The organism is Candidatus Zixiibacteriota bacterium (assembly GCA_034003725.1).
Taxonomy (GTDB): Bacteria; Zixibacteria; MSB-5A5; order GN15; family FEB-12; genus WJMS01.
In genome coordinates, this window is the sequence record JAVEYB010000016.1 from 1 (window position 1) to 55,022 (window position 55,022).

A 55,022-nucleotide genomic window follows, 5' to 3' on the forward strand; every position below is an offset into this window, starting at 1 on the left:
CGGCTTCCCTGAGGATGCCGACGATCTGTGTCTCACTGAATCGTGATCGTTTCATAGAGTCCTCCTGGCTGTAATATGCCAAAAAGCTCTACTTCACGACAGTCTACTGTTTGGGGGAGTTTACGCGTGTCGCGCAGGCCCTCGTGCGCTCCCGCACTTTTCCTACCAACCCGATGGAAAAAACGGCATCGCCCCCTTATGTAGCAGGAGGAAACGATGCCGTACATATCCGACATTCATGTTTACCTGTTCCGGAGCCGTAAGTCGTTACCCGAACCTCTCGTGGGAGGGGAGGGGAAATGGGACCCCCTAAAAATGACAAAACAAACCCATTTCCGCGTAACTCGCGGGGAGTCACGCTTGTATGACGACTTTTTTGTTTCGGAGGATTACCGGATTGTCCGAATCAGGCAGTCGAACGACTATTCATCTCCGCCCCACATTTCAACTCACCTTCTGGTTGTGATCGGAGAAAAGCCACTGAGCTTCGGCCAGCGACTCGCAGTGCTCAAATACGCGCAACACCCGCGTGACCGTCAGGATCGATTCCACGTTGGTGAAATTGCACAGCACGAAGCGGCCCTCGGCCCGCGTCACCGATGTGTACCCTGCGATCAGCATGCCCAGTCCGATCGAATTGATCCGTTCGACCTTCTCCAGGTCGACAATGAAGTTCCGTTTGTTCAGCGCGAGAAACTCGTGAATCGTGCCGTGGAACATCGCCGATTCACGCGGTTCGCCCAGAATCTTGCCCGAAAGACTCAGCGTCACCACGTCGCTGGTGAGGTCAGCCGTGAATTTCATGCTACCTGTCCTCTTGTTCTGGTTTCATGCCACCGACTGACTCGCAAGACACATCCAGCCTCTGTACCGTGCCGCCGACCGGAGTGGGCCCACTCCCTGCGCCCCGGGTCGCCGTCACTGCCCCTACCGTCTAGCCTACGAAACAGGACAGTCGATGTTCATGTAAAGTTGCACCATCACTTCACAAATTCGACGGCGGACGCGTGTGAAGCGCATCCGCCGCCATGTGGAGAAGTATGAGAAACGGGATTGAGGAATTACCGTGCGTCGGGATCGGGCTCCATCATACCGAATATATTCCCTTCGGTATCTTTGAAATACGCCAGCCAGCCGACCTGGGGGATGGGCATTTTCGGCACGACAATCTCCCCGCCGGCGGCAGCCACTTTCTCCATATGACCGTCGAGATTCCGGACCCCGATCGTATTGTAGACGGAGCCGGCCGGATCGCGCCGCTTCATCATGCCGCCGTTGATCCCCGGCTGCTCCTGGTTGCCGGTCGAGATCAGCCAGTAATCGGCGGGCCCGTCCCACTTCTGAAACTGCCAGCCGAACACCCCGCTGTAAAACTTGTTGGCCCGCTCCGTGTCGTCGACATGAATCTCGAAATGAATGACTCGTGACATCGTCAGTCCTCCGTTAGTCGGTTATCCGCGGGCTGGCCCGGACCGGCGTCCCGCCCGACACCGGATATTGTACTAACTTAGTCTACGATTGACAATCACATTGGTTTCACACCGAATGCCGGGCCGTGCATTTTGCGCCGGGCCGGCGCCTCCGGGACAGGGTCCGGCACGGCTGGTTTGGGTGCGGCATGGCCGGTAAGGGTGCGGCATGGCCGGTAAGGGTCCGGCTCGGCCGGACGGGGTCCGGCACGGCCGGTAAGGGTCCGGCTCGGCCGGACGGGGTCCGGCACGGCCGGTAGGGGTCTGCCAAGGCCGCTCCGGGAAAGCGTCCTCAAGAACCGCTGTCCGGGGGCCGATATTGAACACAGGATCGTTACACCAGGAGGAATCCATCGTGAGCCCTGCAGCGACACCCTCTGAATTGAAACTCAGCCCCGAACTGGCCGAGCTCAAGGACCGTCTTGTGCAGTGGCTGGAGCTCATCCAGGCCCCGGCGTCGCCGACTACCGACGGGTGGGCCGATTATATCGAGCCGATGCGATCCGAACCGTGGTCACTGGCCGACCAAACCTTCGATTCCCTCAAACTGAACCTCTACACGGCTGAAAACCGCTATCTGATGCTGGTCCGCCCCGAGAAGAAGGCGTACAGCCTGACGGTCTACGTCCTCTCCCGGCGCCCGTTCAAGGACGAAATGCCCTTCAACGAAGATTCCTTCATCAGCGGCGGCGAGTTCTCAAAAGAGACGTTGATCGGCTGCCTGCTGGCGATTCTCGAGCGCGAACTGATTGCCCGCGTGTAATCCTCTGGTTCCTATTGCGTTGCCGGAATCACGCCTTTGTCCTTGCGCATCGCGCCCCTCTTGCGTTACCGTAATCGGGCTTGAACCGCAGGATGGAGGTTTGCACACATGGCCAAACGCGTGCTCATGATGCTGGCCGAGGGGTTCGAAGATATAGAGGCGATTGCGCCGATCGATGTTCTCACCCGATGCGGCGTGGAGGTCACGGTCGCGTCGCTGCGCACCGGCCCGGTACCGGCGGCATACGGAACGACCATCATGCCCGACACCGAGATATCCAAAACCGACCGCGGTCTGTATGACGGCATCATCATGCCCGGCGGTACGAAAAACGCCGTTGCCCTCGCCGCCGACACCCGCGTGATCGAACTGGTACGCAGACACCACGATGCCGCCAGACTGGTCGGCGCAATCTGCGCCTCACCGTCCCACGTCCTGGGCGAAGCAGCCGGCATTCTCAAAGGAATCAAGGCGACCGGCGATCCGGGATTCAACGCGCGGTTGGCCGCCGCCGGCGCAGTTGTCCAACCGGTTCCGGTCGTCGTTGACGGTCATATCATCACCGGCAGGGGGCCGGGCGCAGCCCTTCTCTGGGGACTGATGCTGGCCGAGTACTTGGAGGGAAAGAAGGTCGCCGACTCATGGGCGACCCGGTGGCAGATCAGCCGGTCGTGAAACACCGCCCCGGCGAGATACTTGTTGCGCCCGTACCGCCAAGCGTACATACTCACTCCAATTGAGCTTGAGGCTGGGCCGCGACCTGCCGATTAGTCGGAGTATGCTCATCAACCTGACAGCCGAGGCGTCTGATGTCGCTGCACGTTTGCATTTTCGAAGATGAAGCCTATGCCCGGTTTCACCCGTTAACGCACCTCAGGCCGGTCTATCTGCTCCGGGCAGGCATCGTACCGCTCTTCCAGCGTATCGAACGAATGTTCGCAGGATCTACGGTGAGCCTGCTGTGCCGCGATCAACTTGCACCCCTGCTGGCGGAACAGGTTCGCGACTATCCGATCAATATCATCAAGCGGCCTCCTTCCGGGGGAAAGGTGCTGTTCATCAACGGGCGTGTTCGAGATTTCGGTGACCTGCCGAACCTCGTCAGGCAAAGCCGACTGTCTACGGTATTCAAAAACGGCGGAGAATGCGCAGGGCTGTTGCTCGACGCAGAGACGCTGGAGTCGGCCCCCACTATCGGCACGTTGACCGAGTACGTCGCGATCTTCCAGCGCGAGAAAGAGCAGATCGCCGTTTTCGATACCACTGCCACACTGTACAGTCACCTGTGGGATATCATGGCGGATATCGAAAAAGAAGTCAGCGCGGACTTCGCCGCGATTCGTCCCGGCCTGCCGAAACCTTCCAATGTCACGGTCCATAGCGGGGCCTATGTCGTGGAAAAGGAGCAGGTCCACCTCGGAGACGGCGTCTCGGTGATGCCGGGTGCGGTTATCGATGCCTCGCATGGGCCCGTGTTCATCGGCGGGAACACGAGAATCGAGTCTCACGCGGCCGTCTACGGACCGACGTTTATCGGTCCGAACTGTGTTGTCGCGGCGGGTAAACTCAGTGGATGTTCAATCGGGCACACGTGTCGAATCGGGGGAGAGATTGAGGAATCGGTCTTTCACGCGTATGTGAACAAGTATCACGCCGGCTTCATCGGTCACAGCTACGTGGGTCCATGGGTGAATTTCGGCGCGATGACCACCAATTCGGATCTCAAGAACAATTACTCGACGATCAGGTGCACGGTGAACGGCGAGTCGATAGACACCGGTTCCATCAAGGTGGGTTCGTTTATCGGCGACCACACCAAGACCGGTATCGGCACGCTGTTGAACACCGGGATAACAATCGGCGTATGCTGCAACTTATTCGGCGGCACATTGATCACGGACAAGGAAGTGGGGTCGTTCAGCTGGGGGAATTCGGAGAAATACGACACCTATCAGTTTGATAAGGCCATGGATACTGCCCGGCGCACCGCACGACGGCGCGGGGTTGAACTCAGCGAACGAGAACACGCGCTATTGAAAAGCGTCTTCGACAAATCGGAGTCGAGTGACGGTGTATTCGTACTTGTGTGACGGCCGCGATTGTACGTTGACACAATCGCTGGTTGACACAGCCGGCGATCCCCTGTATTTTTGAAGCTTATTCGACAGGAACACTGCATGCCCGAACTGCGCAAAGATCCTATTATCGGCCGCTGGGTGATCATCTCCACGGAGCGTGGGCGTCGGCCGTCGGCATTTCAATCCGTCTCGCACCCTCTGGAAGCGGCACAGTGCCCGTTCTGTCCCGGCAATGAATCGGCGACGCCGCCCGAGGTGCGCGCGTATCGCGCTCCCAACTCCGAGCCCAACCGGCCCGGATGGACTCTCCGCGTCATTTCCAACAAATACCCGGCGTTAATGATAGAGGGAACGCTGAACCGGGCGCCGGACGGCATATACGACCGCATGAACGGGATCGGCGCGCACGAAGTGATCATCGAAACCCCCGTACACGATCAGGATATGGCATCGATGAGCGTGCAGCAGATCCGCGACGTCCTGTGGGTGTACCGCGAACGAATGACCGACCTGCAGCGCGATACCAGATTCGAGTACATTCTCATATTCAAGAATCACGGCCAGGCCGCGGGGGCGTCGCTCGAACACGCCCACAGCCAGCTGATCGCGACGCCGATCGTGCCGAAGCGCGTTCACGAAGAGCTGAAGGGGGCCCGGAGATACTACGAGTTCCGTGAGCGGTGCATCTACTGCGACATCATCCGGCAGGAGTTGTCGCAGAAGGAGCGCCTGGTGTCCGATCATGATGCGTTCCTGGTGATTGAGCCGTTCGCATCGCGGTTTCCCTTTGAGACCTGGATTTTGCCCAAGACGCACCAGGGTCATTTCCTGAACATGGCCGACGGCGATTACGAGACGCTTGCCCGGTGTTTGAAGGATACGTTGATCAGATTGAAGATCGCGTTAAACAACCCCCCGTACAATTACATCCTGCATACGCGGCCGTGTTCCAACGAGTATCGTGGGCAGTATCACTGGCATATCGAGATTATTCCAAAACTGACGAAGGTAGCCGGATTCGAGTGGGGGACCGGGTTCTACATCAATCCGACGCCGCCGGAAGAAGCGGCGGCGTTTCTGCGCTCGATCGATGTAGCGGCGGCCGCCGCGGTCGGCAAGCACGAGTCCAAGTAGTCTCATGAGACCGATGAAAATCCTGATGGCGTCCTCCGAGGTCGCCGGCTTCGCCCGCACGGGCGGACTGGGCGACGTGCTGGCAGCGCTGCCGCGCGAGCTTGCCCGACTCGGCCATGAGGTGAAGGTTTTCCTGCCGTGGTACGGGCAGATAGACGACGATCGGGCCGGTGTGCGTACCGATACTCACGCCTTCGATATCACAGTGGGCGGGAGTTCGTGTGAGGTGACGGTCGGGCGTCACGCCGAGCCTCGGCTGAGACTGGAAACGCTGCTGGTCGGCAACGACGATTTGTTCGGCCGCCCGTCGCTGTACGTTGACCCGGCCACGGGCGCCGAGTACGCGGACAACGATCTGCGATTCGCGTTTTTCTCGCGAGCAGTGATCGACACCTGTCGCAGGATGAACTGGAAGCCGGATATCGTACACGTGCACGATTGGCAGGCTGCGATGATACCGGTGTATCTTCGGACTCTCTTTCGCGATGACCCGTTCTGGATCGGAATTCCAACCGTCCTCACCATCCACAACCTCGGGTATCAGGGCTTGTTCGACGGCGATCGGTTTGCCTTGCTGGAGCTTCCCGCCGAGTTGATGTACTCGATGACCGGTGCGATGGAGTTCTACGGCGGCGTGAACTTTCTTAAGGGCGGTATCTCGATGTCGGATCGCATTACCACGGTTTCGGAGCGGTATGCGACGGAGATTCAGTCTTCGGATGAATTCGGACACGGACTCGAGGGTGTGCTTCGCCAGCGAAGCGCCGATCTTGTGGGTATCCTGAATGGGGTTGACTACACCGTTTGGTCACCGTCGCGCGACAAGGAGATACCCTATCGTTACCATGCGGCCAATTTGTCGGGCAAGCGCATGACGAAGGTTGAGTTGCTCAACCGCGCCGCCATGCCGCACCGGGAGCACGCGCCGTTGATCGGCATGGTAACGCGACTGGCCGACCAGAAGGGCATGGACCTCGTGGAGGAAGCGTCGGAGCGGCTGATGGCGATGGATATCCAGCTGGTCGTATTGGGAACGGGAGACAAGAAGTACCACCAATTCCTGACGGATCTTCAGCGACGATACCCGGACAGGTGCAAGGCCTGGCTGACCTTTGACAATCAGCTGTCACATCATATCGAAGCCGCGGCGGACATTTTCCTCATGCCGTCGCGCTACGAGCCCTGTGGATTGAACCAGATGTACTCACTGAAGTACGGGACGGTCCCCGTAGTGCGGCGTGTCGGCGGACTGGCAGACACGGTGCAGGACTTCGACGAATCGACAGGGAAGGGGACCGGATTCCTTTTCGACGAATATACGGCCGATGCCATGATGGCGGTGCTGTCGCGTGCGGTCAGTCTCTATCCCCGGCGTCGGCTCTGGACCCGCTTGATGAAAAACGGTATGCGACAGGATTTTTCGTGGAAACGATCTGCCGCGAAGTACGAACAGCTGTTCGTCGAGGTGGCAATTCGCCAGGCACTTCCCGACTCTTCCCGGTCAGCTACCTGATCGAAGCGCCGGCGAGACCGGCGACCCGCTCACTCGACTCTCCGATCGGGCCAGTACCGCCCGCAGAGTCCGGACGATTTCCGCATTCTTGAACGGTTTCGTGCAGTAGGCATCGGCGCCGGCCGCGATGCAGTCCTTGGGGGAGAAGCGGCCGGAGTAACCGGTGATAATGATCACCGGGATGTGGGGGAAACGCTCTTTCACTTCGACGAGCAGCCCGAAGCTGTTTCGCCCCGGCATCAGCATGTCGCTCACGACGGCATGGACGCGTGTAGACTCCAGGTACTGAATAGCCTGGTCCACCGACGTTGCGGTGATTACCCCGAAGCGCTCGCGCTGCAATGACTGCTCGAGGATGTCGAGAATCATGACCTCATCATCGACCACCAGCACGGTTCTACTTCCCACGGCAATCGCCTGATGCACACGGTCTCGAAAGTCATCGATACTGATTGACGGGGTGATGGCGGAGGTGGCTCCGGCCTGCATGGCTGCAAAGGTGTCACGGGACTCGCACGAACGGCAGAGCGCGATCAGCGGTATGAACATCAGACGCGGATTGCGTGGAGTACTGGTCAGGAGAGTACGAAAACCATCCTGGGGAAGCTTTGCGCAGACGAAACAGGACTCGATATCGTTGTGTGTGTTCTCATTGAGTTCCTTCAGCGCCTGCTTCTCGCTGCAAGCAAAAACGACCTTATATCCGCAGGATTCACGATGACTCGGGATGAGTCCTGCTTCTTCCCTGGCCGTGATGACAATCTGGGCCGTATTGGGTTTGTCGTGCGCAGTGTCCTGCTTGAGCCAACCTGGTTGTCTTGTGTCCCCGTGGTGTGACTGATGACCTATTATGTTTCTGGAACGGGCTTGCTCCTGGGCGTCGGGAGCTGTTTTCGGCTGCTGTTTTTCAGGACGGCCCTGAGCGCGGCTGTCAGCTCCGTGTTCTTGAATGGCTTCGTGAAGTACCCGTCGGCGCCTGCAGCAATCAGATCCGCCGGCTTGTATTTGCCCGCATGTCCCGTGATCAGGATTACGGGTATGTCGTGGTGCTGCTCCTTGATGGCCACCAGAAGGTCGAGGCCGTTCATAGACGGCATCAGGATATCGGACACCACGGCGTCGACCCGCCGTTCCTCCAGCGCCGCGAGCGCCTCTTTTCCGTTGGCGGCCGTAACCACGCGAAATCGTTCGAGTCTGAGCAGGGACGCGAGGATGTCGCGAATTACGTCTTCATCGTCCACCACGAGGACCATCGGTTTACCGGCAGCCAGGGCCTGCTCAAGTTTGTCCCTGAGGGTACCATCATCGGTCGGCAACTTCAACACAGCGGTGGCAGCCTGATTCAGGCAGGAAGTGACAGTAGAGACGTCGCAGTCCTCACAGGTCATTATCACGGGGATGCGCTGAAGCCGAGGGTTCAGACGCGTGGCTTTGAGCAACTCCGGGCCCTGGTCCTGGGGGAGCTGCATATCGGCAAACAGGACGTCAATATCCGGGTCGGTTTCCAGCAGCCGGGCCGCGGCCCGAGCGTTGGGGGCAACGGCCACCTCACACCCAAGTCGCACCAGGGCGGAGCCGAGTTCCTTCTGACCGTCGGGTTCCCGGTGCACTACGAGGGCCTTGACTTTGCTGTGGAGGTCCTGGTCCATTGTCGTGATTTTGTGTCGTTATTGTCCGCGACGCTCTGTCTAGACTGATATCGGACTCTGACCCCGATCTATTAACGGTCTGAACCAAGCCCGGCAGAGGGTGAGCCACGGTTCATCGCCGTAAGCACTTGATTCGATTAAATTTGCGTCAAAGCTATTGACAACCAATACGGCCCGCATATATTATATCCACCTGTCGAGGCAGGGGATGGATAAGCGGGAATAGCTCAGTTGGTAGAGCACCACCTTGCCAAGGTGGCTGTCGCGAGTTCGAGTCTCGTTTCCCGCTTTTTTCTTTTGGGGCGCCATAGCCAAGTGGTAAGGCAGGGGTCTGCAAAACCCTTATTCCCCGGTTCGAATCCGGGTGGCGCCTTTTTTGTACACTTGTCGACGAGCGCTTCTAATCCCCCTCATCCGACCCTCAATCCAACGATGCAAATTGTCTTGACAATATAGGTCATGTTTATCTATGCTCCGGTTTCGCTGCCGGCTTGCCCGGCAGCCCGAGGCATTGCGCATCTTGCGGCTACCTCGGAAATGCACACCAATGACGAGGCGCAGTCGAGCTTCCTGACTGACGTGACGATCCGAAAGAGGTCCCATCATTCGAAGAGTATTTCATGCCTTGAACTGGGTTTTCGTGGCCCTGACCGCGGTTGGCGGATTGGTCTTATTGTTCTGGATGATCTCTTCATTGGCAAACTGAGGCTGATGCCGCAAACCGCTGTGATCCGGGTGGGTAAAATCTTACGTTCGAGTACGGATTTATCCGTGCAACCTCATGTATTTTTTTCGGTTACACCACATCAAGACTACATTTGTGCTTGTCGATCCGTATAATCAGTGTATATTGGCGCCATTGCGAAATGACCATGAGGTCCGCGTTATTGTTTAGCTTGGAGGATTTCTGTTATGGCTATGAAGATCACCGATGAATGCACCGCGTGCGGCCTGTGCCTGCCGGAATGCCCGACGGAGTCTATCTCTGAGGGCGACATCTACGTGATCAATCCGGACACGTGCAACGAGTGCGAGGATCAGGACGACGGACCACACTGCGTTGCCGTCTGCCCGGTCGACTGCATCGAGAAGGCTTAACCCTGCCGTTTCGCTAAAACACCAAAGCCGCCCGCCGGGCGGCTTTTTTATTACCAAGCAAACTGTCAGCGGCACGAGACAATAAAAGAGGGCGCTCGTCTGGTTGGGTAGAGGGGGCTAGGAAACTACCCAGGGACAGCAGAGAGACACCCTCGTGTCTCAGAAACGTAGAAGCTGTGACTATATTTGTCAAGCGCTTTTGTCGCGGCCGACCGGAAGCTAATCAATACCGCACGATCTTCACAGGAATTGTCAGATAGACTGAGTCCCCATCCGAGGGAATGATCTGCAGGCGCAGGTTGCTGTAATAGGTGCCGCCGCGAAGTCCGGGTCGAGGCACAATTTCGGCGGCGACACTTTCGCCCTTGCGCGCGCGCGGGCGGGTGACCTTGACGTCATAGAGCGTGTCTACCTGACCGGCGAGCGCAATCTCGATTCGATCGAACTTCACGTTCGGGATGACGATCTCCTTCCGCTTGTGGGGGGGCAGAAAGAACACCGCGTATGGGTCGGGCTTGATGCCGTTCAGCCATTGCCCGACAACGGAAAGATAGAACAAGTTGATTTTGGGGTGCTTGGGATCCGAGGTGTATACCGTCAGCTGCTTGTTGTTTGGTCCGAAGAAGTTTGTGGTCGTGAACGAGAGGCGTACGGTGGTCGTATCGCCGGGCTGCAACAGCGAATCGATGGCGAACGCCTGTGAGCAGTCGCAGTTGACCCGGACGGAGTCGATACTCACGGGATCGGGTCCCGTGTTGTACAACGTGTAGGTGGCAATGACGGTGAAGTCGAGCGCCACGTGACCGAAGTCGTATGACAGGTCGGTGTACTCGATACCCGCCAGGGACGGGCGGCTGATCGCAAGGGTAACAACGGTCATTCCGACCAGAATCAGGCGCTTCACGATTCAATTCCTTCGGCTGTCGGTAAATAGCCGTGCTGTTTCATCCACGCGTCATTGTAGCACTTGCTCAGGTATCGAATACCTGCATCCGCAAAGATACCGACGATAAATGCGTCGGGTGCGACATCCTGCGCGACTCGTTCCATGGCGATCGCGACGGCCCCTGACGACCCGCCGCCGGATATGCCCTCGGTCCGGGCGATGAGGCGAGCGCGGTTGAAAGACTCCTTATCCGACACCGTGATGACTTCATCGATCGTATCCGTGTGCAGGGCCCGGGTCACGACGTCGGAGCCGATCCCTTCGACCTTATACGTGTACCCCTCAGTGACCTTTTTCGACTTGATATATTCAGTGAATATCGATCCTTCCGGGTCTACGGCGATGCAGCGGATTTTGGGGTTGTGTTCCTTCAAGAACCTTGCGGCCCCGGAGAAAGTCCCACCCGTGCCGATGCCGGCGACGAAGTGCGTAACCAGACCGTCGGTATCTTCCCAAATCTCGGGTCCGGTCGAGACGTAGTGCGATTCGACATTGTCCTGGCTGTTATACTGGTCCAAATCAAAATAGCCGTTCTCCTTCGCCAGTCGCCGTGCGACCATGTAACAGCCGTTGGGGTCGTCGTGTGATGCTTCGGTCGGCGTGACAATCACTTCGGCGCCATACGAACGGATCAGGTCGACTTTTTCCTGGCTTGTTTTCTCCGGCGTGACCAGGATGGCCTTCAATCCGAACAGTGAAGCCGCCATCGCCAGCGCCGAGCCGGTGTTGCCGGACGTATTGTCGATGACTGTGTCGCCGGGGCCGATTTGGCCGGACCGGATAGCCTTGCGAATGATGTGCATGGTCATCCGGTCCTTTATGGAACCCGTCGGATTAAAGAACTCCAGCTTGACGTAGGCCTGAACGCCGTTCGGAATGCCGGTGCGCAGCCGAACCATGGGAGTGTTACCCACCAGCTCGCCGATATTATCATGGACTCGCATTGATACCTCTCGAATAGGACCACATGTTATACAAATCAGCAGTCCAATTCAATATTTAATTGGGTGGAAATGAGGCTCTTTTAAGTTGACAAGCCGGCGTCAGCGGGTCTTATATCGAACAAAAGAGTAGACGTACAAAGCGCGCGTCAGCGGGGCCATCCCGGGCGCGTGGGAGGTGTAATGAGACTACTGATGATTCTTGCGGCCTGCGCCGTTATCGGCCTGGCCACCGGATGCTCCGACGACAAGAAAGAAGAGGCGCAGCGACTTGAGCAGGAGATGCTGGGCGGCGAACAGCAGGCCGATACCGGAGTATCGGGCGACGGTGTACCGGCCACCCGGCCCACCGATACGGCTCCGTCGGCAACAAGCCGCCCGGAGGCGATACCTCAGGAGGAATCCATGCCGGTTGGATTGCCGAGCCAGCCTGCCGGATCCGGTTATGCCGTTCAGGTTGCCAGTTGCCCCTCTTCCGATTACGCTGAGTCCCTCGTTGACCGTTACATGAAGCGGGGTTACCAGCCGTGGGTCGTGACGTACACGGCTCCCGACGGCGGCATATTCTTCCGCGTCCGACTTGGGTGGTACGGCTCGCTGTCGGAAGCCCAGCAGGTAAAACGGGAATTAGCGGATAGATACTCAGTAGACGCCTGGATCGACCATCGACTGTAAAATTGCCCCCGATTCGCGACCGAATCGGCCGGTGCAGACGCAGACGCTGCCGGCAATTCGAAACGAAAACGGCCGGACCGACACGACGTCGGTCCGGCCTTTCTTTTGCCATCAGCGCAAATCGTGTTATTCCTTACGGAGATACGTATTGAAGAATTCTACCTGCTTGCGGTACTCGGCAATGATGTTGACGCGTTTACTTGCGCCATGACCTTCGTCGGGGAAGATCAGCGAATCAACCGGCCGTCCAAGTTCCTGCAGCGTGGCGATAATCTGGCGCGCCTCGCCGATCGGTACTCTCGGGTCGTTTACGCCATGTACAACGAGCAGCGGCGTTTCGATCTGGTCGGCTTTGTTTATCGGTGAGATTTCGCGCAGGAATTCCGGATCCGACAGCGGGCCATATTCCGCCTCGCGGAGCGCCCGGCGGTACGGAGCGGTGTTCTCAAGGAACGAGACGAAGTTCACGATGCCCACTTCGTTGACGGCCGCCGAAAACAGTTCCGGGTATTCCGTGATCATGCCCATGACCACGTACCCGCCATACGATCCGCCCCGGATTCCGATCATCCCCTGCCTTGTATATCCGTTGGAGATCAGCCAGTCGACACCGGCTTTGTAGTCCTTCAGCGAATTCTTTCGGTTCTTGTAATTGTCGAGATTCAGAAACGTGCGACCGTAGCCCGATGAGCCCCGAGGGTTGGGAGCGAGGACGCCGTAGCCGTTCAACAGGAGATACTGCACGTTGCGAATGAAATACGGCTGGAACTGTCCCTCCGGACCGCCGTGTGCGTCGACTATGAACGGAATCGCGGTTCCTTCGACATAGTCGGGCGGAAGGTACAGGAATGCCGGGATCTCGAGGCTGTCGAAGGTTGTGTACTTGATGAGTGTCGGTTCCCGGAATATCTCGCGGTCGATGCCCGCGTACATGGAGAAGGTCAGTTGTGTCAGTTCTTCCGTGTGCGGATTCCACTTCCAGACATCGGGCGCGCGGGTCGGTCCGGTGAACGACAGCAGGAGGTTGCCGTTCTGATCGAAGTAACCGCCGCCGACAATGCCTTCAAGCGGGGGAGAGGGGAGTTCACGCATGGTTTCCACTTCGCGCAGGTGAAGACGAACATACCCGTCTTCGTTCTGCAAGCCGACCATGTACTTGTAGTCGCGCGAGAAGCCGACCCCCTCGATTTCCCAGTTGGGGTCGAGCCATCCGTCGTTCGCGAATTCAATCTCGGGCGAACCGAGCTTCATCTTTCCGAGTCGAGAGATCCCCTCAGGATTGCCGTTGCTGACGATCCATATCGTCTTGTTGTCCGGCATGAGGGTCACCGAGCTGTACATGATGTCTTCGGTGTCTTCGGTTATCTTCTGGTGCTGTCCGGTCGTCAGGTCCAGCAGATAAAGGTCGTTGTTAACGTTGGACGTGAAGTTTCCGATGATCAGTTTCTGACCGTCCTGGGACAGGTCCATGATGGCGTTGTAACCGGTAACACCGCCGGTCGTATCACCGAAGATCTTCTCCGCCTGTCCGTTGGTGATGTCCATGCGGTAGATGAAGAAATCGCGGCCGTTTTCTTCGTTGGACCGATAGAAGATGGACTTGTCGTCCTTGGCCCAGACCACCGATCCGAACTGGACCTTATCGTAATTCGTCAGCGGCACTACCCGTCCTGTCTGTGTGTCCATGAGATACAGCTGCGACTGTTCCGAACCGCCGACCGAAGCGCCGACTATCGCGAAGTCGCCGCCGTAACTCAGGGTGAAGAAGTCAGTGCCGTCTTCGAACGCCGTCAGCTGATAAGGCCATCCTTCATCGGTGAGGCGATAATACTGGTGGGCGCCGGACATCGATGACCCGAAGAACACCTGCTCTCCGTCCCAGGAAAAGCCGGCCGGCGAACACGCGCCGATCTGCATGAATGTCGCGATGTCGGGAACGTACGTTCCGTTGGCCAGCAGCGACTCTTTCTTCATGGTTGTCTGAGAGGTTACGCCCGCTGCGACTAGGGCGACGATCAGAAGGGTGCTCAGGCCGCGTTTGGTTACTCGTTTCACTCGCTCCTCCTTACGCATGAATTATCTCTTCGTATCGTACGTACATGCCGGCGGTATAGTTGCCGAGTATGATACGCCGTCCCGCGCGAGAGGGCAATAAAAACCGGGCCGGATGTCTCCGGCCCGGAAGACTGTGGGGAGTGGAGGATGGAGTTGAATCAGCCTTCCACGGGCGTCAGCGGTGCGTGCGGCTGTCCCGCTTCTTCGTGAGCGACCCGGCGATAGAAGGTGCACTGATGGCAGTCGCTCATCCGTTCGTCGGCAGGAAACGCGGAGCCGGTGACCGGGCAACGGCGAATCATCCAGCAGACTCGTCCGCCGGCCTGTCCGTCGTTCAGCCCATCGAACTCCAGCGCCGCCGCCACGGGGCACACACCGAGCGTTCCGGAGAGAAGCCCGCCGCGCTGGCGACCGCAATCCTTGAACTCCCAGCAATTGAGCTTACGTGACATGTCAGCTACTCTTTCTCGACTACTCTAAGAACTGCAGCGTACTTGGAGTCGGAGCGCATCGCATCGACATCTTCCTGCGACGCCACTTCGACGAATTTCTCATAGCTCTTATTGACGTTTTTGATGTCATTGTCTCCGAGATAGGACAGCATGAGATACTGGTAGACCAACGGATCGTTGGACCGCAACGAGCGCGCGTCCTTGAAGTGATCTATTGCGGCCTTGAAGTTTCCGCGCTTATAGCGAGCTTCGCCGAGGCCGAAGTAGGCTTCGAAATTACCGCGATCGACACGAATCACCGACTCGTAATCAGCAATTGCCGCAAGTAATTCGCCTTTTGCGACGAAGAGGCTGGCCCGCCCCATGTGCGCTGCGACTGAATGGTCGTCGGCCTTAAGCGCATTGTTGAAGGCGGTTATTGCCGAGTTGTACTGCTTGCGCATCCGATAGATTTCGGCGGCACGAAGAAAATCGTCGTGGGCCAGGTTGAATCTTCGTTGCTGGAGGTAGGCTTCGCCGCGAGCTTCATAGGCCACTGTATAAGACGGATCCAGACGGAGGGCCTCTGTAAGGTCTTCCAATGCTTGTTCGAGAGAACCCTCGCGCATGAGAGTAGCGCCCGAGTAGTAGAAGTCTTCAGCGCCGTAGCTCTCCTGTTTGCTTGCCTGTGTCATCGGCTGCAGATCCACGACAAGCAGATTGGTTTCATTCGGCGTCAAGGTGACGGTACCGCTGGCCGTCTGGTACCCGTCGGCGGTCACGGAATACTTGCGTTTTCCGGGGCTGAGCCGCGAGAACGTGAGATTTCCGGCTCCAACGACCGCACCGTCAAGCAGGAGCTTCGCGCCGTCAACATTGGCCTTCAGAGTCAGCTTGGCGTATTCGGACCCGCTTTGTTTCTTTTGTGTTCCGGACTTTGATTTCCCGGCCGTTGCGCCAGCGGTCCCTTGCTTCGCGGAAGAAGGGGTGCTCGATGTGTTTGCCGGCGTTTGAGCTGCGGTGACGGGGTTCCTCACGGAAGTCGCCTGCTGCATGTTTGCATTGCGGCCCGACGACTGTGCCGTTGCCTCGGTCTGCGCCAGTTCTTCCACAACATCCTCGGAGGGACGGAGGGTCACGGTCGTGATTCGTCCATCGGCGACAGTCGCGTCCTCGGCTCCGATCACCGTTCCGTCGATCACAAATTCCAGGCGATGAGTGCCGGACGGCAGGGCATCGGTTACGAAAAAGCCCTCCGGGTTAACCTGGTAGTGCTTACCGAGTTCGGGGAGTCGAACGAGGGCGCCATGGATATAGGGACGGGAATACTCGTCTACCACCAGTCCGGCGATCGAGCCGTCCCCGGCTCCGGTCGGACCGACCAGTTGCACGGCGATCACGAAGAGAAGAAGAGCAGCCAGCGGTCCGCCGATCAGCAGGACGAGCTTGGCGCTGAGCATCTTCGCTTTGAGCACGAAGGAGTTCTCCGCCAGTGTGAGGTTGTCGCCGTCATGAAGGTGCGGATGACCGCTCAACTGAATCCAGTTGCGATAGTAGTAGGCGTAACGGGGAGGACGCATGGACGCTTCCGAGCGACGCAAGTCGTCGAACGGCGCCGGCGGCACCTCCGGCTTCACCGGGGTTTCATCCTTGCCTTCCCGGCGTTTTGGTGGCACGATGGGCGTGTTTGAGAAAGGCTGGTCGAGCTTGTCCATTTGCTCGATAAGGCGGCGCTTCTCGTCATCAGAAAGGTAGTTTGCCGTCTGGGACATCCGTCGTTCGATAGCCTGGACCTCTTCCTGAGAGAGTCGGGGAATTGCGTCGGGATCCGACTCTTCGTCAGCCTTGGCCGAAGGCTCATTGGGTTGTCGATCGGCGCCTCCGAACATATCGTGGTCGGCGGGAGGAGGTTCGTACGGCTCCGGTTCGAACGCGAACGGCGTCATGGTGTCCCCGATCAGGCTGTCCTCGTCTTTTGCGACAGGGACGTTCTGGGGGGGGCCGGCGCGCCTCTGCAGCTGCTGGTCAGGAGTTTCGATACCGAGATCGGTGTCGGGTCGTCCGAGCTTGCTGCCGGTGCCGACTATCTCGGTGTCGGGTGTGCTGGCCTCGCTCACAATAAAATCCGGATCGGTGTCTTTTTCGGAGGAGGAGTTCGAAGAATCGGTATCAGAGAGCGGGGCCCCGCATTCCGTGCAGTACCGGGCCTGAGGGTCTTCCGGTACTCTGTTACAATTGGGACAAGGGTTCACGGGCAACTTCCCTGCTAAGTTATTATGACGATTTAATATCTAGAATATCGACGGGATCGTGGTTTTCTTTACGCGGAAACGCCGGGCCAAACGTCTCTAAGGTGATATGCCGGTAACAAATAAGGGCTTGACACTCCATAGGTTGTCGTATATACTCAGGCCTTATTGACACAACGTGTTCGGTAGCCGTCCGAAGGGTTCCGTGAGGAGGAAGAAGTTCATGCCGAGGTGCATTTTTCACCGGATTTTTGCAGGTATTGCCGTCCTTGCGCTAGTCGGTTTGCTGGGGTGCACGCAGGCCGATGACATATACACGGGGATTTCGCAGACGGAGATCTATCTGGCGGCTGAAAGGCTACCAAACACTCCGACCGGAATGATCTACGAATTGTGGGTGGCCTCGGAGAGCGACACCATTTCGCTGGGCAAGTTCGGATACGAAGTGTCGACCAAGAAGTTCCTTGACCTCAGTGGCGCCAATCGCCCTGACTCCAACAACTTCTCCTTAGAGGGCGATCTGTTTTCGTACGCCACGATGTTTGTCTCGGTCGAATTGGCCACCGATCCTGATCCGGAGAGCCCCGGCCCGATCATGCTGGTCGACCGAATTACAAGTCTCGATACTAATCCGATAGAACTGGTGTTTCCGAACCGGATGGACAGCCTGGAGAATGCCGTGGCTCGCTTCTGTTTGGAGTCGCCGTCAGACGACAGCAGGACCGGGGTCGGCCGCGGGCTGTGGTTTGCAAATTACCGGGCGGTCGATGATGATACTCCCGATACGGTCAACGTCACGGTCCGGACCGAGTATCCGAAGCGGGCCTACCTGGTGGCTGAAACGAGCTTCGTCGGCGACCCGCCGGTTATGCATATCGACAGTACGTTTAAAGATAAGAACTTTGTAAACGAGATTCCCAAAGAGCAGGTGTTTGTGCCGGTGCCCTGGGAAGTCTCCAACATACGCAAGGACTCGACCCTGCGATTGTTCCAGCAGGACACGCTGACCCTCGGGAGCGATTCCAATTACCACGTGTTTATGCGCTTCCAGATCGACAGTATCATCGATACCACTGATCCTTATGAAATCGCTGAATTCTCGTTCACGTACACGGAGCAACCGAAGTCAATTGCGCTGGATATCTTCAGCCAGGATGATTTCAATCTGCCCGACTACTCGGATATGGGCTGGCACTATAAAGGCTGGGTCCTGACGCCGCACCTAACGTCGCAGGTGGTAAATCGGGCGACCGTGCCGGCATGGTTTGCCGTGCCGTCGCTGCGTCGCTACTTCCCGCATTCTGATCAGGCTTTGCTTACGACCGGCGCTTTCACTCAGATTGCGGAGAGTGATCTTAGCGATCCCTTCGCGGCCGGCCCCAAGATACCGCCGTTCCCGGGTGAGGACTTTCTTAAGACCGCCGAATTGCAGGCGACCTATGGAGTCTCAAGTGTCAATCTGATGCCGTTCGGGTCGGGCAACCAGGGGACCGTGTTCATTACGCTTGAGCCCGAGAACTATCCGGTTGACAGCACCAACTTTCCGCTGGTTGTCCTGATTGCTGAGTTGCCGTCGAGCCTTGCCGACGTATCCGGCGATCAGGTGTCGGTGACCATGCGTAACTGGACTCAGACAAACCCGCAGGGTGATCTGGTCGGTTTCCCCAAGGTAACCGTTACAGTCGAGCGATTCTAAGACGTAGAGCATAGAGGCGAAAAAGTGATCTTTCGGGGCGGCTGGACCGTCCCGAAGGGAATCTGAACTTTGCAGGGCGAAAGCGGCTTGGCGCGGGCCGCAGTTGAATGCCGATCCCTCACCGGTTCCGAGATGCCTCAAGTGGATCTCTCGGGGCCGTCTGCATTCGAGGTACTTACCAAAATCGCGATCAGGAGTGCGCTCATCTTTCGGTAGGACCAAGATGGTGCAATTGTCTGCGCAAATGTCGCCGGACCGGTGGCTGCATCGTATCACGTTTCCAGTCATCGATTTGGCGCATTATGTTTTCCTCTTGTAATGCATAGCCTTATGAAGTATACTTAAACCATGGCATGACATCGCTCTGCGGGTGTATGTCGGCATGTGCTTTGCATTTGCCGCCTGCAGACATCTCATTCTCCCGAGTTCAAGACTAGGGAGTGGTGTGCGCTGGTTCACCAGCCACCTGACGTTAGAGTCGGGCATCCCCCCTCCACCACTCCCTATTTTTTTGCCTCCCAGGGGACTCAAATCTTCGTGTTTCAGTACTGACCGGGTCTGTTCGCGCGGAGTGCTATTTCCGAGCAGATTGCAGAAAAAGGTGATATGCGTTTTCATCGGGCCATTCAGACGGACTTTCCGTGAGTCGATAGGAACGGAAACGTCTTAATGGGCAGGGCTAAATAGATGTCGCCACGTGAGGGTAAAAACAAACCAGGCTTTCTGACCCGTCTCAGTTCTCTGATTCTGATTCAGGTCGTTTTCGTCTTTGCCGCGCTGGCGCTGGTGGTTTACGTTCCCGACGAGGCATCACGACTCGATGCACGGGTGGCAAGCCTGATCAACCGCCTGGAAGCGACCTCTGACGCACTCAAGGTCGCACCGGTCGACCCTCTGTCAGCACCTCCTGCAACCGACTCGCTTGCTTCGCTGCTCGCGCCATCCGGATCAGAGCACATGGCATTCTCCGCGATCATTCTGTATACCGCCGATTCCGGAGGATCGCCGTATGTCGCGAAGACTCTTGGCGAAGACTCCGAAGAGTGCCTGTGGAACGTCGGCCTTTCGCCCAATAACAATCGCGCTCGGCTGCAAGCTCTTCTGGACCAGCCGGCAGGATTCGCCACGACCGCGTTTCGTGGCGACGGCCACCTTATCCACCAGTACCGGGTGGATCTCGCCGATGGAAGGCGTGCGCTGGTTGCCGGTATCGCGCCACACGACCTCGGGCTTTCGGGTCAGAGAGAGCTGACCACTGTCCTCGTGGTGCTGTTCGTCGCGTCAACCGTGATATCGGTTCTCATGGTTCTGATGATTCGAAAGCGTTTCCAGTGGCCGCTCAACCGGTTGCTGCGGGGGCTTGAGAAGACCGCCGAAGGGGAGATGTTCGTAATGGCGGAGAACTTCGATGACAACGAGCTTGACAAGCTTGCCACGTCATTCAACGTCATGAGCCGACGGCTCTGGAAGAACCGCCAGGAGCTCACCGACTACAACCGGCGCCTCAAAAAGCTCAACATGTCGTTGCTCGAGTCCCAGCTGTTTTTCAGCACGCTGGTCGAGAGTTCGCCGCTCTGTATTGTGGTGACCTCGCCTGCAGGCCAAATCCTGCTGTTTAACCGGCAGGCGTGCGCAGATTTCAGCTATCGCGCGTCCGATGCCGTCGGCAAAAACATCAACGAGTTGTTTGCCGGTTCGTCGGCCGGCGGCCGCGTGAGACTGGAGGTCTCCGACGACGGCATGGCTTTCGAGACGCGCTGCCGACGCAGGGGAGGCGACTTCTTTCCGGCGTACGTCATCAGCCGGACGGCACGGGGCAGGGACGGTTCGGTCGCCGCAAACATCTACATCATCAAGGACATCACGGAGAGCAAAGGCTTCCAGGACATGATGGTTCGACTCGACCGCTACTACACGCGGGGCGAGATGGCCGGTGACATTGCCCACGAAATCAATAACTACCTGTCGATTTTACTCGGGAATATCGAACTGCTGCCAATGGTCCTGCGTTCCGGCGATGAATCCAACATACAGAAGAAGTTGAACATCATGAGAGACACCGCGGACCGGATTGCCCGATTCACCGACGGGCTTATGGAGGGACCGCAGGACGAGGCGAATATCGAGCCTTGTGATCTCAATCAGCTCGTGGCGAATATCCTTGCCTTCTTGAAGCCGCAGAACAAATTCGATGACATTACGCTGTGCTCGGAATTGTCTTCCGACCTGTCGTTGGTGGAACTTGATTCCGGCCAGTTGCAGCAATTGCTAGTCAACTTCGTGTACAACGCTGCGGACGCCATGCAGTCCGTCACCGGACAGAGGATGATCACCATTCGCACTGAAGCAGTCGAGAGAAATCTCACGCCCCACGCGCGGATCGAGGTGATCGACACGGGCCCCGGGGTCGCACCCGATAAACTGCCGCTTCTGTTCCAACGCCGGTTCACGACAAAGGCCAAAGGACACGGCATCGGTTTGATCACCTGTCGGAAAATTGCCGAAATGCACGGTGGCGACATTGGCTACGAGTATCGTGACGGGGGCGTATTCTCGGTGGTAATTCCTGTCAGGCGGGCACGGACTGGGGCGGGCCATGCTGCGGCGTCGTACCGGGCAGACACTCCCTCCGTTTCGGCCGGTGTGCGCGACGCCTGACGCTTTTCACAACTTTTTCTTGCTCCGGCTGAACGGCCCGGATAGTTTCGCTGTATGACGAAATCCGAACTCACGACCGGGCCGTCTATCCCGGTACGTATCATCATATCCACCGTGGTCGTGATTGCTGTTGCCGTTGCCGCGCTTGCCTACGTCAGTATTCGAGACAGCCGCGGCGACAGTTATCAACTCCTCGTCGACCAGGGGAAGGCATTTACGGCGGCGCTGGCGCGCGCCTGCGACAACGCCATCGTCGCCGGGACGTTTTTCGACAGGCTGGTCGAGGAGCGGTATGCAGCACTCGTCACGGCATTGTCGGATGAGCCGCTGGAGGAACTTGACGATCGACGGTTACTCCGATTCGTACGACGATATGACGTTGATGCCGCCTTCGTGTACGCAAACGACTCCACACTCCTGGCGGCGGCGAGCGAAGCAGGCGGCCGGCCATTACCTCCCGCCTGGGTGACGCAGGAAGTAGAGCAATTGATGGCGCAGCCCGAGGTCCCCTTCGTATTGCTCATCGACCAGGAACAAGCCGGCGACGACGCCGTCCATTACTACATATCCCTGACGAACCGACTCGACCGAACAATCGTGATCGTCGAAACCGCCCAGTACCATTCGCGCGCGATGGAACGCACCGGAATCGGCTACCTTGTCCAGGGGATGGCCCGCGAGCAGGGCGTCGAATATATCATTTACCACACCCACGAAGGAATCATCTTTTCGTCGCGAAGCACGGGCTCGCTGCTGGCGATAGAGTCCGATCCGTTTCTGATTGCAGCACTCGAAACCGACACGGTCTCGAGCCGAGTATACGAATTCCAGGGCAAAAATGTGCTGGAGCTGGTCAGGCCTTTTGCGACGGAGCAGTATCCGATCGGGTTGTTTCGTGTGGGGCTATCGCTTGACAAATACTATTCCATTTCGCGGGGCTTCGACCAGCGGATGGTTCTGCTCGCCGTGGGTTCGTTTGCTTTTCTCGTCCTATCGCTTCTGTACCTGAACAGCCGGCGCCGGCGGCGCGAATTGAGTGCCGCCTATTCGGAAATGAAATCGCTCACGGACAAGCTGCTCGATGAGATGCGCACGGGGGTGGCGGCGGTGACTCGTGAGGGCGACATTACGCTCGCCAACGCCGCGTTTGAGGACATTTTTGACACTCGGGAAGCTGTGACTCGGCAATGGGATGGGGTTGTCGCCGATCAGAAGCTGGCGTTGGCTGCTTTTTTGTCAAGCGGCCTGAGTGTCGATGAGACAGAGATTTCTCGCGTGCGACGCGGCGAGCAGCAGGATCTGCTGATTATACGGTCGCTGCTTGAAGGCGCGGGGAATGCCGCGATGGTGGCGGTGGTGTACGATGTGACGCGCCTGCGAGACGCCGAACGGCAGTCGATGCGACGGGCGCGGCTATCCGAATTGGGAAATCTGGCCGCCGGCGTGGCTCACGAAATCCGAAATCCCCTCAATACGATTTCTATCGCGGCCCAGCGACTGGCTGCCGAGTTCACGCCTACCGAGAGCGTGGAGACCTACCGCGACTTCACCCGTACGATTCGCAACGAGACTACCCGCCTCAACGACATCATCACCCGATTCCTGGCGCTGGCGCGCGAGCATCAACCTGCCCGGACCCCGGTCGATCTTGCGACGGCAGTCCAGGAGACGGTGCGACTCCTCACGCCGGAGGCGCAGAATCTCGGAATCGCAATCAACGTCAGCGTGGATCCTACGATCGCTGTTCCGTCCGAGGTCGATCGTCTCAAGCAGGTATTTCTGAATCTCTACAACAATGCCAAAGAGGCACTGGCCGGTCGACCGGGCCAAATCAGCATTTCAGCCAGTCGAAGCGGCAGCCGAGTACGCATTGTGTTTGCGGATTCCGGCCCCGGCATTCCCAAAGAACGGCGTGAGCAGGTGTTCGCTCCTTACTTCACGACCAAAGACGGCGGAACGGGGCTGGGACTGTCGACAGTACACGCGATCGTAGCGGAGCTGGGTGGCGAAGTAAAGATTGAATCCTCAGAACTGGGCGGCGCTGCGATCATCCTGGATCTTCCGCTGGTGTGATACTTCGCCATCTGCCTCTGAGCCAAAAGAAAAGCGACCCCGACGGGGGTCGCTTTCCCATGAAATTGCCGTGGGCGTCTATTCTCAAGCCTGTTTGGTCTGCTTGATGAGCCACTCCGTGCTGACGGACTTCGGCCGAGTAATCGGCGTACCCAGTGCGCGGTTGAGGATCTGCTGCGACAGCATACCCATAGCACGCGACACCGAGAAGAGCACCGTGTAGTACTCGAATTCCTTCAAACCGTAGTTGTACAGGATAGCGCCGGAGCCGGCGTCGACATTCGGCCACGGATCCTTGATCTTTTGGACCTGTTGGAGGACCTTCGGTACCACGTCGAACACCATGGCCACCGTCTGGAAGACCGGATCCTTCTTGAGATACTTCTTGCCGAACTCGAGGAAGGCAGTGAACCGCGGATCGGTCACGCGCAGCACCGCGTGTCCATAACCCGGCACGACCTTGCCGCTCTTGAGCGTTTCCCACGCATACTCTTCGAGCTGTTTCTCGGTCGGAGCGCCGCCGAACTTCTCCATCGTCTCCAGGACCCACTTGAGGCATTCCTGGTTGGCCAGCCCGTGCAGAGGTCCCGCGAGGCCGTTCAGTCCGGCAGAGACGGCATAGAACGGATCGGAAAGTGCCGAAGCAACAGTGTGGCATGAGAACGCGGAGACGTTGCCGCCCTCGTGGTCGCAGTGCAGAGTAAGGTAGAGGCGCATCATGATCGCTGTTTCGCCCTTGCGAGGCGGCAGCCCGAGCATCTTGGCGTAGTCCGCGGCCCAGTCGAGCTTTTTCGACGGCTCGATCAGGTCACCCTTCTTGTAGCGAATTCGATAGACGCCGGCCGCGATTGTGTGAATCGTACCCAGCAGGCGCATGGAGTCTTCCAGCACCGGCTCCCAATAATCCATCTTGTTGATGCCCTCGGCGTAGCGCTTGCGGTACTGCGACTCATTCTCCATCGTGAGAATCGCGGCATCCAGCATCGCCATGGGGTGCGAGGTCTTCGGCATCGCCTTCAATACTTTCCAGACGTAGCCCGGGACTTCACCGTAGTCTTTCAATTCCTTCTGAAAGCCCTTCAACTCGTCGGCTGTCGGAAGTTCGCCGAGCAGGAGCAGCCAGAAGATTTCTTCAGGAAGGCGATCTTTGAGTTTCATGATCGGTGTGCCGCGGATGATCAGGCCCTGATCGGGCTCAACGACCGACGTATCACACACCATGCTTTTGACACCGCGCATTCCGCCAATTGCCTGCGAAACGGTGACCTGCGAAATCACTTTGTCACCGGCATCCTTGACGAGTTTAGCGCGCTCTTCTCTGAGCTGGGGAATCTGGGCGGCCAGTTTTTCCTTCAGTGTTTTGGCCATGGCGAACTCCTTCAGGTTTTGCAACGTGGACAACTATACCCAGTTGTCGATGTGAACATTTTCACATTTGGCGCTAATGATATCGCCCCCGCCACACCTTGTCAAGAACTTCCGAGACCGAAGATAACTTACACGATTGCAGGAGGAAAGAGCTTGTCGGGATTTAACAGACCGGACGGGTCCAGTACTTCTTTTATGGCCCGCATTACCCCTAATGTCGGGGCGTCAAATTCAAGACGAATAAAGTCTCGTTTTGCCAGGCCAACGCCGTGTTCGCCCGTGATCGTGCCGCCAAACTCCAGGGTTTTTCGCATCAGCAGAGTTATTTCCTGCTCAATGAGCCTTCGGTCATTTTCCGATCCGTCGCTAGATGCGTAGTACACATGCAGATTGCCGTCTCCGGCGTGCCCGAACGAGTTTATGATCAGGGGTGATGCGGAATTTCGCTCGGCCACAAATTCGACGAGATCGGGGAACCGGGAGTTTGGAACTACAACGTCCTCAGACACGGCGTAAGCAGCCATCGCCTTTATAGCTTTGGACACATTTCGACGAACCGCCCACAACGACTCAGCACGCGCAGGGTCCGGTTCAGTTCGAATCAACGCTGCTTTATTCTGTCGGCACATGGTGCCGATAGCATCGAGTTGTGCGACAGCATCCTCGCCGGAAGTTTCCAGCAGCAGGATGGCGCCCGCCTGGTCGAGGCCGGCGGTCTTTTCGTATCGATTGGACGCTTCCGCAGCCGCGCCATCGATAAACTCCATCACCGTGGGTACGATACCAGCCGTCGTAATATCGGTAACCGTTTGTGCGGCATTGCGCATATGGGGAAACGCAGCGAGGATCGTAATCCCGCGCGGTGGAATTGGGATCAGTCGAACGGCGATACGCGTTAAGATTGCCAGCGTGCCCTCTGAAGCAATCAGGACGTCACCTATGCTGAGCCCGCGGTTGTCGTTGAATACGCCGGTTTTTAGCAACTCGCTCTCGGCGGTAACGGCTTCGAGCCCGATTACATAGTCCTTAGTGACACCAAATCGTTTACACCGGAGCCCTCCGGCCCCTTCGGCGACATTCCCTCCCAGCGTACACTCAGCGAGACTTGCCGGGTCCGGTGGATAGAATAGCCCATATCGCGCCGCATCGTCCTGCAGTTGTTTCGTGATAACACCCGGTTCGCAGATAGCCCTCCGGGCGGGCGCGTCTATCCGGACCGAGGTCATGCGCTCGGTGGAAATCACCAGGCCCCCGGCAGCTGCCACGCATCCGCCGGAAAGTCCCGTACCGGCGCCACGCATCGTAACAGCAATCCCCCGCCGGCGGCAGAATCTGACGGCCGCACAAATGTCCTCGACTTGATTAGCTATCAGGATTCCGGCCGGTACGGCCCGGTGCGTCGTGGCATCGTGGAAGTAGCTCTCATACCCGGTCGGATCGGAAATCAGGGAATCCGGATCAGAGAGTTGGGACCGAAGGGACGATAGCATATCGGCGGGCTCCACTCACCAGTCGATCCGATTACTCCTTCGAGCCGGATGAGGTGGACTTGGAATCTTTTGAGGTCGAAGGGCTGCCGCTCGACGACGACGTCTCCTTGGATGCTTCCTTTTTGTAGCTGTCCTTGCGGTAGTCGGTGATATAGAAGCCGGAGCCCTTGAAAATCAGTCCCGCGCCGCCCGATATTATTCGGTGTGTTTCACCCCCGCACTTGGGGCAGACATCGATCGGCTCTTCTGTTATTGCCTGGAATTCCTCGAATTCATGGCCGCAAGCCTTGCAGCGATACGGATAGGTGGGCATCGGTCTCCTCGTTGTCGCTACGCTGATTCCGGAGCGGACGACGGCATCGCTGCCGACGTCCGCCCCTTTCACTTACTTTTTGCCGGCCTGCAGGAACTGACGCTTCACCGGTCCGGCGGCAGCCACCTCGGGCGGCGTACCAGCGGCGAACTTCTTGAAATTCTCGATGAAGAGCGCCGCCAACTGCAGGTATTTGTCCTGAAACGCCTGCGGGTCTTCCCAGGTTTCTATTGGACGAAGCACCTTGTCCGGAACCCCTTCGCACCGGCCGGGGACGTGAAATCCGAACACCGGATCGGTCCAGTACTCGACATCGAGCAGTTTCCCGTCGAGAGCGGCATTCAGCAACGTGCGAGTGTGGTGGATCGACATGCGCTTGCCGATTCCATACGGCCCGCCGGTCCAGCCGGTATTGACCAGCCAGCAGTTGACGTTGTGCTTCTCGATTTTGTTTTTGAGCATCTCCGCATAAAAAGCAGGGTGATGGACCATAAACGGGGCGCCAAAACAGGCCGAGAAAGTAATCTCCGGCTCCTTACCGAGATCGATTTCGGTGCCGCTCACCTTGGATGTATACCCGGAAATAAAGTGGTACATCGCCTGATGAGGAGTCAGTCGGGCAATCGGGGGCATGACGCCGGACGCGTCACAGGTCAACAGGATGATGTTTTTCGGGTGACCCGCGACACCTTCCGGAATGGCGTTGTCTATGAAATCGAGCGGATAGGCCGCGCGCGTATTTTCGGTCATTTCGTCGTCATCGAGATCCAGCAGCCGTGTGACCGGGTCAAACACCACATTTTCCAACACGGTGCCGAACCGCCGGGTGCAGGCGTAGATTTGCGGTTCGGCGGTGGGGGAGAGGTTGATCACCTTGGCGTAACAGCCGCCTTCAAAGTTGAAAACTCCCTCGTCGGACCAGCCGTGCTCGTCGTCGCCGATCAGCCCCCGGTTGGGGTCGGCCGACAGCGTCGTCTTGCCCGTGCCGGACAATCCGAAGAAGATAGCCGTATCCCCCTGCTTGCCGACGTTGGCCGAGCAATGCATGCTAAGCACCCCGTCCAGCGGGAGGAGGTAGTTGAGAACCGTAAACACGGCCTTTTTGATTTCGCCGCCGTACCCGGAACCGCCGATCAGGCACACTTTCTGGTCGAAATTGAGCAGTATAAACGTCGGTGTCAACGTGCCGTCGATCTCCGGCAACCCCCGGAACTGCGGCAGCGAGATAACGGTGAAATCCGGCACAAAGGTGCGCATTTCATCGTTTGTCTGTGGCTCGATAAACATGTTGCGGACGAACAACGCGTGCCATGCGAATTCGGTGATGACCCTGACCGGCAGGCGGTAGTTGGCATCCTGCCCGGCGTAGCAGTCCGTGACAAACAGGTCGCGGCCCTGCAGGTATCCCTGCATGCGCTGGTAGACGGCGTTGAACTTGTCGATACTGAACGGCCGGTTGTATTCGCCCCACCAGACGCGGTTTTCGGTCGTTGATTCCTTGACGATCGCCTTGTCGTTGGCGGCACGGGCGGTCCAGTCTCCCGTGTTGACGGACAGCGGGCCGCCTTTCGTCATCCGGCCCTCGCGGCGGAAGATCGCTTCCTCGTAGAGCGCCTCGGTCGGAAGATTCCAGTACACGCGGTGGAGGTTGCGGAACCCGTAGTTGCTCAGGCTGAATTCGCTCTTGGTCGATTTGGCCTCGTCCTGAGCGGGGGTTTTGATATCGAGGATGTAATGGCTCACTTCCAGTCCCTCCTCATCTTCCGGTCGCCGATGTAGATTTCATTCGGGGAGTCCGGATCAAGCGCCCATTTGATTCGTGCGATACCTTCGCGGATCTCTTTAACGGTGCCGCAGTAACTCAGCCGCAGATGACCCTCGAGGCCGAATTCCTTGCCCGGTACCGTCACCACAAGCGCCTTCTTCAACAGAAATTCACTCAGTTCGTTGGAATTCTTGCTGTAAGCGCTGAAGTCAGGCAGACAGTAAAATGTGCCGTCGGGAGGAATGCACCGGACCCCGGTGAACGAGTTCAGCTCGTTCATCATGACCTTGCAGTTGTTTTCGAGAAACACGCGCAGGTTGTCGACAGAACTTTGCACACCCGTCAGCGCCCCGGCCGCGGCCGCCTGGAGAATGACGGATGGGCAGGACGTGTTCTGAGCGGCGACGTTTACCATCGCGGCGGTTACTTTGCGGTTGGCGACCACCCAGCCGATACGAAAGCCGGTCATCGCATAGGCCTTTGACACCCCGTTGATCACAACCAGCTTCGACGAGTCGTGATCCGCCTTGGCGTAGTCATAGCACGACACCCATTTCTTGCCGTGAAACACGAGCTTATGGTATATGTCGTCCATGACCAGGTAGATGCCTTTCTTTTCGCAGTATTCCACCATCTGGCCGATGAAATCCCCGCTGTAGACGGCGCCCGACGGATTGTTCGGGCTATTGATCACGATCGCCTTGGTGTAGGAACTGACGCACTGCTCGATATCCTCGAACCGTGGATGAAATCTGCCGTCCTCGGCTTTCACAATCACCGGAACACCGTACACCATCCGCACGATCTCAGGATAGCTGACCCAATATGGCGCCGGGATGATGACCTCGTCCTGGGGATTGATGATAGTCATCATGAGATTGTAGAACGCCTGTTTGGCGCCGGCGGCGGCGATGACGTTTTCGGGACCGACGATATGATTGTAGTTTTCTTCCGTATACCGGATAATCGCCTTGATGAGGGCAGGGATCCCCTCGGTCGGCGTGTATCGCACCTCACCGGTATTCAGCGAAGCTGTGCAACTCAGGATTGCATCAAGCGGCACTTTGCTTTTTGGTTCTCCCGCCCCGAGATGAATCACCGGCTCGCCCTTCTCCCGCAGCAGGCGGGCTTGCTCGTTGAGCTTCAGGGTCGGTGACTCGTGGATTTCTCTGGCAAGTTGACTGATACTCATAGTGTGCATCATCCTCTCAGCAGCATCGCTATCGCGGATACATCAACTATATCATCCACCGAACATCCTCTCGACAAATCGTTGGCCGGTTGTGCCAGCCCCTGGATGATCGGTCCGGTTGCGGTCGCCCCGGCCATTCGCTGGACCAGCTTGTAGCCGATATTGCCGGCGTCGAGATCCGGGAAAATAAGTACGTTCGCCTTTCCGGCGATGTCAGAGCCCGGCGCTTTTTTCGATCCAACCGACGGGATTACCGCCGCATCCACCTGCATCTCGCCGTCGACCTTCAAGCCGGGATGGTCGCGTTTGAGGATGTCGATCGCTGCAAGCACCTTGTCCACGTCTTCGTGTTTGGCCGATCCTTTGGTCGAAAAAGACAACATCGCAACCCGGGGTTCCTCTCCGACAAGTCTCTCCATGGTTTCGGCGGTGGAGACGGCGATAGACGCCAGTTGTTCCGCGGTCGGGTTCGGAACCACAGCGCAGTCGCCGAACACGAACACCTTGTCGGTGACCTCGCCGAATCGTGGCAGTGTCATGATAAACGAGGAAGAAACCGTGTTGATACCCTTGGCCAGCCCGATGCAGTGCAGAGCCGCGCGCAGCACGTCACCGGTAGTATTCACCGCTCCCGATACGGACGCATCGGCCTTCTCCATGTGCACCATCATGGCGCCGTAGTACAGCGTGCTCGACATGAGTTTACGGGCCGACGGCTCATCGAGGCCCTTCTTTTTGCGGAGCTCCATCAACTCATGGACGAACTCGCCATAGTCCGGCGCATCGACTGGATTGACAATATCGATGCCGCCCAAATCAACGCCGTTCTCCCGGGCGACCTTGCCAATCTCTTTGGGGTCGCCGAGCACGGTCACGGCGCCGATTCCTTCATCGATGATCTTCTTCGCAGCCAGTACGGTGCGCTTTTCAACGCCTTCCGGCAGCACGACTCTTCTCTTCTTCGGCTTGACCTTTGCCTTGATTTTCTCTACCGCGTTCATGTTCTACTCCCAACAAACAATCTCAATTGAGTTAATTTCAGTCCTGTGCAACCACCTGGTCCTTCAGGTCCGGATCAGAGAGGTATGCCTGAATGAAGTCGTCGATATCACCATCCATAACCGTCTGGACATTGGAGGTCTCGTGCCCCGTGCGATGGTCCTTGACGAGATTGTAGGGGTGAAATACGTACGATCGAATCTGTGATCCCCATTCGATCTTTTTTTTGGTCTTTTCGAACCTCTCCATCTTCTTGGCTTCCTCTTCGCGCTTCAGTTGGTACAACCGCGCTTTGAGCACCATCATCGCGGACTCACGGTTCTTGTGCTGGCTGCGCTCCGACTGGCACGTGACGACAATGCCGGTGGGGAAGTGGGTGATACGGATGGCCGAGGAAGTCTTGTTCACGTGCTGACCGCCGGCGCCCGATGAGCGATAGGTGTCCACCCGGATATCATCGTCCTTGATCTCGACCTCCACCGCATCTTCAACGACCGGGTACACGTGCACTGAGACGAAGGATGTGTGGCGGCGGGAATTGGCGTCAAACGGCGAGATGCGAACCAGGCGGTGGACGCCGGATTCGGCTTTGAGATAGCCGTACGCGTAGTCGCCTTCGAATTTCAGCGTCGCCGACTTCAGCCCCGCTTCCTCACCGGGCTGGTAGTCGATCAGCTCGACAGCAATGCCACGACGTTCCGCCCAGCGGTTGTACATGCGAAAGAGCATGTCGGCCCAGTCCTGCGATTCGGTGCCGCCGGCTCCCGGATGGATGTTGATGATGGCGTTTCGGTGATCGTCGGGTCCAGACAGATGCGTCTGGAATTCGAGCGTGTCAACGCTGGCGATCAGATTATCGAGAGATTCGGACAGCTCGGCGGCCTCGGGAGAACCGTCTTCGACTATCTCTGCCAGTTCAGATAAGTCCTTGAGGTCGCACAGTAGAGCGTCAACCGCCTGCACCCAGCGTTTGTGTGCGTTGATTTCTTTGAGGATTCCCTGAGCAGCCTGATTGTCGTCCCAGAATCCCGGTTCAGTGGTAGTTTTTTCGAGTTCCGCTATGCGCTCGCGACGAGTGTCGAGGTCAAAGATACCTCGCTAGTTTGTCGAGTTTGTCTTTCAACTCCGGGATCTGGCTGTTTACATCTGCGAGCATAGCGTCCATTCCTCCGATACCGTCTCAACGCAAAGCGCAATTATACGACTATTTTCCACAAGCGTCAAAAGATTTTTGGTTTCCGCCAACGCCCGATCGCTGTCCGTAACCGCATAATGGGCAGGTTGTTAGGCTTGCACTAAATGGTTGACAGAGACAACGCTCATCCTATTTTGTTCAAGTGGCAAAACACGTGACAACTCTCGAGGTCGGCGCGTTTCTGGTCAACTGCTACCTCTATGGGGACGATGTTACTCGCGACGTGGTGATCATCGACCCCGGCGACGAGGACGAACGGATCATTGACGCGGTAACCCGGAGGGAGCTTGTACCCAGAGCTATCCTGCTGACGCATGGCCACTTGGACCACATTGGCGCCGTGGCGGCCCTGAAGAACAAATACCGTATTCCGCTTCTGATTGGCCGAGGGGAAGAGGTTCTCCTGAGCAACCCGGTCGCCAATGGGTCCGCGGCGTTCGGTTCGCCGATGACCGCGCCGGCGGCGGATCGCCTGCTGGCCGACGACGATCTTGTCGTCTTTGGCGCTATTGCTCTGCGAGTCCTGGCGACCCCCGGCCACTCGCCTGCCGGAATTTGTTATCTCGACGAAGTCAACGGCTGGCTTTTTTGCGGGGATACCTTGTTTAAGCAGTCGATCGGGCGAACCGATTTGTACGGGGCCTCGTTAGAGGAGTTGATGAATTCAATTCAATCACGTATTCTGTCACTCCCGGATTCGGTGACCTGTTTTCCGGGCCACGGGCCGCGGACGACCGTCGGAGCCGAGCGCGTCAACAATCCCTTTCTGACCGGAGAGTACTTTGTCTGATCAACGACCGATCGAACGGCTGCATCAATCGGGGCTGGCGGATTATCACTGCCATTGCGACTACTCGGTCGATGCCGTGGGGACAATCGATGACTATTGTCGGGCGGCCGTGCAGCGGGGGCTCGCCGAGTTATGCTTTACGACGCACTACGACGCCAATCCGGATTCTGAGCGCAAAGACTGTTACATCCGGGTTCGGGGCAAAGAGGTCCCGTCGACGCCCGACGCACTGGCGCCGTATGTCGACGACGTCCATGCGGCCGCCGAACGCTTTCTTGCCGACGGACTCCTGGTGAAACCGGGAGTAGAGGTCGGCTGGTTTCCCGGCTGCGAGGAAACGGTGGCCCGTTTGCGCGAGCGGTTCGATTTCCACCACGTTCTTTGCGGAATACACGAGATAAACAACATCTGTTTCTGCTGCAAGGGATGGCATTTGAAATGCTTCGCACCTTTCGACGCAAACGGCCTCGCGGAGGCGTATTTCCGACAGGCGGTCGACGCCGCGAACTCAGGGTTGTTCGATGCGATCGCGCATCTTGATTACTACCGCAAGTACGGCGATGAGTACTATGGCGACGCCCTGAAGTCCGCGCACGAACCGTTTGTCGGCGAACTGTTCGCTGCCCTCCAACGCAGCGACACCGCGCTCGAAATCAACACGGCAGCGTTGCGCAAGGGGCTTGGAGAGTACTTCCCGAGAGTCTCACTGCTGAATGCCGCCCGTCGCGCGGGTGTGATGGTGCGCTTTCTGGGCTCCGACGCCCACCGGCCCGAGGACGTCGGTTTTGATTTTGACGCCGCCGTAACGCTGTTGTCCGACGTGTCCCGAACCTGCGAGGTGTGATGACGACCGTGTCTGCCGCGCTACGATCCGGGCGCTTACCCCGATCATTCTATGACAGGCCCACCCTCGACGTTGCCCAGGGACTCATGGGTTGCCGGATCGTATATGACGGACCGAGGGGAAGGCTCTCCGCCCGAATCGTCGAAGTCGAGGCGTATATCGGGGAGGACGACCCGGCGTGTCATGCGTCGGCCGGCAGGACGGCACGAACGGCCCCTATGTTCGGCCCGCCGGGCCGCGCCTACATCTATTTCATTTACGGGATGTACTATTGCCTCAATTTTGTGACAGAGAGCGAGGGGCGTCCTGCCGCCGTCCTGCTTCGTGGCGCGGAGCCGCTCGAGGGACTTGAACTGATGCGTACGCTGGCAACACCACAGCAGGACGCGCGCCTGCTGGCCGGTCCGGGAAAGTTTTGCCGGGCTTTCGGGCTGACAACCGAGCAAAACGGGTGGGATCTGACATCTTCCTCACTGTACCTTCTGTCGCCCGTGCGAACGGTGGCTCGAGTTGCTTCGTCACCCCGGATCGGCATCAGCAAGGCCACTCGGCGCCACTGGAGATTCTTCGATCCGGACTCACCGTCGGTATCAAAGCGCGTGGCCAACGGTATAATGAGCGCAGTCGGCGAGCGAGGGTCGAATCAGCGACTTCGCTGAACGCAAGGGAGAAGATTTCGTGTTTGACCAGGAGTTTCTGAGAGCGGCACTTATCGGCGGACCGGTGATTCTGTTTTCACTGACCGTCCACGAGTACTTCCATGCGTGGAGTGCCCTCAAGTTCGGTGATACCACCGCCCGCGATCTCGGACGGTTGACTCTGGATCCGACCAAGCACCTCAGCCTGATGGGGACCCTGGTGATGGTTCTGTCGCAGTTCACGTTCGGGTGGGCGAAGCCGGTGCCGGTGAACTTGATGAACGTGCGCGACGTCCGCAAGGCTGACTTCTGGATATCGTTCGCCGGACCGCTATCCAATATCGGACTCGCGCTGGTCGCGGGGCTGGCATTCCACGTGTTCTCCCCGGTGTTTGGCTCAACGTTCTGGGAGTTCCTCCGCTATGCCGTGATTATCAACCTCGCCCTGGCCTTCTTCAACATGATCCCACTGTTTCCGCTCGACGGTTCGCACATTCTGCGGTCGGTGCTTCCGGCCAGGTACGACGAACCGATCGCCCGGTTCGAACAATTCGCGCCGTTCGTCCTGATAATCCTGGTTGTCACCGGCGGTGTGTGGATGATCATCGGCGGTCCGGTCACGTATTTCTATTCCTTGCTGGTGCCATGAGATGGACACTGATCAACCACCTTCAATCACCGGTCTCCGGTCCCTTCATATCGCAGCCGTTGCCGTCGCGCTTTCTGTGGTTCTCGCTCTGATTTCCGGATGCGGGACCGGCCGCAGGCATATATCGACCACAACAGAGACTACTCCGCTAACTTTCGACAAGCGCGTTGCCGAGGCCTACCTGTTCGATACGGAGATCGAGTACCGGGACAAGTACAGCTCCGTTCGTCTGGAATTGTACGCCGCCGACTCTATTGTCGGCGTCGCGGGCCGCAGCTATCTGGGCAAAGGCGCGCTGGACGGTTGGCTCACACGGGACTCTGTACTGATACTTTTTCCGTCCAGCGGCGAGTATGTTGAAGAAGCAGTGCCGGACCTGATTGGAGCGATCGAGTGCACAAACGGGACAGTCGCACAGATCGATTTGCTGACGTTGTTGTACGAGCAGCCTTCCCGGTCGAATGTGGGGACCGGCATATCGATCACACCCGACTCCGCGAACCAGGATCGGCCGTGCTACTCGCTGTCGATGCCGGGCTGCCTGTGGCGGATCGACCTGTGCTACGACCGTCGTGAGATCGGATGGCGCATTCGCGAATTCTCGTATACGAACGGTGATAACCTCTCGATTTCAGCCAGACGCCGGGAATACAAAGCCGAAGTAACTGCCGGGCCGGACAAGTTTGCCGTGACCATCCCGCCCGATGCCCTTCGCATCAGTCCGTGACATAACATTCCCTTCATTGACTTTCGGGCGAGAGATCTGCATCTTAGACTCTTTAGTTCCCAAACGGAGTGTGCCGGTGAGCCTTTACAGACGTACGTTTGCCTCGCTAAAACCCTACTGGAAACAGCTCGTGATCGCTTCGCTGGGTGCGGCGGTGTACGCCTTGCTGTCGGGGCTTCTCGTCTGGATGGCCGGTCCGCTGTTGACGACACTTTTCGCAGTCGATCCGGCCGCGGTCCTGTCCGGCTCAGCCGATCCGGGGCTGCCCCACGCCGCGGCCGAGCCCGCTCGGGAAGTGGCCGGAGAAATTCAAGGCGGGCTGGAGGGATTCCGTGAGACGCTCAAGACCTGGATCGAGAGCCTGGTGGAGGCCGACACTCGGGTCGATACCCTGTTCAAATTCTGCGTTCTCATTCTGGTGATTGTCGTCGTCAGAAACATTTTCTACTACCTGCAGGGGTTCTATATCGCGTACGTGCAGCAGTCCGTTGTCCGTGACTTCCGGGATGCGCTCTTTTCAAAATACCAGCGGCTTTCGCTCGACTATTTCCACAAGCGACGCACCGGTGAGATCATCTCCCGGGTCACCAATGATGTGGTGGTGTTGAACCAGTCGATCGATATCGGCTTCCATCAATTGATAACGGACAGTGTCATGGTGCTCGTGTTCCTCGCCTTCGTGATTATCCTCAGCTGGAAACTCACGCTGCTGTCGTTTATCGTCATGCCGGTTATTTTCGGCTTTATCTGGTTCATCGGGAAAAAGATGCGCAAGTACTCGGAGAAGGCGCAGCGACGGATGGCCGACGTGAATTCGGTGCTCGAGGAGGCGGTCAATAACACGCGCATCGTCAAGGCCTTCTCGATGGAGGAATTCGAGAAACAGAAGTTCTTTCGGAGCACCTACAACTACTTTCGGCAGCTCCTGCGCATGACACGGGTTCGACACCTGTCACTGCCGATCAATGATTTCCTGACGACCCTGGCCGGCGTGGTGATTCTCCTGTATGCCGGTACGCAGATTATCGAGGGAACAGGGGAGATGTCGGCGGGGGACTTCATGACGTTCACGATCGCCATGTTTGCTATGATCAAGCCCGTCAAGAACCTGACTTCCATCCACGTCAAGCTGCAGGAGGGTATGGCTGCCGCGTCGCGCATATTCCGCGTGCTCGATACTCCGGAAACCATCACGGACGCGCCCGATGCTCGGACCGTTGGCCGATTCTCCGAACGCATCGAGTACCGCGACGTTTCGTTTGCCTATGTTCCCCATGAGCCCGTGCTGCAAGGCGTGTCATTCGAAATCCGGCGCGGGGAAGTGGTTGCCGTTGTGGGACCATCCGGCGCCGGCAAGTCAACTTTGTTCGACTTGCTGCCGCGCTTTTACGATCCCCAACAGGGCGCCATATTGCTCGACGGGCACGACATCCGTTCCCTGACCCTCGCCTCGCTGCGTTCGCTGATGGGCATCGTCACGCAGGAGACATACCTGTTCAACGACACCATTCGCAACAATATTGCCTATGGACAGACCGGCGTGAGCGAGGATGCGTTGCTCCAGGCGGCGCGTACGGCGAATGCCGATCGGTTCATCAGCCAGTTCGAGCGCGGATACGACACCGTTGTCGGGAATCGCGGCGTACGGTTGTCAGGCGGGCAGCGGCAACGAATCGCGATCGCGCGGGCGCTGCTGAAGGACCCCGAGATTCTCATTTTCGATGAAGCGACATCGTCACTTGACACTGAGTCGGAAGCACTTGTGCAGGAAGCGATCGATCGCTTGATGACCAGCCGAACCACACTCGTTATTGCCCACCGGCTGTCCACGATCAAAAACGCCGACCGAATTCTCGTGCTGGACGGCGGACGCATCGTTCAGCGAGGAACGCATGATGAGCTTGTGGAGCAGGACGGCATGTATCGGCGACTGTATCAAATGCAGTTCCGGGATACCGGGGATCATCATGCTTCGTGACCTTCCACACGGTCCGGTTTCGGCGAGACGCCTGGCGGCAACCGGCCGCCGTATCGGTGAAGGACAGGTCCGTCCATGACACTGCTCAAGCGTCTGGAGTTCAGAGTGAAAGCCCTGGCGTTTGGGTTGTTCAGGGTTTTGCTGAAGAAGGGCCGGCCGGAACGTATCCCGCTGGATGCGTCCCGCATGACGAGAATCCTGTTTCTCCGGCCTGATCGGATCGGCGACACTGTGACGTCGCTGCCGCTGTTCGATGCGCTCAAGGCCGCGTATCCGAACGTGAGACTGGCGGTGTTCGCCTCGCCCAAAAACATTTCATTGATCGATCGCGATCCGCGCTTCGAGCGGATTTACTGCTATCGGCGCAACATACTGCACGACTTCAGGCAGGTGCTGCAGATTAGGCGGGAAAAGTTCGACTGTGTCGTTGATCTGCTGGCCGACGACTCTGTGACTTGTCTTTTCCTGTCGCAATCATGTGTCGCCGATGCGCCCCGGATCGGCGTCCGCAAGAGACGGTTTGCGCAATACTACGATTACACCTTCCATCCGGGCGAGGATAGCGAACTGCACATGATCGATATCAACCTGCAGATGTTGTCAGCATTCGGAATCAAGCCGGATTCGTCGGGTTATGCCGCGCCGTTCGTTCCCAGCGATGATGCTGTGCGGGCGGATCGCTTTTTCGCACACCTGCGTCAGCAGGCGCCGAATGTGCCCGTGATGATCGGTGTCAATCTCTCACAGCGCGGCCCGAACCGATTTTGGGGTTTGGAGAAGTTCGAACACCTGATACGGCGCATTCGCCAGGATTACCCGCAGTGTCGCATCATTCTTATAACGGCGCCTCCTGATCGGCAGCGCGGCGATGAACTGGTTGAGCGACTGGGTGGAGTTGTGGCGCAGGTGGAGCCGAATCTGGGTCTTACCGGCATATCAGCCGTGCTGGCCCGACTCGACCTGCTGATATCCCCGGATACGTCGCTGGTTCATATCGCCCGCTCGTTTCGGGTTCCGGTGGTTGGTTTCTATCCATCCTTTAAGGGGATTTACCGTCAATGGTGCCCGTACGATCAGCCGGAAGGACTGGTGCTGTCGCATGGTGAAGACAACATTTTCAATATCACCGCCGACCAGGCATATGAGGCTTTCTCGCGTCTCGTGCGCAAGCATCAGCTGGTGAGCTTATGAAGAGATTGTCGGTAGTCGTCATTACCCGGAACGAAGAAGCGAATCTGGAACGCTGCCTGAGCTCGGTGGCGTTTGCCGACGAGCTGATCGTTGTGGACAGCCATTCGACAGACGGCACCGAGCGAATCGCCCGCGCGTACGGAGCAACTTTCGAGACGATCGATTGGACTGGTTTCGGTCCGGCCAAACAGGCAGGCGTAGATCTGGCACACGGGGAGTGGGTATTATCACTTGATGCGGATGAGGCGTTGTCCGATTCCCTGCAATCCGAGATAAAACAGGTTATTGCTGCGTCGGACAGCCCGGACGGCTTCTACATCCCGCGCCGGACCAGTTTTCTTGGTCGCTGGATTCATCACTGCGGCTGGTACCCGGACTACGTCCTGCGGCTTTTCCGGAGGGGGAAAGGCAGGTTCGACGGGGCTGCAGTACACGAGAAAGTACTGGTCGACGGTACGGTGGAGAGACTTCAAGGGGAATTGCTGCATTACAGCTATCCCGATCTGGACAACTACTTCGTCAAGTTCAACCGGTATACAACTATGGGCGCGCTGGAGGCATATCGGGCCGGGAAACGGGCCGGTTGGTATCACATCGTCGTCAAGCCGATCGCCAGTTTCTTCGTGCATTATGTGGTGCGCCAGGGATTTCGCGACGGCTTGGAAGGATTTCTTATCTCTGTCTTGTCTTCCGGCGCTGTTTTGGTTAAATATGCCAAACTCAGGGACCTCCGACGAAGACAAGAGAAGTAGCAACCGCCTATGAGCAAGATTCTGGAACTTCAGCCCGGTGACCGCATCCTGATAAGCAGGACCGACCGTCTCGGCGACCTCGTACTGGCGCTGCCGGTGGTTGAGACCATCAAGGCAAGGTATCCCGAGTGTCGTGTCGACGTCATATCATCGCTTTACGCATCGCCCATATTGGAGAACAACGACAAGATTTCGGGCATTCTCCGCGTGCAGAACGATCAGTTGCTCACCAGCAAGCCGTACAAAAAAGAGCTGCTGATGAAAGTCAAGAAGGGGGACTACAAGGTTGTAGTGGTGCTGTATCCGGAAAGACAGATAAGTCGCCTTTTCTACCAGGCGGAGATCCCGCATCGCCTCGGGACGGCAGGACGCTTTCACTCCGTTTTCTTCAACCACCGCCTGCTGCACAGCCGGAAGGCGAACCGAAAGCACGAGTCGGAATACAACCTCGACTTTTTGCGGTTTTTCCGTAAGGGGCCGACTATTAAGACGCCGACCGTATATCCGACCGACAAGGAGCTGCGCAACGCTCGTCGCATTCTCGGCGAGGTGAATATCAACGCCCCGTTCATTGTCCTGCACCCCGGTTCCGGTGGTTCCGCTGATCGGTGGCCGGTCGACAAGTTCATAGACTTGTATGCTATGCTGGATGCCGAGAACCTGCAGGTAGTGCTTTCCGGTTCTGATAATGAAGGCGAGATGATCGAAGAAGTCGCCGCCCGCAACGGCGTATCGGTGCGCAAGATCACCGGAGAGACCGACCTTCGGACGCTGGCCGCGGTGCTGTCGCTGGCGTCGGTTGTCGTCGCCAACTCAACCGGGCCGTTGCATCTGGCGGTGGCGGTCGGTACCCGCGTGGTTGGCCTCTACCCGGGCAGGCAGATCATGTCGCCGGTGCGCTGGGGTCCGGTGGGGAAGGGACACAAAGTGTTGCAGCCGCCGATGCCACCGCTCAACGGCGGGGGCGAACGGGTCGACAATATGGATCAGATCCCGGCCCAGACGGTCGCAAGGGCAGTCCGCGAAGCGTTTGCGGCCTCGGTCAGGCAGAAATAGATATGGCCGTAACGGAGAGTTGTACTGTGAATCTCGCCGAGTTTATCATCAAGATAGAGTCGTACAACTCGAATATCGACATCCCCCTGATCCGGCGTTCGTTCGAGTTTTCGGACAAGGCGCACGCCGGGCAGAAACGCCAGTCCGGGGAACCGTATATCGAGCATTGTCTCGAAGTTGCCTTTTTCCTGGCGGAACTCCACATGGACTCGGCTACCATTGCGGCCGGCATGATTCATGACGTCGTGGAGGACACCTCGTACACGATCGAAGATATCCGCGCGGAGTTTGGCGACGAGGTGGCCGATCTGGTGGACGGCGTGACCAAGCTGGGCGCGATCCACTTCAACTCCAAGGAAGAGCAACAGGTCGAGTACTTCCGTAAGATGCTGCTCAGTATGGCCAAGGATGTCCGCGTTATTCTGATCAAGCTGGCCGACCGCGTTCATAACATGCGGACTCTGCATCATCTCCCGGCCGACAAACAGAAACGTATCGCACTGGAAACGCGTGAAGTCTACTGCCCGCTCGCGCATCGCTTCGGTATCAACAAGGCCAAGGTGGAACTCGAAGACCTTTCCCTCAAGTTTCTCGAGCCTGACGTGTATGAGGACCTGGCCGAGCGAATTCAGGAGCGCAGGGACGAGCGCGAGAGTTACATCCAGTCGGTGGTGAAGCCCCTGAAAGACGCACTGGCGAGAGACAATATTATCGCGAGCGTTAACGGCCGGGCCAAACATCTGGATTCCATTCACCGAAAGATTATGGTGCGGCGTGTCCCGTTCGAAGACATTTACGATCTGTTCGCCATTCGTGTCCTGGTTAACAACGAACGCGAGTGTTATCACGCACTCGGGATTGTTCACTCCATGTGGAAACCGGTAACGGGCCGTTTCCACGACTATATCGCCAATCCCAAGCCCAACGGCTACAAGTCGCTTCACACCACCGTGTTCGGGCCTGACAACAAGCGCGTGGAAATACAGATCCGTACCCACCAGATGCATTATGTCGCCGAAAACGGCATTGCCGCGCACTGGCTCTACAAGGAAGGTCGCCAGCAGATGAGCAAGGACGACCGCCAGATGAGCTGGCTCCGCGACATTCTCGAGTGGCAGAAAGACACCACCAACCCGACCGAATTCCTGGAATATCTCAAGATCGACCTTTACTCCGAGGACATCTTCGTCTTCACCCCGAATGGACGTCTGGTACACCTGCCGCGCGGCGCGACGCCGCTCGACTTCGCGTTCCAGATCCACACCGAGGTGGGCATTCATTGCGCGGGAGCTAAGATCAACGGACGCCTGCAGCCGTTGTCGACCAGGCTCAATTCCGGCGACAAGGTCGAGATCATCACGAACCCGAACCGGACGCCGTCACACGACTGGCTGAAGATGGTGGCGTCGTCAACCGCCCGGACGCGCATCAAGCGATGGCTCAAGCAGGCCGGATTCGAGCAATCCGTGGCGCTCGGCCGGGAGATGCTCGATCGAAAGCTGAAAGAACTCCGCCTGCCGTACCCCTCGGATGACGCGCTCCAGGAGTACGCCGAACACCTCGATCGAAAGACCGCCGACAATCTGCTTGCCGGAATCGGCAACGGCTCAATATCACTGCAGTCGGTGATTACGCAGATCCAGCCGGAAGAGAAGAAAGAAACTCCCGGGCTGGTAAGCAAGGTCATTGACCGCATTCGACGGTCAAAAGGTATCAAGGTCCAGGGGCTCGACAACATGATGTTCCGGTTTGCCGGATGCTGTCAGCCCGTACCCGGGGACAGCATTGTCGGATTCATCACCCGGGGACGGGGAGTGACGATACACCAGGCGGAGTGCCCGTCGGCCATCGAACTCAACAACCAGTCTCCCGAGCGGCGGATCGAGGTGAGCTGGGATACCAGCCGCGACCAGTCTTTTGTCGTCCAGCTCGAGATGGTGGTGGAAGATCGCAAAAACATGCTTCGCGACGTTTCCCAGGCGATTGCAGACGCCAATACGAACGTACGGGGCGCGGAGATGTACGCGCAGGATACGACTGCAACGGGCAGATTCGTGATCGAAGTCACCAGCCTTACCCACCTCAATCGCGTAATTGAGAAGGTCCGCAAGGTAAAGGGCGTGATTTCGGTCAAGCGCGCCCACACCCGCGATACCGCGAAAGAGGAAGCCGACTCCGAGGACGTCGACTGATAGTTACTCGAAGACGACGTCCAAATTCACCGACTGACCGTCGCGTTCCACCACTACCACGATACTATCGCCCTTGCGGAATTTGCCGAGTGCATTCATGTACGCATAGATGTCGTCTATCACGTACTCGCCCATTTTTACGATAATGTCGCCTTCCACGAGGCCGGCTCGCTCCCCCGGACGTCCCGGCGACACTCCGTCCACGCGTAGCCCCTTGACCTCAGCGATGTAATCCGGCATGATTCCGAGGGTGACGGAAAATGACATCCTGCCCTGGTCGGGAGCCTTGGTCTTCTGAAAGGCGAGAGGTTCCGGGTATGAATCAAAGTAGTCGACTACCGACCTGATGATATCGGCAACACGCACGATCCCGTCCGAATCGATCAACTCGACATCATCCTGCGGCTTGTGGTAGTCGTTGTGTGCCCCGGTGAAAAAATGCAGCACCGGGATGCCGCGATTGTAGAATGCCGTGTGGTCCGACGGTCCGGTGCCGGACTCCTTGGACGTGAGCTTGATCTGGTCGCTGGTCAGCGTGTCGAAGAACGCCGCGAACTGGGTCGCGGTCCCCGTGCCGAAGATGGCAAGCCCGCTTTCCTGGTCGCGCAGGCGACCGATCATATCCATGTTGATCATCATCCGCACCGCCGTCGACTCCGGCATACTGCGGGAATAATGACTCGATCCCAGCAGTCCGGCTTCCTCTCCGGAAAACGCCGCGAACACCATAGAGTGGTGGATACTGTCGCGACGCGCAGCGAAATAGTGTGCCAGTTCGACCAGGGCCGAGGTCCCGGAGCCGTTGTCGTCCGCACCGTTATGAATCATCGTCTCCTCACCAAGATAACGGGAGCCTGAACCGGGACCGCCCCATCCCAGATGATCGTAATGGGCGCCGATAATGATCGCCGTATCGGTCTGTCCGGGCAGCACGCCGACTACATTGTACCCCGTGTCCCTCACCGTAATCAGTTCGACCCTGCCTTCGGCGGCGAAGGGCGTCGGGTCGGTGATATCGATGCCCAGCGACTGCATGGCTGTCCGGCGCAGATAAACAATCGGCACCTCTTTCGGATTGGCTCGGGTTGCACTCATCATCACCAGTGTGTCGTCCTGTGTCGGCGGCGTGTAGAAGAAGATGCCGGCCACGTTATGATCGAGCGCATTGCGGATCTTGTCGGTGATCGAGCTGTACAGGTTGAAATCGGTGTGCGGGTACGCCGCTGTATCCTCGGGGGCATACCGGGCGATGAGAACGGCTTTGCCGGCTACGTCTTTGTCTTCGTAGTCGTCGTAGAAACCGCCATCATCGGTAATGCCGAATCCGACCGGGACCACGGAGTCAAACGAAAACGACATACTTCCTGATTGCGTGAAAGGCTCGAAGTCATCGCGGAGCTGCAACTCGGTGCCGTTTACCGCCAACCGAATCGAGGCGCCCAGTTCGATGTTTTTGATGAATTCGAACGCCTGCCGCCAACCGCCGTCATCGCCTCCCGGCACGAGGCCGATCTGCTGAAGTTCCGCGATGATATAGTCGGCTGCCTTCCATTCTCCAACCTCGCCCACGCGGCGCCCCTCCAGCGAGTCATGCGCCAGTACGGCGATATGCTTGTGGATGGAATCCGACGTGATGACGTAAGGTTCCGCGTGCGGCTGTATCGCTGCGGCAAACAGCACAATAACAGCAATGGCGATGGCCGTGAACTTCATTTGGACTCCTTGATCACTGGTCGTTTGTCAACATGCCGTCAAGTATACTCGCGAACCCGGAGTCTGTCACTGATTTTCTCGGGCCGCTTGTTCGGAAAAAGTGGACTTAGCGCGTATAAGGGTATACATTGTTCTGTTACAACCGGCGTCGCCTGCGGTGAATGCAGCGTGCGGAAGGTATCCCTGAACACGGAGAGGTTCGTTTACGATGGCAGTGAATAGATCGAAGAATACGACGCGTCGCGATGCGGTTGTCATCGGCGGCGCCCTTGTCGTGATTGTCGCCGGGTACTTCCTGTTTCGCGAGCGGCAGGAACCGCCGCAGCCGCCGCAGCAGGCCTCACTTTCACCCCACGGCGGCATGAGCGAAGGCATGGGAGGCTCGGATTTCCTCAACGAACTCCCCACCGACTACGACGGCCTCGTTCAGGTGGGCCACCAGTACATGGATAACAACAACTTCGCCGTAGCGGCGGAGTGTTACCGTCGCGCCCTCGCGATCGACGGTTCCTCGACAGATGTCCGCACGGACTTCGGTGCGTGTCTTCACGGCATGGGGCTGCCCGAGCGGGCACTCCAGGAGTTCGACAAGGTACTTGGAGCCGAGCCGGGGCATGTCATCGCCACGTTTAACAAGGGTATCGTGTACCTCGGCCTGAACCAGAACGACTCGGCCCGGGTCTGGTTCGAAAACGTACTGGCCCTCAATGCCGATCCGCAGATGCAGGATCGAGCGAGAGAACTCATCCGGCAGCTCGGTGGTTGATACCGCTTTTACAGCAGTCGCACGGTGGGCCGATGGCGTCTGGACGTTGCTGATTGCGTCGGCCCTCTGGTTTCTGATCGGACTGGTGCTGGCCGGACTTCTCTGGCACTGGCTGCGTGGACGTTCGCTGGCTCGCCGGATGGCCGGCAACGACTTTGGGGGAGTGGTTCGTGCCGCATTGATCGGCATTCCGCTGCCGCTGTGCTCCTGTTCGGTACTGCCGATCGCCTCGCAGCTCAGGTCTTCGGGAGCGAGCCGCGGGGCAACCGCGGCTTTCCTGGTCTCAACGCCGGAAACCGGGGTGGACTCGATCGCCCTTACCTATACGCTCACCGACCCCATCCTGACTATTGCTCGTCCCGCCACGGCTTTCGTAACAGCGGTCGTTGCCGGGTCAATGGAAACGCTGTTTTTCAACCGAACGGAACCTGACGAGCTGATCGACAAACCGCGCGAACAATCCAGCCGCGGGCAGGAGGTTGATGTTCCGGATGAACGCCGAGGCATCGCCCATTCGATCAGATATGCTTTCACAGACCTTATGGGAGACCTCGCTCCTTACCTCCTGTTTGGGTACCTGCTGGCCGGTCTGGTCGGGGCATTGTTCGGTCAACAGCTCACCGATCTCCCTGAGATACTGCGTTCGGGCTGGGGCGGTTATGCCGGAGCAGTAATCGCCGGTTTGCCACTGTATATCTGCGCGAGCAGTTCGACCCCTTTGGCTGCGGTACTATTGGCCGGGGGCTTTTCACCCGGCATGGTGCTCGTTTTCATGATGACGGGCGCCGCCACTAACCTCTCGGCCATAGCGGTCGTCCGGAAAATCCTCGGCTCGGCCGGCACGATGCGCTACCTGCTGGCGATCGCGGTGGTCTCGATCGGTTTTGGGCTGATAACCGACCAGGTCTATCAATTCCTCGAAATTGACCCGTCGTACCAATTTGCCTCAGGGAAGGATGCGTCGTCCTGGTACGACGTGGCAGCGGCCGTTTTGCTCGGGGTGATGATGGCCTACTGGACCGTCAGGGCGACTACGAGACGGCTGGCCAGTTTCTTCTTGAAGTAGCACCAGGTTTGGTCGTTACTTTCAATATGACCGGACGTAAACTTCTCACTTCACCGATGGCTCGGGCAGTGCTGGATTTTGTCTTCCCGCCGCTGTGCCCGGGATGCGGTGAGTATCTCGATGGCGAACACCCGATATGCGGGACCTGCCGCGGACGGTTTGATACCTACGAATTCCCGTTCTGTATCCGTTGTCGCCTGCAGATTTCCGTTTGGCCGGAATGTCCTTCGTGCCGCTGCTCTCTTCTGCCGCTTTTTGCATACGGCAACTACGTTGACCCGCTCAAGCAGGTAATCCTGGAAATGAAGTTCCGGGGGATGCTCGATTCTATCCCGGAACTGGTTGACGGATTGACCGAAACGTTCGGCGAACGAATCGCGTCGCGTCAGGCCGATTGCCTAGTGCCGATTCCGCTACATCCGGCCCGGGAGTACGCGCGCGGGTACAACCAGGCGCTTGAAATCGCCAGTGCGCTGTCCTGCCGGCTGGAGCTGCCCGTGCAACGAGGGCTTTTGTACCGACATGCAAAGCGAAAGCCGCAGCAGACCCTTCCCGCCGCCCGTCGCGCCACCAATATCCGCGGTGTATTTGACGTGGCCGGTTCCGATCTGGAAGGTGCACGCGTGCTCCTGGTTGATGATATTGTTACGTCCGGCGAAACGGCGATGGAAGCAACAAGAGTGCTTGAGGCCGCAGGTCACCGGGTGGTCGGCGTTATCGCTCTTGCGCACGGGCTGTGAGGGTTTGAGCGGTGATTGCGAGTTTGATCGACGATTTCCTGCAGCATCTTCGGCTGGAACGCGGGCTTTCGACGAACACGATCGATGCTTATCGCTCCGACCTTGCCGCCTTTCAGCACGCCTGCAAAATACAGGAACTTACGGGCTACACTCCGTCGGTGGTCGCCGGTTACTTCTCGCGCCTGGCCAAGGAGGGCCGCCGGCCGGCCACGCTGACCCGCAAGATCTCCAGCGTCAGGCACTTCTTTGCCTACCTGCAGCAGTCCGGTCGCATCAAAGAGAACCCCGCGCTGATGTACGCTGCGCCCCGGATCGCCCGTTACCACCCCGACTACTTGTCGCCCGAACAGATCGATTCGATAATCCGCGCGGTCGATCCGGAGTCGGCCACTGCCGCAAGGGATCGCATGATCGTGGAGGTACTTTACGGTTGTGGGCTCCGCCTGTCCGAATTGATCAACCTCCGAAAGCAGGATATAGAGTTTGAAGCCGGATTCGTGAGGGTCACCGGCAAAGGCGGTAAGCAACGGCTCGTGCCGATAGGGGACTACGCCCGAAAGGCGGTGCTGTCCTATCTTGACCGGCGGGCGGCATCGGACTCGGACGAAAACCTGCCGCTCGTGTTGAATCGCTTCGGGAAACGATTCTCGAGAGTTGGGCTCTGGCAGATAGTCAGGAAGCTGGTCAAACGGGCGGGTCTGGCAAAGAGGGTCACGCCCCATACCTTCCGCCATTCATTTGCGACCCATCTCATTGAGGGAGGGGCGGATCTGCGAGTTGTACAAGAAATGCTCGGTCATGCCGATATATCTACTACCGAGATTTACACGCAGATAGACCGAGACTATATCATTGCTGAACACCGAAAATATCACCCTCGAGAGCTGGCCGGGTTTAGAGGCGCCAAAAAGCAGGCATAAGCCTGTCTACCACTTTGCGCTGCGCCAGCGGGGGCTGAATATCGACTTCCACATTGAACACTTCTTTCGCGATAAAGAAATCTCTTTCCATTATTTCGATGATTTCCCGACTCTGATGACCATCTGCCAGCGCTTCCCCGTTTCCACGATTATCATGGGCGGCCATTCCGACTTTTTCCGCGAAATAGACCTTCTCCACAGCATCAAGCAGAATGCCTTCCTGTCAATAATCCCGGTCATCCTGTACCATCCCGACCCGGCCCAGATGGTTGTTCTGGCGGCCTATGAAAACCAGTGCGATGACTTCATTCACGGCGAGTGGCACGACCGGATTGTCGAAGCACGCATCCGTCGCGTTATCGAACGCAGCCGCCGAGACCTGGCGATCAACCCATCGACCCAGTTGCCTGGCCCCGGCCTGATTGAGGACGTAATCCAGCAGCAACTGGACATGCGGGCCGAGTTTGCCGTCTGCTACGCCGACCTGGACAATTTTAAAGCCTATAACGACTATTACGGATACACGGCGGGCGACCGGGTGATCCGGCTCACCGGCAGGATCATTCGCGACACCGTGTTTGATCTTTGTCGCGAAGGTTTCGTGGGGCACATCGCCGGGGACGATTTCATCTACGTAATTCCAGTCGACATCATCGACCAGACATGCAACTGGGTGTTGAGGACCTTTGACTCCTTGATCCCCTATCGCTACGAAGAGGAAGACCGGGATCGGGGTTCGATCACGACCCTGAGCCGAAAAGGGGAGATCGAGAAATACCCCATCCTTACGATGTCCATTGCGGTGATCATAAACCAGGACGGCAAGTTCCAGCATATCGGTGAACTGTCGAAAATGCTCGCAGATTTGAAGAAAGCCACGAAAGCCAAGGCCGGATCAAACTACCTGATCGAGCGTCGTCAGAAATACTAAAGTGTCTCTCTCTCGCCATATTCCCCGCAAAGTTCGACACAAAGAGACACGTTCCAGGCACAATCGTCAATGCTGAGACGTTGCGCAAATTCTGCGCCACGGCACCGCGGCTCACACACCACAGAAAACTTTTCCGGGCCTGGTTGTGTTTTATTTTTGACTGCACTGGAACTGGCATATCGTTCTCTCTGTAGAAGTGATGGAGGAAAGGCATCAGGAGCCACTTTGGCGTTACAAGGAGGATTGCGGTTCTTTCCGTCGCATGTGGATGAGCGATTCCCTGTGCGGCGTGAATTATCTTGACAGGCAAGGACAAACGAGGTAGGTTGTTCACGTACCGAGAGCACATTTCTTTTGCCTTCCGATTGCACTATCTCAAGAGTAACACGTCCGTACAATACAGATATCGTTTTGCGCAGTGGAAGAACGGCGTTTCGGGAGCGATAGTGACATTGCCCTGAATGCCGAAAGCGTTAACCCAATCAGCCCTTAGGGGGTGAAGCCTTGATGAAACGTGTAAACCTGATAACGCTTGTCGTCGCACTGGTTATAGCACCGTGCCTGGTGTTTGCGGCCGCCAATAAGGTTGCTGTAGGTACTGCCGTGACCATGACTGACAATACCGTAACCGTACCACTCGAGATCGCCAATCAGGATGACTTTGTGGCGGCCGATATTCCGCTGCGGTTTTCGGAAGGCGTTGCGCTTGAAGCAGTCTCGTTTGAGGGCACACGAGTCGAGTATTTCGATCTCGCCGTGTCCAATATCGATAACGAGAACAACACGGTCGTGATCGGACTGGTCAATCAGCTGAGCGCAGAGCGGAAAGCAGCCCTTTCCGAAGGATCCGGCCCGGTTGCATACCTGACCTTCCGGATCGAAGATCCGTCGCTGACAGAGATCACATTGGAAGCGACCGAGATGGAGAATCCGCGTCATCAGTTGATGTTCATTTATAACGAGATCACGGAGACGGGTCCGGTTGGGCCGCGCCGCGAAGATCCGGTGTTCGAGAGCGTCGCGTTCTCGCTGACCGGAGACAATGCGGAGTTGCCGACGGAGTTCGCACTCGCTCAGAACTACCCGAACCCGTTCAACCCGACCACGACGATTTCGTTCAGCCTGCCGACCCCCGGCGCGGTCTCGCTCGAAGTCTTCAACGTGCTCGGACAGAAGGTGACGACACTGGTTGACGGCGACATGGCCGCCGGTATCCACTCGATTGAGTGGGACGGCAAAAATTCCGCCGGTGTTGGCGTTTCGAGCGGTGTTTACTTCTACCGCATCGCAACCGACAACTTTGTTGACACCAAGAAGATGATGATGCTGAAGTAAGCGCTTTCGTATGCTGCCCCTGAGGTAGAGAAGTTAGCGCGTTCTGTAAAGGTTTGACGGAGAAGCCCCGCTGTCTGGTCACAGCGGGGCTTTTCGTTTGCGTCAGGCCGCACTTATTGCTGTCCCACAGACGGGTTTTTCGCAACTGCTGCGTTCCCGAGGCGTCGAGGCAACTGTGGTTCACCCGTGATATCGTGTTATCGGCTTGCTGTACAAGCAGATATCAAACTGCGGGAAGAGCCGGCATGCGCTTTGCAATACATATATGAGTGTTGTCGCCCAGTGTGGACCTCGTGTTGTACAGGCGATGACGCGTCGCAGCCATTTCCTCGGCGGTTTTGGCGGTTATATCGCCGGAGAACTCACAGGCTGCATTGTGAGGTGAGGCGGTCCCGTCTGTAACGCGCAGTCGGGACCTATTATTTTCACCCGCTCGCTGGCCTGTGCCGGATGCCTCAACGGATGATGACGAACTCCAGGTCTTTGTCCTGTGCCGCCGGCACGGAAACCTCCAGCGCTTGTTCACTGTCATAGACTGCCACCCGTACCTGCCCCGCGTGGCGCGCTTTGGTGTAGCGGGCGGTAATCATCGCTGCTTTGTTGATGTTCTCGTCGGTAAGGGGACCGATGAGCAGCGTTACCGGTGAACCGACTTCCAGTGCCTCCAGCCGACGGTGATGCGGACGTTTCAGCCTGAGCAACTGGGCATTGTCCGACTCGTTCCTTCCCACAACCACCTTGGTATGACGGTCCAGTCGGAAGTGGCGACCTACTCGCAGGAGATTCAAATCGTCGAACGTAATGCGTTCGGTGTGGGCGAGCAAGTCACGAAGGCGGTTCGAATAACCTTCGTCAGTCAATAAACACCCGGCCGCGGGCGTGGGATAGTCCTCCAGTCCGAACTGCGCCGCCAGCTCCATCTGCCGTCTTCGGCCGCGACCGGATATCCCTTCCAACAGGTCACGATTCACCATCCCGGAAAGCTCCGGTTCGGAGGGTGGGAGGAGCTTAGCAGACAGCGGCCGCAGCAGTTTGCCTCCGAGCCCGGACTCCTTTAAGACAAGATTCATGCGATTCCGGACCTGTGAAAACGGACGCTGCCCCATCACCTCGCCCGTGATGATAAAGTCGGCTCCGATCATTTCCATGTAGTTTTTTGCTTCCGTCAGCATGAGGATCCGGCAGTCGATGCACACGTTCATATGAGCGCCACGGCCGAACCGCGGGTTCTCGACGATATCGACGAACTTCTGTCCCAGATGCATGAGCTTGACGTTGAAGCCGAATCGTTCAGCCATCGGATACGGATTCGAACCACAAGATGAACGATCCTTGAGATCACATCCGAAGTGCGTCATGAATGTCAGCGCCGTCACTTCGATGTTCTGTCGAAGCAACAGCAGTATGGCGAGAGCCGAATCCAGTCCGCCGGAGAACAAGGCAACGGCATGTCCTCGCGGTTCGGTCGGTCGTGCGTATGAATCCATCAACTCCATTTTGTATCCTGCCGTGAGGCGATGCCTGTGTTTCCCGATGTGATACGCCGCCCGGACATCGGCGTTGGCGGTATAATATACGACTTGCATCGCCATACGCAACGTCCTGAATTGCCTTGACTTGCCGGTTGTTGGCGGCTACCATTGCCAGAAAACAGAAAGGACGACAGCGATTCTCTCCGCTCTGAACAACTGGCTCAAGCACATGGCCCGCGAATACCAGGCGTTGTTCTTTTTCTCTCTGCGGATGCTGCGGGCGGTGTTCTCCCGGACGTTCTACGTTACGGAGACCATGGAGCAGATGTATTTGATCGGGGTTGGTTCGCTGTACCTCGTCTTGCTTGCCGGCGCCTTTGCGGGCCAGGGATTTGCCATCGCCTTCGCCAACGAACTGGCCGACTTCGGGGCGAAGAACTACCTCGGTCGTATCATGTCGATCGCTATCGTCCGCGAACTTGGTCCGACCCTGACCGGACTGATGGTCGCCGCGCGTGTCTCGGCGGGCATCACCGCCGAAATCGGCGCCATGAAGTCCTCCAATCAGCTCGATGCCATGCTGGCGTTCGGGATCGATCCGGTTCGCAAGCTGGCCGTTCCCCGGTTGCTGGCGCTCGTACTGATGGTACCGGCCCTTACCATTGCCTGTGACGCGATCGCGATCATCGGCGGGTGGCTGATTGCCGCGGTCGTCGCTAAGATGAGCGTCACTATCTACTGGGCGTCAGTCAAGGAGCGGCTGGTTTTCGGCAACATCTTCATGGGTCTGCTCAAGCCGTTTATTTTTTCGTTTTTCATCGCCTTTATCGCCTGCTACAAGGGCTTCTCGGCCGAAGGCGGCACGAAAGGCGTGGGCCGGGCGACTACCGAGTCCGTGGTGATGTCATCGATCATGATCCTGATCGTCAACTTCTTTTTGACCAAGCTCGTGCACGGCGCGATCAAGGGGTATTTGTGATCGAATTGCGCAACATTTCGTTCGCGTACGATGAACGGCCGATTCTGAAGAATGTCTCGTTCAGCGTCGACGAGACCGAATCGACCGTCGTCATGGGACCGTCGGGATCCGGCAAGTCGACCATACTGCGCCTGATCATGGGACTGGAGTGTCCGCAGAAGGGGGAGGTGCTGTTTGACGGTCGGGATATCTGCGTGATGTCGGAGCGAGACAAGCAGGAAGTCCGAAAGCGAATCGGCATGGTCTTCCAGGACGGCGCGCTGTTCGATTCGCTCACGGTCGGCGAGAACGTCGGTTACTACCAACTGGAACACACGAGATTGTCTCGTCAGGACATCGAGCGCAACGTGATCGAGATGCTGGGGTTCGTGGGGCTCGATGCCGAGCAGATTATCGACGTGCTGCCCGACCATCTCTCGGGCGGAATGCGACGGCGTGTCGCGATCGGCCGGGCGCTGCTGTCGACCAACCCGCGCGTCATGCTGTACGACGAGCCGACGACAGGGCTCGACCCGGAATCGACGGAGACCGTGCTGCGGCTGATCAACAAGGCAACGGTCGAACGAAACATATCGACCATCGTCGTAACGCACCAGATTCCCGACGCCATAGCGGTGGCCGATCGGTTTATCGTCATCCACTCGGGGGAGCTGGTGTTCGACGGCAATCTGGATGAACTGCGCGAGTGCACGGAGCCACGGGTGCAGCAGTTTCTGCTTCCGTTTCGCAATTCTATCGGCCACGTGGCGGCGCGAAGATTTGTGTAGCGGGCGGGGGCGGCAGCCACGATAATGCACAAAGGAAACTGAACAGACAGGGCAATTGAGCGAATGAAACGATCCATCCATGTCGGCTGGGGCAATCTGAAGACCGGAATTCTGCTGCTGGTCGCGACCGTACTGCTGTTCTGGGCGTCGTTCACCGGCGGGGGCAGTTCGATTTTCCAGCCCAAGAACGAATTTGTCGCCTTTTTCGGCAACGTGAACGGCCTGCTGCCCGGCGCGCCGGTCTGGATGTCGGGCGTTGAAGTGGGCAATGTCAAGTCGGTCCAATTCGTTAACATCTCGCCCGACAAGCAGGTGAGGCTCGTCTGCCGTGTCGAAGAAAGTGTGTGGCATATGGTCACCGAGGATGCCACTGTCCATCTCGGCACGATCGGGTTTCTGGGCGACAAGTACGTGGAGGTCGTGCCGGGGTCCAAGGACAAGCCGGTGATCGCCGACGGTGACACGTTGACTACGGTGCCGGTGGCGGATGCTTCGGCGCTTTTCGAATCCGGCGAGCGCGCGTTTGATAATGTCGGCGGGCTGGTGAACAATCTCGACACGCTGCTCGGCCGGATGAACGCAGGCGAAGGGACGCTGGGCAAGCTTGCCACCGACGCCGAATTGTACCGTAACATGACGGCCCTGCTGGCCAACCTGACGAAACTGACAGCCGATCTCCAGCGCAACCAGGAGCGGATCGTGTCGTCGATCGAGAAGACCGGCGATGCGCTCGAGCGGGTGAGCGTCCAGGCGACAGAAAACACCGGCACGCTCGGCCGGATGATGAACGACCCGAAGCTGTACGACAATCTCGCCGCAACATCGGCGCGGCTCGACACGATCATGACTTATATCCAGAATGCCGAGGGCTCGCTTGGTCTTCTGGTGCAGGACACCGGGCTGTATATCGAGATGGTGAACCTGCTGCACCGGACGAACAATCTCGTGGCGGATATCGAGAGAAACCCACGCAAGTACCTCAAGTTCTCGGTGTTTTAGTCTATATTCCTTCCGCAAGCACGCGTGGTGCACGGGGACGTACACCACGCACCGGCTGTGTGTGACCGCGTGGTGCACGGGGACGTACACCACGCACCGGCTGTGTGTGACCGCGTGGTGTACGGGGACGTACACTGCGCGCAGCGGGTGTGATCTTCTTGCGGCACATAGCCTTTCCTGAACCGACAGCCGGTTGTCAGCCCGTTCCCCAATCCAAGAAAGTCGCTGTACAAGTGTGTCCGCGAGAGGGTTACGGGGAAATGGGTTTGTTTTGTTATTTTTAGGGGGTCCCATATTTCTTTTCTTTCCGATCGGAGGCAGGACTTGCGGCGCACGGAGACGTACGGTGCGCACGAGGGCAAGGGTTGTGCTATCGACAGCGGCATGGCAGTTCCTCTCATTTACTTATAGCGGGGCGGCCATTTTTTCCATCGGGTTGGTAGGAAAAGTGCGGGGTGTACGGGGACGTACGGTGCGCATGGGAACCGGTGGGAGGGGTGGTGGTGTCAGCACCGTTTGCGGGAGAGGTTGGTTTAGTTCGTGGAGTCAGGGGACGTACAAACGGAGCTGACCTACGGGTAGGACGCAGGTGGAAAACAAAATGCGTGGGGAGACGGTGCGATTTGACCGAACCCCGACGTTCGCCACGGCGGGTGGGCACCGGACGAAACGGAATGAAGGGGTGGTGGTGTCAGCACCGTTTGCGGGAGAGGTTTGTTTAGTTTGACGAGTTGGTGGATGTGCAAACGGAGCTGACCTACGGGTAG

47 protein-coding genes and 2 tRNA genes are annotated in these 55,022 nt (G+C 57.8%); 31 read left to right on the plus strand and 18 right to left on the minus strand.

What is annotated here, in order from left to right:
• Nucleotides 1-444: 444 nt before the first annotated feature.
• Nucleotides 445-804, minus strand: a complete 360-nt coding sequence (locus RBT76_14320) for an STAS domain-containing protein (protein ID MDX9858959.1) — start codon at nt 802-804, stop codon at nt 445-447.
• Between the two features lie 257 nt (nt 805-1,061).
• Complete coding sequence (locus RBT76_14325) at nt 1,062-1,430, minus strand: VOC family protein (protein MDX9858960.1); 369 nt, start codon at nt 1,428-1,430, stop codon at nt 1,062-1,064.
• A gap of 394 nt (nt 1,431-1,824) precedes the next feature.
• On the opposite strand from RBT76_14325, the gene RBT76_14330 reads away from it, so the two are divergent.
• From RBT76_14330 to glgA, 5 genes are all read left to right on the plus strand, one after another.
• Entirely contained in the window at nt 1,825-2,232 is a 408-nt protein-coding gene (locus RBT76_14330) for a hypothetical protein (GenBank protein ID MDX9858961.1), read from the plus strand.
• A gap of 108 nt (nt 2,233-2,340) precedes the next feature.
• A complete protein-coding gene (locus RBT76_14335; GenBank protein MDX9858962.1) occupies nt 2,341-2,907 on the plus strand; it encodes a DJ-1/PfpI family protein in 567 nt (188 codons plus the stop codon).
• 134 nt (nt 2,908-3,041) lie between these two features.
• Nucleotides 3,042-4,322, plus strand: coding sequence for a putative sugar nucleotidyl transferase (locus RBT76_14340; GenBank protein MDX9858963.1), 1,281 nt, complete (start codon nt 3,042-3,044; stop codon nt 4,320-4,322).
• A gap of 87 nt (nt 4,323-4,409) precedes the next feature.
• Nucleotides 4,410-5,444 (plus strand): galactose-1-phosphate uridylyltransferase, encoded by a 1,035-nt coding sequence (gene galT / locus RBT76_14345; GenBank protein MDX9858964.1) that lies wholly within the window; start codon nt 4,410-4,412, stop codon nt 5,442-5,444.
• Nucleotides 5,445-5,448: 4 nt separating this feature from the next.
• A complete protein-coding gene (gene glgA / locus RBT76_14350; protein MDX9858965.1) occupies nt 5,449-6,957 on the plus strand; it encodes a glycogen synthase GlgA in 1,509 nt (502 codons plus the stop codon).
• Here glgA and RBT76_14355 read toward each other — a convergent pair.
• Both RBT76_14355 and RBT76_14360 read right to left on the minus strand, forming a co-directional pair.
• Complete coding sequence (locus RBT76_14355) at nt 6,946-7,506, minus strand: response regulator (GenBank protein ID MDX9858966.1); 561 nt, start codon at nt 7,504-7,506, stop codon at nt 6,946-6,948. The genes glgA and RBT76_14355 overlap by 12 nt on opposite strands.
• A gap of 299 nt (nt 7,507-7,805) precedes the next feature.
• Entirely contained in the window at nt 7,806-8,606 is an 801-nt protein-coding gene (locus tag RBT76_14360; GenBank protein MDX9858967.1) for a response regulator, read from the minus strand.
• Between the two features lie 216 nt (nt 8,607-8,822).
• Between RBT76_14360 and RBT76_14365 the strand changes: the two genes are divergently transcribed.
• From RBT76_14365 to RBT76_14375, 3 genes are all read left to right on the plus strand, one after another.
• Nucleotides 8,823-8,895 (plus strand) — tRNA-Gly (locus RBT76_14365).
• Nucleotides 8,896-8,907: 12 nt separating this feature from the next.
• Nucleotides 8,908-8,979: transfer RNA gene (locus tag RBT76_14370), tRNA-Cys, on the plus strand.
• Between the two features lie 539 nt (nt 8,980-9,518).
• Nucleotides 9,519-9,704, plus strand: coding sequence for a 4Fe-4S binding protein (locus RBT76_14375; GenBank protein ID MDX9858968.1), 186 nt, complete (start codon nt 9,519-9,521; stop codon nt 9,702-9,704).
• A gap of 223 nt (nt 9,705-9,927) precedes the next feature.
• Here the strand turns inward: RBT76_14375 and RBT76_14380 are convergent, their stop codons facing one another.
• A complete protein-coding gene (locus tag RBT76_14380) occupies nt 9,928-10,608 on the minus strand; it encodes a DUF1573 domain-containing protein (GenBank protein ID MDX9858969.1) in 681 nt (226 codons plus the stop codon).
• Complete coding sequence (locus RBT76_14385) at nt 10,605-11,594, minus strand: cysteine synthase family protein (GenBank protein ID MDX9858970.1); 990 nt, start codon at nt 11,592-11,594, stop codon at nt 10,605-10,607. Before RBT76_14385 ends, RBT76_14380 begins: the two co-directional genes overlap by 4 nt.
• Nucleotides 11,595-11,774: 180 nt before the next feature.
• On the opposite strand from RBT76_14385, the gene RBT76_14390 reads away from it, so the two are divergent.
• Nucleotides 11,775-12,266: an SPOR domain-containing protein gene (locus RBT76_14390; GenBank protein MDX9858971.1), complete on the plus strand. Its 492-nt coding sequence runs from the start codon at nt 11,775-11,777 to the stop codon at nt 12,264-12,266.
• Between the two features lie 126 nt (nt 12,267-12,392).
• On the opposite strand, the gene RBT76_14395 is transcribed toward RBT76_14390, so the two are convergent.
• The 3 genes from RBT76_14395 to RBT76_14405 form a co-directional block, all read right to left on the minus strand.
• Complete coding sequence (locus tag RBT76_14395; GenBank protein ID MDX9858972.1) at nt 12,393-14,321, minus strand: S9 family peptidase; 1,929 nt, start codon at nt 14,319-14,321, stop codon at nt 12,393-12,395.
• A 158-nt stretch (nt 14,322-14,479) separates the two neighbouring features.
• On the minus strand, nt 14,480-14,773 hold the full coding sequence (locus RBT76_14400; protein ID MDX9858973.1) for a hypothetical protein: 294 nt from the start codon (nt 14,771-14,773) through the stop codon (nt 14,480-14,482).
• A gap of 5 nt (nt 14,774-14,778) precedes the next feature.
• The gene (locus RBT76_14405) at nt 14,779-16,869 is read right to left on the minus strand and encodes a tetratricopeptide repeat protein (GenBank protein MDX9858974.1); all 2,091 of its coding nucleotides are present in this window, start codon (nt 16,867-16,869) and stop codon (nt 14,779-14,781) included.
• 355 nt (nt 16,870-17,224) lie between these two features.
• Here RBT76_14405 and RBT76_14410 point away from each other — a divergent pair, with 355 nt between their 5' ends.
• From RBT76_14410 to RBT76_14420, 3 genes are all read left to right on the plus strand, one after another.
• The gene (locus tag RBT76_14410; GenBank protein ID MDX9858975.1) at nt 17,225-18,697 is read left to right on the plus strand and encodes a hypothetical protein; all 1,473 of its coding nucleotides are present in this window, start codon (nt 17,225-17,227) and stop codon (nt 18,695-18,697) included.
• Nucleotides 18,698-19,384: 687 nt separating this feature from the next.
• Entirely contained in the window at nt 19,385-21,355 is a 1,971-nt protein-coding gene (locus RBT76_14415; protein MDX9858976.1) for an ATP-binding protein, read from the plus strand.
• Nucleotides 21,356-21,409: 54 nt separating this feature from the next.
• Nucleotides 21,410-23,428 (plus strand): ATP-binding protein, encoded by a 2,019-nt coding sequence (locus tag RBT76_14420; protein MDX9858977.1) that lies wholly within the window; start codon nt 21,410-21,412, stop codon nt 23,426-23,428.
• 84 nt (nt 23,429-23,512) lie between these two features.
• On the opposite strand, the gene RBT76_14425 is transcribed toward RBT76_14420, so the two are convergent.
• The 7 genes from RBT76_14425 to prfB all read right to left on the minus strand — a co-directional run bounded on the left by RBT76_14425 (nt 23,513) and on the right by prfB (nt 31,711).
• Nucleotides 23,513-24,796, minus strand: coding sequence for a citrate (Si)-synthase (locus RBT76_14425; GenBank protein ID MDX9858978.1), 1,284 nt, complete (start codon nt 24,794-24,796; stop codon nt 23,513-23,515).
• A gap of 128 nt (nt 24,797-24,924) precedes the next feature.
• Nucleotides 24,925-26,286 carry an FAD-binding oxidoreductase gene (locus RBT76_14430; protein ID MDX9858979.1) on the minus strand — a complete coding sequence of 454 codons (1,362 nt, stop codon included), beginning with the start codon at nt 26,284-26,286 and terminating at the stop codon, nt 24,925-24,927.
• A 31-nt stretch (nt 26,287-26,317) separates the two neighbouring features.
• The gene (locus tag RBT76_14435; GenBank protein ID MDX9858980.1) at nt 26,318-26,599 is read right to left on the minus strand and encodes a zinc ribbon domain-containing protein; all 282 of its coding nucleotides are present in this window, start codon (nt 26,597-26,599) and stop codon (nt 26,318-26,320) included.
• Between the two features lie 72 nt (nt 26,600-26,671).
• Nucleotides 26,672-28,342 carry a phosphoenolpyruvate carboxykinase (ATP) gene (gene pckA, locus RBT76_14440; protein MDX9858981.1) on the minus strand — a complete coding sequence of 557 codons (1,671 nt, stop codon included), beginning with the start codon at nt 28,340-28,342 and terminating at the stop codon, nt 26,672-26,674.
• Nucleotides 28,339-29,556, minus strand: a complete 1,218-nt coding sequence (locus tag RBT76_14445; GenBank protein MDX9858982.1) for a pyridoxal phosphate-dependent aminotransferase — start codon at nt 29,554-29,556, stop codon at nt 28,339-28,341. The genes pckA and RBT76_14445 overlap by 4 nt, the downstream gene beginning before the upstream one ends.
• Nucleotides 29,557-29,564: 8 nt before the next feature.
• Nucleotides 29,565-30,557: a phosphate acetyltransferase gene (pta, locus tag RBT76_14450; protein ID MDX9858983.1), complete on the minus strand. Its 993-nt coding sequence runs from the start codon at nt 30,555-30,557 to the stop codon at nt 29,565-29,567.
• Nucleotides 30,558-30,594: 37 nt separating this feature from the next.
• Nucleotides 30,595-31,711, minus strand: a protein-coding gene (gene prfB / locus RBT76_14455) for a peptide chain release factor 2 (GenBank protein MDX9858984.1) whose coding sequence is annotated in 2 segments (ribosomal slippage) — nt 30,595-31,641 and nt 31,643-31,711 — 1,116 coding nt in all. Because the reading frame shifts where the segments join, the coding sequence is not laid out codon by codon here.
• 193 nt (nt 31,712-31,904) lie between these two features.
• Here prfB and RBT76_14460 point away from each other — a divergent pair.
• From RBT76_14460 to RBT76_14505, 10 genes are all read left to right on the plus strand, one after another.
• Complete coding sequence (locus RBT76_14460; GenBank protein MDX9858985.1) at nt 31,905-32,540, plus strand: MBL fold metallo-hydrolase; 636 nt, start codon at nt 31,905-31,907, stop codon at nt 32,538-32,540.
• Nucleotides 32,533-33,384: a histidinol-phosphatase HisJ family protein gene (locus RBT76_14465; protein ID MDX9858986.1), complete on the plus strand. Its 852-nt coding sequence runs from the start codon at nt 32,533-32,535 to the stop codon at nt 33,382-33,384. Before RBT76_14460 ends, RBT76_14465 begins: the two co-directional genes overlap by 8 nt.
• The gene (locus tag RBT76_14470) at nt 33,384-34,043 is read left to right on the plus strand and encodes a DNA-3-methyladenine glycosylase (GenBank protein ID MDX9858987.1); all 660 of its coding nucleotides are present in this window, start codon (nt 33,384-33,386) and stop codon (nt 34,041-34,043) included. Before RBT76_14465 ends, RBT76_14470 begins: the two co-directional genes overlap by 1 nt.
• A 19-nt stretch (nt 34,044-34,062) precedes the next feature.
• Nucleotides 34,063-34,671, plus strand: coding sequence for a site-2 protease family protein (locus RBT76_14475; protein MDX9858988.1), 609 nt, complete (start codon nt 34,063-34,065; stop codon nt 34,669-34,671).
• A gap of 1 nt (nt 34,672) precedes the next feature.
• Nucleotides 34,673-35,398, plus strand: a complete 726-nt coding sequence (locus RBT76_14480) for a hypothetical protein (protein ID MDX9858989.1) — start codon at nt 34,673-34,675, stop codon at nt 35,396-35,398.
• Nucleotides 35,399-35,474: 76 nt separating this feature from the next.
• Nucleotides 35,475-37,376, plus strand: a complete 1,902-nt coding sequence (locus RBT76_14485; GenBank protein MDX9858990.1) for an ABC transporter ATP-binding protein — start codon at nt 35,475-35,477, stop codon at nt 37,374-37,376.
• A gap of 75 nt (nt 37,377-37,451) precedes the next feature.
• Entirely contained in the window at nt 37,452-38,567 is a 1,116-nt protein-coding gene (locus RBT76_14490) for a glycosyltransferase family 9 protein (GenBank protein MDX9858991.1), read from the plus strand.
• Nucleotides 38,564-39,319, plus strand: a complete 756-nt coding sequence (locus RBT76_14495; protein ID MDX9858992.1) for a glycosyltransferase family 2 protein — start codon at nt 38,564-38,566, stop codon at nt 39,317-39,319. Before RBT76_14490 ends, RBT76_14495 begins: the two co-directional genes overlap by 4 nt.
• Nucleotides 39,320-39,328: 9 nt before the next feature.
• Complete coding sequence (locus RBT76_14500; GenBank protein ID MDX9858993.1) at nt 39,329-40,375, plus strand: glycosyltransferase family 9 protein; 1,047 nt, start codon at nt 39,329-39,331, stop codon at nt 40,373-40,375.
• 26 nt (nt 40,376-40,401) lie between these two features.
• Entirely contained in the window at nt 40,402-42,567 is a 2,166-nt protein-coding gene (locus RBT76_14505; protein MDX9858994.1) for a bifunctional (p)ppGpp synthetase/guanosine-3',5'-bis(diphosphate) 3'-pyrophosphohydrolase, read from the plus strand.
• 3 nt (nt 42,568-42,570) lie between these two features.
• Here RBT76_14505 and RBT76_14510 read toward each other — a convergent pair whose 3' ends face one another.
• Nucleotides 42,571-44,280, minus strand: coding sequence for a M28 family peptidase (locus RBT76_14510; GenBank protein MDX9858995.1), 1,710 nt, complete (start codon nt 44,278-44,280; stop codon nt 42,571-42,573).
• A 208-nt stretch (nt 44,281-44,488) separates the two neighbouring features.
• On the opposite strand from RBT76_14510, the gene RBT76_14515 reads away from it, so the two are divergent.
• The 6 genes from RBT76_14515 to RBT76_14540 all read left to right on the plus strand — a co-directional run bounded on the left by RBT76_14515 (nt 44,489) and on the right by RBT76_14540 (nt 50,038).
• A complete protein-coding gene (locus RBT76_14515) occupies nt 44,489-45,046 on the plus strand; it encodes a hypothetical protein (protein MDX9858996.1) in 558 nt (185 codons plus the stop codon).
• On the plus strand, nt 44,988-46,112 hold the full coding sequence (locus tag RBT76_14520) for an SO_0444 family Cu/Zn efflux transporter (protein ID MDX9858997.1): 1,125 nt from the start codon (nt 44,988-44,990) through the stop codon (nt 46,110-46,112). The genes RBT76_14515 and RBT76_14520 overlap by 59 nt, the downstream gene beginning before the upstream one ends.
• 26 nt (nt 46,113-46,138) lie before the next feature.
• Nucleotides 46,139-46,852, plus strand: a complete 714-nt coding sequence (locus RBT76_14525; GenBank protein MDX9858998.1) for a ComF family protein — start codon at nt 46,139-46,141, stop codon at nt 46,850-46,852.
• A gap of 11 nt (nt 46,853-46,863) precedes the next feature.
• On the plus strand, nt 46,864-47,772 hold the full coding sequence (locus tag RBT76_14530) for a tyrosine recombinase (GenBank protein ID MDX9858999.1): 909 nt from the start codon (nt 46,864-46,866) through the stop codon (nt 47,770-47,772).
• Nucleotides 47,705-48,703 (plus strand): GGDEF domain-containing protein, encoded by a 999-nt coding sequence (locus tag RBT76_14535; GenBank protein MDX9859000.1) that lies wholly within the window; start codon nt 47,705-47,707, stop codon nt 48,701-48,703. The genes RBT76_14530 and RBT76_14535 overlap by 68 nt, the downstream gene beginning before the upstream one ends.
• A 507-nt stretch (nt 48,704-49,210) precedes the next feature.
• Entirely contained in the window at nt 49,211-50,038 is an 828-nt protein-coding gene (locus tag RBT76_14540; protein MDX9859001.1) for a T9SS type A sorting domain-containing protein, read from the plus strand.
• Between the two features lie 455 nt (nt 50,039-50,493).
• Here RBT76_14540 and RBT76_14545 read toward each other — a convergent pair whose 3' ends face one another.
• Entirely contained in the window at nt 50,494-51,630 is a 1,137-nt protein-coding gene (locus RBT76_14545; GenBank protein ID MDX9859002.1) for a hypothetical protein, read from the minus strand.
• Nucleotides 51,631-51,655: 25 nt separating this feature from the next.
• Between RBT76_14545 and RBT76_14550 the strand changes: the two genes are divergently transcribed.
• From RBT76_14550 to RBT76_14560, 3 genes are all read left to right on the plus strand, one after another.
• Nucleotides 51,656-52,489, plus strand: a complete 834-nt coding sequence (locus tag RBT76_14550) for an ABC transporter permease (GenBank protein MDX9859003.1) — start codon at nt 51,656-51,658, stop codon at nt 52,487-52,489.
• Complete coding sequence (locus tag RBT76_14555; GenBank protein MDX9859004.1) at nt 52,486-53,256, plus strand: ATP-binding cassette domain-containing protein; 771 nt, start codon at nt 52,486-52,488, stop codon at nt 53,254-53,256. The genes RBT76_14550 and RBT76_14555 overlap by 4 nt, the downstream gene beginning before the upstream one ends.
• A 63-nt stretch (nt 53,257-53,319) precedes the next feature.
• Nucleotides 53,320-54,255, plus strand: coding sequence for an MlaD family protein (locus RBT76_14560; protein ID MDX9859005.1), 936 nt, complete (start codon nt 53,320-53,322; stop codon nt 54,253-54,255).
• The last annotated feature ends 767 nt before the right edge of the window (nt 54,256-55,022 follow it).

Excerpts from the sequence above, each read along its gene's own strand:
- RBT76_14320 (MDX9858959.1), bottom strand. The coding sequence starts at position 804 with ATGAAATTCACGGCTGACCTCACCAGCGACGTGGTGACGCTGAGTCTT.
- RBT76_14325 (MDX9858960.1), bottom strand. The coding sequence starts at position 1,430 with ATGTCACGAGTCATTCATTTCGAGATTCATGTCGACGACACGGAGCGG.
- RBT76_14335 (MDX9858962.1), top strand. The coding sequence starts at position 2,341 with ATGGCCAAACGCGTGCTCATGATGCTGGCCGAGGGGTTCGAAGATATA.
- RBT76_14340 (MDX9858963.1), top strand. The coding sequence starts at position 3,042 with ATGTCGCTGCACGTTTGCATTTTCGAAGATGAAGCCTATGCCCGGTTT.
- galT (MDX9858964.1), top strand. The coding sequence starts at position 4,410 with ATGCCCGAACTGCGCAAAGATCCTATTATCGGCCGCTGGGTGATCATC.
- glgA (MDX9858965.1), top strand. The coding sequence starts at position 5,449 with ATGAGACCGATGAAAATCCTGATGGCGTCCTCCGAGGTCGCCGGCTTC.
- RBT76_14355 (MDX9858966.1), bottom strand. The coding sequence starts at position 7,506 with ATGTTCATACCGCTGATCGCGCTCTGCCGTTCGTGCGAGTCCCGTGAC.
- RBT76_14360 (MDX9858967.1), bottom strand. The coding sequence starts at position 8,606 with ATGGACCAGGACCTCCACAGCAAAGTCAAGGCCCTCGTAGTGCACCGG.
- RBT76_14375 (MDX9858968.1), top strand. The coding sequence starts at position 9,519 with ATGGCTATGAAGATCACCGATGAATGCACCGCGTGCGGCCTGTGCCTG.
- RBT76_14385 (MDX9858970.1), bottom strand. The coding sequence starts at position 11,594 with ATGCGAGTCCATGATAATATCGGCGAGCTGGTGGGTAACACTCCCATG.
- RBT76_14390 (MDX9858971.1), top strand. The coding sequence starts at position 11,775 with ATGAGACTACTGATGATTCTTGCGGCCTGCGCCGTTATCGGCCTGGCC.
- RBT76_14400 (MDX9858973.1), bottom strand. The coding sequence starts at position 14,773 with ATGTCACGTAAGCTCAATTGCTGGGAGTTCAAGGATTGCGGTCGCCAG.
- RBT76_14410 (MDX9858975.1), top strand. The coding sequence starts at position 17,225 with ATGCCGAGGTGCATTTTTCACCGGATTTTTGCAGGTATTGCCGTCCTT.
- RBT76_14415 (MDX9858976.1), top strand. The coding sequence starts at position 19,385 with ATGTCGCCACGTGAGGGTAAAAACAAACCAGGCTTTCTGACCCGTCTC.
- RBT76_14420 (MDX9858977.1), top strand. The coding sequence starts at position 21,410 with ATGACGAAATCCGAACTCACGACCGGGCCGTCTATCCCGGTACGTATC.
- RBT76_14425 (MDX9858978.1), bottom strand. The coding sequence starts at position 24,796 with ATGGCCAAAACACTGAAGGAAAAACTGGCCGCCCAGATTCCCCAGCTC.
- RBT76_14430 (MDX9858979.1), bottom strand. The coding sequence starts at position 26,286 with ATGCTATCGTCCCTTCGGTCCCAACTCTCTGATCCGGATTCCCTGATT.
- RBT76_14435 (MDX9858980.1), bottom strand. The coding sequence starts at position 26,599 with ATGCCCACCTATCCGTATCGCTGCAAGGCTTGCGGCCATGAATTCGAG.
- RBT76_14445 (MDX9858982.1), bottom strand. The coding sequence starts at position 29,556 with ATGAGTATCAGTCAACTTGCCAGAGAAATCCACGAGTCACCGACCCTG.
- pta (MDX9858983.1), bottom strand. The coding sequence starts at position 30,557 with ATGAACGCGGTAGAGAAAATCAAGGCAAAGGTCAAGCCGAAGAAGAGA.
- RBT76_14470 (MDX9858987.1), top strand. The coding sequence starts at position 33,384 with ATGACGACCGTGTCTGCCGCGCTACGATCCGGGCGCTTACCCCGATCA.
- RBT76_14480 (MDX9858989.1), top strand. The coding sequence starts at position 34,673 with ATGGACACTGATCAACCACCTTCAATCACCGGTCTCCGGTCCCTTCAT.
- RBT76_14490 (MDX9858991.1), top strand. The coding sequence starts at position 37,452 with ATGACACTGCTCAAGCGTCTGGAGTTCAGAGTGAAAGCCCTGGCGTTT.
- RBT76_14495 (MDX9858992.1), top strand. The coding sequence starts at position 38,564 with ATGAAGAGATTGTCGGTAGTCGTCATTACCCGGAACGAAGAAGCGAAT.
- RBT76_14500 (MDX9858993.1), top strand. The coding sequence starts at position 39,329 with ATGAGCAAGATTCTGGAACTTCAGCCCGGTGACCGCATCCTGATAAGC.
- RBT76_14510 (MDX9858995.1), bottom strand. The coding sequence starts at position 44,280 with ATGAAGTTCACGGCCATCGCCATTGCTGTTATTGTGCTGTTTGCCGCA.
- RBT76_14515 (MDX9858996.1), top strand. The coding sequence starts at position 44,489 with ATGGCAGTGAATAGATCGAAGAATACGACGCGTCGCGATGCGGTTGTC.
- RBT76_14520 (MDX9858997.1), top strand. The coding sequence starts at position 44,988 with ATGCCGATCCGCAGATGCAGGATCGAGCGAGAGAACTCATCCGGCAGC.
- RBT76_14525 (MDX9858998.1), top strand. The coding sequence starts at position 46,139 with ATGACCGGACGTAAACTTCTCACTTCACCGATGGCTCGGGCAGTGCTG.
- RBT76_14540 (MDX9859001.1), top strand. The coding sequence starts at position 49,211 with ATGAAACGTGTAAACCTGATAACGCTTGTCGTCGCACTGGTTATAGCA.
- RBT76_14545 (MDX9859002.1), bottom strand. The coding sequence starts at position 51,630 with ATGGCGATGCAAGTCGTATATTATACCGCCAACGCCGATGTCCGGGCG.
- RBT76_14560 (MDX9859005.1), top strand. The coding sequence starts at position 53,320 with ATGAAACGATCCATCCATGTCGGCTGGGGCAATCTGAAGACCGGAATT.